At 41.2% G+C, this 57,671-nt stretch carries 53 protein-coding genes and 1 pseudogene (1 of these 54 running past the window's edge); 18 read left to right on the plus strand and 36 right to left on the minus strand.

Features of this window, described 5'->3' with window-relative positions; genetic code table 11:
• Window positions 1-19: 19 nt before the first annotated feature.
• From MPH60_RS27920 to MPH60_RS17455, 10 genes and pseudogenes are all read right to left on the minus strand, one after another.
• A pseudogene (locus tag MPH60_RS27920) lies at window positions 20-270 on the minus strand (flavoprotein); the annotation flags it as partial.
• Window positions 271-319: 49 nt separating this feature from the next.
• Window positions 320-1,735 carry a SpoVR family protein gene (locus MPH60_RS17415; protein WP_241593590.1) on the minus strand — a complete coding sequence of 472 codons (1,416 nt, stop codon included), beginning with the start codon at window positions 1,733-1,735 and terminating at the stop codon, window positions 320-322.
• Window positions 1,736-1,895: 160 nt separating this feature from the next.
• Window positions 1,896-2,975 carry a YkvI family membrane protein gene (locus MPH60_RS17420; RefSeq protein ID WP_241593588.1) on the minus strand — a complete coding sequence of 360 codons (1,080 nt, stop codon included), beginning with the start codon at window positions 2,973-2,975 and terminating at the stop codon, window positions 1,896-1,898.
• A gap of 140 nt (window positions 2,976-3,115) precedes the next feature.
• Entirely contained in the window at window positions 3,116-4,240 is a 1,125-nt protein-coding gene (gene menC / locus MPH60_RS17425; protein WP_241593586.1) for an o-succinylbenzoate synthase, read from the minus strand.
• Between the two features lie 13 nt (window positions 4,241-4,253).
• The gene (locus MPH60_RS17430; protein ID WP_241593584.1) at window positions 4,254-5,048 is read right to left on the minus strand and encodes a GNAT family N-acetyltransferase; all 795 of its coding nucleotides are present in this window, start codon (window positions 5,046-5,048) and stop codon (window positions 4,254-4,256) included.
• A complete protein-coding gene (locus MPH60_RS17435) occupies window positions 5,041-6,189 on the minus strand; it encodes a M20 peptidase aminoacylase family protein (RefSeq protein ID WP_241593665.1) in 1,149 nt (382 codons plus the stop codon). The genes MPH60_RS17430 and MPH60_RS17435 overlap by 8 nt, the downstream gene beginning before the upstream one ends.
• Before the next feature lie 71 nt (window positions 6,190-6,260).
• Window positions 6,261-7,103: a MurR/RpiR family transcriptional regulator gene (locus MPH60_RS17440; RefSeq protein ID WP_241593582.1), complete on the minus strand. Its 843-nt coding sequence runs from the start codon at window positions 7,101-7,103 to the stop codon at window positions 6,261-6,263.
• Window positions 7,104-7,584: 481 nt separating this feature from the next.
• A complete protein-coding gene (locus MPH60_RS17445) occupies window positions 7,585-8,466 on the minus strand; it encodes a radical SAM/SPASM domain-containing protein (protein ID WP_241593573.1) in 882 nt (293 codons plus the stop codon).
• Window positions 8,467-8,704: 238 nt separating this feature from the next.
• Window positions 8,705-9,025 carry a DUF3889 domain-containing protein gene (locus MPH60_RS17450; protein ID WP_241593571.1) on the minus strand — a complete coding sequence of 107 codons (321 nt, stop codon included), beginning with the start codon at window positions 9,023-9,025 and terminating at the stop codon, window positions 8,705-8,707.
• A gap of 49 nt (window positions 9,026-9,074) precedes the next feature.
• Window positions 9,075-10,043, minus strand: a complete 969-nt coding sequence (locus tag MPH60_RS17455; RefSeq protein WP_241593569.1) for a M14 family zinc carboxypeptidase — start codon at window positions 10,041-10,043, stop codon at window positions 9,075-9,077.
• A gap of 132 nt (window positions 10,044-10,175) precedes the next feature.
• On the opposite strand from MPH60_RS17455, the gene MPH60_RS17460 reads away from it, so the two are divergent.
• A complete protein-coding gene (locus MPH60_RS17460) occupies window positions 10,176-10,418 on the plus strand; it encodes a YhdB family protein (protein WP_048689737.1) in 243 nt (80 codons plus the stop codon).
• A 128-nt stretch (window positions 10,419-10,546) separates the two neighbouring features.
• On the opposite strand, the gene MPH60_RS17465 is transcribed toward MPH60_RS17460, so the two are convergent.
• The 3 genes from MPH60_RS17465 to MPH60_RS17475 form a co-directional block, all read right to left on the minus strand.
• A complete protein-coding gene (locus tag MPH60_RS17465) occupies window positions 10,547-11,074 on the minus strand; it encodes an NADPH-dependent FMN reductase (RefSeq protein ID WP_241593566.1) in 528 nt (175 codons plus the stop codon).
• A gap of 164 nt (window positions 11,075-11,238) precedes the next feature.
• Window positions 11,239-12,969 (minus strand): phospho-sugar mutase, encoded by a 1,731-nt coding sequence (locus MPH60_RS17470; protein ID WP_241593565.1) that lies wholly within the window; start codon window positions 12,967-12,969, stop codon window positions 11,239-11,241.
• Between the two features lie 156 nt (window positions 12,970-13,125).
• Window positions 13,126-14,673 carry a carbon-nitrogen hydrolase family protein gene (locus tag MPH60_RS17475; RefSeq protein WP_241615853.1) on the minus strand — a complete coding sequence of 516 codons (1,548 nt, stop codon included), beginning with the start codon at window positions 14,671-14,673 and terminating at the stop codon, window positions 13,126-13,128.
• Window positions 14,674-14,863: 190 nt separating this feature from the next.
• Here MPH60_RS17475 and MPH60_RS17480 point away from each other — a divergent pair, with 190 nt between their 5' ends.
• Both MPH60_RS17480 and MPH60_RS17485 read left to right on the plus strand, forming a co-directional pair.
• Window positions 14,864-15,301: a disulfide oxidoreductase gene (locus MPH60_RS17480; RefSeq protein WP_241591547.1), complete on the plus strand. Its 438-nt coding sequence runs from the start codon at window positions 14,864-14,866 to the stop codon at window positions 15,299-15,301.
• Window positions 15,301-15,771 (plus strand): thioredoxin family protein, encoded by a 471-nt coding sequence (locus MPH60_RS17485; protein WP_241591545.1) that lies wholly within the window; start codon window positions 15,301-15,303, stop codon window positions 15,769-15,771. Before MPH60_RS17480 ends, MPH60_RS17485 begins: the two co-directional genes overlap by 1 nt.
• 68 nt (window positions 15,772-15,839) lie before the next feature.
• On the opposite strand, the gene MPH60_RS17490 is transcribed toward MPH60_RS17485, so the two are convergent.
• On the minus strand, window positions 15,840-16,253 hold the full coding sequence (locus tag MPH60_RS17490; RefSeq protein ID WP_241591542.1) for a DUF5365 family protein: 414 nt from the start codon (window positions 16,251-16,253) through the stop codon (window positions 15,840-15,842).
• 233 nt (window positions 16,254-16,486) lie between these two features.
• Here MPH60_RS17490 and MPH60_RS17495 point away from each other — a divergent pair, with 233 nt between their 5' ends.
• Window positions 16,487-17,398 carry an RluA family pseudouridine synthase gene (locus tag MPH60_RS17495; RefSeq protein ID WP_241591540.1) on the plus strand — a complete coding sequence of 304 codons (912 nt, stop codon included), beginning with the start codon at window positions 16,487-16,489 and terminating at the stop codon, window positions 17,396-17,398.
• Window positions 17,399-17,570: 172 nt separating this feature from the next.
• Here MPH60_RS17495 and MPH60_RS17500 read toward each other — a convergent pair whose 3' ends face one another.
• Window positions 17,571-17,825: a GlsB/YeaQ/YmgE family stress response membrane protein gene (locus tag MPH60_RS17500; RefSeq protein WP_170946860.1), complete on the minus strand. Its 255-nt coding sequence runs from the start codon at window positions 17,823-17,825 to the stop codon at window positions 17,571-17,573.
• Window positions 17,826-18,297: 472 nt separating this feature from the next.
• Window positions 18,298-19,128, minus strand: a complete 831-nt coding sequence (locus MPH60_RS17505) for an aldo/keto reductase (protein WP_241591538.1) — start codon at window positions 19,126-19,128, stop codon at window positions 18,298-18,300.
• 395 nt (window positions 19,129-19,523) lie between these two features.
• On the opposite strand from MPH60_RS17505, the gene MPH60_RS17510 reads away from it, so the two are divergent.
• The 6 genes from MPH60_RS17510 to ald all read left to right on the plus strand — a co-directional run bounded on the left by MPH60_RS17510 (window position 19,524) and on the right by ald (window position 25,955).
• Window positions 19,524-20,522, plus strand: coding sequence for an inorganic phosphate transporter (locus tag MPH60_RS17510; RefSeq protein WP_241591537.1), 999 nt, complete (start codon window positions 19,524-19,526; stop codon window positions 20,520-20,522).
• A gap of 237 nt (window positions 20,523-20,759) precedes the next feature.
• Window positions 20,760-21,380, plus strand: a complete 621-nt coding sequence (locus tag MPH60_RS17515; RefSeq protein ID WP_063235631.1) for a DUF47 domain-containing protein — start codon at window positions 20,760-20,762, stop codon at window positions 21,378-21,380.
• A gap of 15 nt (window positions 21,381-21,395) precedes the next feature.
• Window positions 21,396-22,394 carry an inorganic phosphate transporter gene (locus MPH60_RS17520; protein WP_241591535.1) on the plus strand — a complete coding sequence of 333 codons (999 nt, stop codon included), beginning with the start codon at window positions 21,396-21,398 and terminating at the stop codon, window positions 22,392-22,394.
• A gap of 128 nt (window positions 22,395-22,522) precedes the next feature.
• On the plus strand, window positions 22,523-23,779 hold the full coding sequence (locus MPH60_RS17525) for a PucR family transcriptional regulator (protein ID WP_241591533.1): 1,257 nt from the start codon (window positions 22,523-22,525) through the stop codon (window positions 23,777-23,779).
• Between the two features lie 49 nt (window positions 23,780-23,828).
• A complete protein-coding gene (locus tag MPH60_RS17530; RefSeq protein WP_241591530.1) occupies window positions 23,829-24,650 on the plus strand; it encodes an EcsC family protein in 822 nt (273 codons plus the stop codon).
• A gap of 171 nt (window positions 24,651-24,821) precedes the next feature.
• Entirely contained in the window at window positions 24,822-25,955 is a 1,134-nt protein-coding gene (gene ald, locus MPH60_RS17535; RefSeq protein WP_053533925.1) for an alanine dehydrogenase, read from the plus strand.
• A gap of 273 nt (window positions 25,956-26,228) precedes the next feature.
• On the opposite strand, the gene MPH60_RS17540 is transcribed toward ald, so the two are convergent.
• Entirely contained in the window at window positions 26,229-27,596 is a 1,368-nt protein-coding gene (locus tag MPH60_RS17540; protein WP_241591528.1) for an FAD-binding oxidoreductase, read from the minus strand.
• Window positions 27,597-27,679: 83 nt separating this feature from the next.
• Window positions 27,680-28,486 carry a pyrroline-5-carboxylate reductase gene (gene proC, locus MPH60_RS17545; RefSeq protein WP_241591525.1) on the minus strand — a complete coding sequence of 269 codons (807 nt, stop codon included), beginning with the start codon at window positions 28,484-28,486 and terminating at the stop codon, window positions 27,680-27,682.
• A gap of 283 nt (window positions 28,487-28,769) precedes the next feature.
• On the opposite strand from proC, the gene MPH60_RS17550 reads away from it, so the two are divergent.
• The 5 genes from MPH60_RS17550 (at window position 28,770) to MPH60_RS17570 (ending at window position 34,581) form a co-directional block, all read left to right on the plus strand.
• Window positions 28,770-30,335: an MDR family MFS transporter gene (locus tag MPH60_RS17550; RefSeq protein ID WP_241591524.1), complete on the plus strand. Its 1,566-nt coding sequence runs from the start codon at window positions 28,770-28,772 to the stop codon at window positions 30,333-30,335.
• 119 nt (window positions 30,336-30,454) lie between these two features.
• A complete protein-coding gene (locus MPH60_RS17555) occupies window positions 30,455-31,072 on the plus strand; it encodes a DNA-3-methyladenine glycosylase (protein ID WP_405390629.1) in 618 nt (205 codons plus the stop codon).
• 335 nt (window positions 31,073-31,407) lie between these two features.
• On the plus strand, window positions 31,408-32,286 hold the full coding sequence (locus MPH60_RS17560; RefSeq protein ID WP_241591564.1) for a permease: 879 nt from the start codon (window positions 31,408-31,410) through the stop codon (window positions 32,284-32,286).
• Window positions 32,287-32,299: 13 nt separating this feature from the next.
• Window positions 32,300-33,136, plus strand: coding sequence for a TIGR03943 family putative permease subunit (locus MPH60_RS17565; protein WP_241591520.1), 837 nt, complete (start codon window positions 32,300-32,302; stop codon window positions 33,134-33,136).
• Between the two features lie 275 nt (window positions 33,137-33,411).
• Window positions 33,412-34,581, plus strand: a complete 1,170-nt coding sequence (locus tag MPH60_RS17570; RefSeq protein WP_241591518.1) for a C40 family peptidase — start codon at window positions 33,412-33,414, stop codon at window positions 34,579-34,581.
• A gap of 444 nt (window positions 34,582-35,025) precedes the next feature.
• Here MPH60_RS17570 and MPH60_RS17575 read toward each other — a convergent pair whose 3' ends face one another.
• Together MPH60_RS17575 and MPH60_RS17580 are read right to left on the minus strand one after the other, a co-directional pair.
• Window positions 35,026-35,193, minus strand: a complete 168-nt coding sequence (locus tag MPH60_RS17575) for a hypothetical protein (RefSeq protein WP_241591516.1) — start codon at window positions 35,191-35,193, stop codon at window positions 35,026-35,028.
• Window positions 35,194-35,804: 611 nt separating this feature from the next.
• Window positions 35,805-37,478, minus strand: coding sequence for an alpha-keto acid decarboxylase family protein (locus MPH60_RS17580; RefSeq protein WP_241591515.1), 1,674 nt, complete (start codon window positions 37,476-37,478; stop codon window positions 35,805-35,807).
• Window positions 37,479-37,727: 249 nt separating this feature from the next.
• Between MPH60_RS17580 and MPH60_RS17585 the strand changes: the two genes are divergently transcribed.
• Window positions 37,728-39,131: a sigma-54 interaction domain-containing protein gene (locus MPH60_RS17585; RefSeq protein WP_405390186.1), complete on the plus strand. Its 1,404-nt coding sequence runs from the start codon at window positions 37,728-37,730 to the stop codon at window positions 39,129-39,131.
• 91 nt (window positions 39,132-39,222) lie between these two features.
• On the opposite strand, the gene cobT is transcribed toward MPH60_RS17585, so the two are convergent.
• The 4 genes from cobT to MPH60_RS17605 form a co-directional block, all read right to left on the minus strand.
• Window positions 39,223-40,269 (minus strand): nicotinate-nucleotide--dimethylbenzimidazole phosphoribosyltransferase, encoded by a 1,047-nt coding sequence (gene cobT / locus MPH60_RS17590; protein WP_241591512.1) that lies wholly within the window; start codon window positions 40,267-40,269, stop codon window positions 39,223-39,225.
• Between the two features lie 130 nt (window positions 40,270-40,399).
• The gene (gene lepB / locus MPH60_RS17595; RefSeq protein ID WP_241591509.1) at window positions 40,400-40,945 is read right to left on the minus strand and encodes a signal peptidase I; all 546 of its coding nucleotides are present in this window, start codon (window positions 40,943-40,945) and stop codon (window positions 40,400-40,402) included.
• Between the two features lie 252 nt (window positions 40,946-41,197).
• Window positions 41,198-41,905 carry a nitroreductase family protein gene (locus MPH60_RS17600; protein ID WP_241591507.1) on the minus strand — a complete coding sequence of 236 codons (708 nt, stop codon included), beginning with the start codon at window positions 41,903-41,905 and terminating at the stop codon, window positions 41,198-41,200.
• Window positions 41,906-42,019: 114 nt separating this feature from the next.
• Window positions 42,020-42,436, minus strand: a complete 417-nt coding sequence (locus tag MPH60_RS17605; RefSeq protein WP_241591505.1) for an RrF2 family transcriptional regulator — start codon at window positions 42,434-42,436, stop codon at window positions 42,020-42,022.
• Window positions 42,437-42,707: 271 nt separating this feature from the next.
• On the opposite strand from MPH60_RS17605, the gene MPH60_RS17610 reads away from it, so the two are divergent.
• Window positions 42,708-43,661, plus strand: coding sequence for a bile acid:sodium symporter family protein (locus tag MPH60_RS17610; RefSeq protein ID WP_241591503.1), 954 nt, complete (start codon window positions 42,708-42,710; stop codon window positions 43,659-43,661).
• Window positions 43,662-44,085: 424 nt separating this feature from the next.
• On the opposite strand, the gene MPH60_RS17615 is transcribed toward MPH60_RS17610, so the two are convergent.
• Window positions 44,086-45,396 (minus strand): amidohydrolase family protein, encoded by a 1,311-nt coding sequence (locus MPH60_RS17615; protein ID WP_241591501.1) that lies wholly within the window; start codon window positions 45,394-45,396, stop codon window positions 44,086-44,088.
• Window positions 45,397-45,583: 187 nt separating this feature from the next.
• A complete protein-coding gene (locus tag MPH60_RS17620) occupies window positions 45,584-46,561 on the minus strand; it encodes a zinc-dependent alcohol dehydrogenase family protein (RefSeq protein WP_241591499.1) in 978 nt (325 codons plus the stop codon).
• 209 nt (window positions 46,562-46,770) lie between these two features.
• Here MPH60_RS17620 and MPH60_RS17625 point away from each other — a divergent pair, with 209 nt between their 5' ends.
• Complete coding sequence (locus tag MPH60_RS17625; protein ID WP_241591497.1) at window positions 46,771-47,109, plus strand: YmaF family protein; 339 nt, start codon at window positions 46,771-46,773, stop codon at window positions 47,107-47,109.
• Window positions 47,110-47,195: 86 nt separating this feature from the next.
• Here the strand turns inward: MPH60_RS17625 and MPH60_RS17630 are convergent, their stop codons facing one another.
• The 10 genes from MPH60_RS17630 to MPH60_RS17675 form a co-directional block, all read right to left on the minus strand.
• Window positions 47,196-47,987 carry an ABC transporter ATP-binding protein gene (locus MPH60_RS17630; protein WP_241591495.1) on the minus strand — a complete coding sequence of 264 codons (792 nt, stop codon included), beginning with the start codon at window positions 47,985-47,987 and terminating at the stop codon, window positions 47,196-47,198.
• A 15-nt stretch (window positions 47,988-48,002) separates the two neighbouring features.
• Window positions 48,003-49,016: a FecCD family ABC transporter permease gene (locus MPH60_RS17635; RefSeq protein ID WP_241591493.1), complete on the minus strand. Its 1,014-nt coding sequence runs from the start codon at window positions 49,014-49,016 to the stop codon at window positions 48,003-48,005.
• Entirely contained in the window at window positions 49,013-50,017 is a 1,005-nt protein-coding gene (locus tag MPH60_RS17640) for a FecCD family ABC transporter permease (protein WP_241591562.1), read from the minus strand. Before MPH60_RS17640 ends, MPH60_RS17635 begins: the two co-directional genes overlap by 4 nt.
• Before the next feature lie 84 nt (window positions 50,018-50,101).
• Window positions 50,102-51,070: an ABC transporter substrate-binding protein gene (locus MPH60_RS17645; protein WP_272492820.1), complete on the minus strand. Its 969-nt coding sequence runs from the start codon at window positions 51,068-51,070 to the stop codon at window positions 50,102-50,104.
• A gap of 785 nt (window positions 51,071-51,855) precedes the next feature.
• On the minus strand, window positions 51,856-53,085 hold the full coding sequence (locus MPH60_RS17650) for an MFS transporter (RefSeq protein WP_241591492.1): 1,230 nt from the start codon (window positions 53,083-53,085) through the stop codon (window positions 51,856-51,858).
• A gap of 240 nt (window positions 53,086-53,325) precedes the next feature.
• Entirely contained in the window at window positions 53,326-54,579 is a 1,254-nt protein-coding gene (gene hisD, locus MPH60_RS17655; RefSeq protein WP_241591490.1) for a histidinol dehydrogenase, read from the minus strand.
• 65 nt (window positions 54,580-54,644) lie between these two features.
• Window positions 54,645-55,883, minus strand: a complete 1,239-nt coding sequence (locus tag MPH60_RS17660; RefSeq protein WP_241591488.1) for a nuclear transport factor 2 family protein — start codon at window positions 55,881-55,883, stop codon at window positions 54,645-54,647.
• Window positions 55,884-55,939: 56 nt separating this feature from the next.
• On the minus strand, window positions 55,940-56,716 hold the full coding sequence (locus tag MPH60_RS17665) for an HpcH/HpaI aldolase family protein (RefSeq protein ID WP_241591486.1): 777 nt from the start codon (window positions 56,714-56,716) through the stop codon (window positions 55,940-55,942).
• 69 nt (window positions 56,717-56,785) lie between these two features.
• Window positions 56,786-57,484 carry an alpha/beta fold hydrolase gene (locus MPH60_RS17670; protein WP_241591484.1) on the minus strand — a complete coding sequence of 233 codons (699 nt, stop codon included), beginning with the start codon at window positions 57,482-57,484 and terminating at the stop codon, window positions 56,786-56,788.
• A gap of 2 nt (window positions 57,485-57,486) precedes the next feature.
• Window positions 57,487-57,671 carry the final stretch of a hypothetical protein gene (locus tag MPH60_RS17675; RefSeq protein ID WP_098863906.1) on the minus strand. 439 nt of this gene lie beyond the right edge of the window, so 185 of the gene's 624 nt are visible here — the last part of the coding sequence; its start codon lies off the right edge, out of view; its stop codon occupies window positions 57,487-57,489.

Here is a 57,671-nt window from a genome sequence, read left to right on the forward strand (position 1 = left end):
GACTGGTCTTCTATTTTATTTAGGAATTATTTTTCATTTCCAATCTCACTGGAACAGGACTGCGACAGCAAGAACTATCGATTGTTTCAGTTGGAGGAATATCAGAATCGCAGCAACTGGATGCCAGATTCACACTGCAAACTCCTGTTTCAGAAGTTGCAAGCGCACTTCTTTCGCCCCCTCGACATCCCCTGTCAGATAAGCCACCACGGAACGGACTTGTTAGTAGCCTGTTGCCAGTAAGAATGTAGGCGCTCTTTCGTAAATCTTTATGAGCAGAAACAAGAAAACTGCCGAGTGTCCGGCAGTTTTTTCTGCTTTATAAATATTTTCGGTGAATACCTTTTCCATCATAGGAAAACAGGACTTCTTTTCCTTCCATGACTGATTCCATATGCACGGGGCGGCCCCAGAGCTGATAGATATATGGCATGACTTTTTCGAGATATTTCAGATCCAGTTCAATATCTTCATACCAATGTTTTAGATAAAGTTCCCCATTGCGCATGAAGTCCCCATCATTTACTGTGATATAGGGGAATCCGCCGTTAACCCTCATACTGACGAGTTGATCACGAACATGTTCCCATGACTTATCGACGATTTTATAATCCTTGCCCTGCTTTTGGAATAAGTACATATCTTCCCGCATGACCAGATCTTTCGTTAAATAATTGCGGAGAAAGGAAATATCCGATTCGATTTCCCTGACTTCGAACATCTTTTCCCGGCCAGATCCAGGCTTGACGCCCTGCCTGATCATTTCTTCGGTTGGATTATCATAGCGTTCTTCAATATCTTCAAGCACTTTCAAGCCGAGATAATAAGGATTGATGCTGGTCCGTGATGGCTGAACGACGCCTGCGTTCAGTTTCGCAAATTCAATGGCTTCCCCTGAGGATAGATCCAATTCACGGATTATGCGCTGATGCCAGTAGGATGCCCAGCCTTCGTTCATGATTTTCGTTTCCAGCTGCGGCCAGAAATACAGCATCTCTTCCCTGATCATCGTCATGATATCCCGTTGCCAATCGGTTAAATCCCTGCTGTACTGTTCTATGAAAAGCATAATATCCTTTTCAGGCCTTGGCGGGAATTTTTTTCTTTTTTTAATGTTGGATTTCTTCGGTTTATCCTTATTATCAAGGTTCCATAAATCATCGTATTTTGTGGCTGTCGGTTTTATTTCCTCTTCTTCTTCTTCATCCTCCATCGTCCAGGCAAGCTTTGGTCTCATCAGCGACGGATCGATATGTTCTTCAATGGCTAAAAGTGCATCAAGGAAGGTTTCCACTTCCTTTTTGCCATGCAGGATTTCATATTCACGGATTCTTTCTGCCGTTGCCGACATACTTTCTACCATATCTCTCTTAGTATTATTGAATCGTATATTATTCTTAAAGAAATCACAATGCGCCAAAACGTGGGCAACAATCAATTTATTTTGTACAAGTGAATTGGAGTCCAGCAGAAAAGCGTAACAAGGATCAGAGTTAATGACCAGTTCATAGATCTTGCTTAATCCAAAGTCGTACTGCAGCTTCATTTTATGAAATTGCTTCCCAAAGCTCCAATGAGAAAAACGGGTAGGCATCCCATAGGCACCAAATGTATAAATGATTTCTGAAGGGCAAATTTCATAACGCATCGGGTAAAAATCCAACCCGAACCCTGTTGCTATTTCGGTAATTTCACTAATGGCATATTCCAGAGCCTTTTGCTCCGCTTCATTCATCCGATATCCCCCTTGTCTTTCGCCTTTAAACTAATGTATGAAAAAAAGGAGGAAAAATGCCGTGATCATGAGAAAGGTCCTCGATAACTGAAAAAAAACACCTCCATGAAGAAGATGTCAGGCCAAAAGTTTCTTGCAGTTGCACTCAGTTCCTTTGAAATTAAAATTTCGCGAATTCCGTATTCACAGCCTCTTTTTTCGTTTTAGAACGGATCCAGGAAATGATGAGCGCTGCAATGATGACAAAACCTAAGTATCCTGTGACTGGATATACCGTCCCAACCAATTTTATAAAGCCAACGAAACTTGCAAGGAAGGCGAGTATCCCGACCATAATCACGGATATTTTAAAGCGTTTCGTTTCGGCAGGCACGAGCCTTGCGGTGAATGCATACAGCATCCCGACAGCGGTATTATAAATCATTCCTAAAAGGATGATTGATAGGATATATCCCAACCATGGAGAAATCTGATTCGCTAAATGAAGGGTGGGCATTCCTGAGCCTTCTATGCCCTTCAAATCGGACATCATCCCCAAATTGATCAAGAATAGCAGGATCCCCAAACCGATACCTCCTAGAATTCCTCCCATACCAGCCTCTTTCTTATTCTTGAAGGTCCCTCCCATTACGGCTAGCATGGCAATTCCGGCAGTCATATTATATGAAACATAAAGTAATGAACCCATCACCCAATTCCCGGCTGCAGCAGTTCCTTTACTTGAAGATGAAATGATTTGATTGAAACTTAGATCGGATGTGAAAAATGAATAACCTGAAATAATGATCATGATAACGAATAAAAATGGTGTGATGGCACTAATGATGGACATTATTTTATTAACATTAAGTAAAAGCGTACCAATCGTGAGCACCGTCATGACGATTGCACCGACTATACTTGGAATCCCGAATTGTTCCTCAAAAATCGTTCCGGAACCGGCGATCATGATGACTGTAACGCCAAATAAGAAAAATGTGATGATAATATCGACCACCCTGCCTATATAGCGGCCACAAATATGATCGATGATGCTTTTATGGGAACGAGTTTGGAGAGTGCTCCCCAACTGGGTAACTTGCATGCCTAAAAACGCGAATAATGCTGTAGCCACCACAATTCCCAATACACTGTAGATACCAAAACTCGTGAAGAACTGTAATACTTCTTGTCCTGAAGCGAAACCTGCTCCAATGATGATCCCGATATATGCTCCTGCAAGATTTATACTGTTTTTCATATCAAATACCACCCTAATTATATGATTATTCTGATAATTTAAGTTAAAAGAAATATCTTCCCTTTCACCATGATCCTGTTCTTTAATTGCCTCCCAGCTTCAAGTTAACGTACTGATATCCATGAAACTGGGAGGTTGTTTTATACCAACTCTAATTTATTTGTATATCTTTTACTATAGGAAGTGAATTCATCGACCGCAGCATAATCGACTTCATAGCCAATGCCTGCCGCCTTTGGAACGGTTATGACCCCATCTTCCACTGTAACCTCCGGTTGGATGATGTCTTTATGCCAATAATTCGCCGATGCTGCCGTATCACCAGGCATCGTGAAGTTTTCAAGTGTTGTCAAAGCGATATTATGGGCACGCCCCACACCAGACTCCAACATGCCTCCGCACCAAACCGGTACATTCCTTTCTTTACATAATTCATGTATCTTCATTGCTTCCGTTAAACCGCCAACCCTGCCGATCTTAATATTAATGATTTTACAGCTTCCCAATTCAAGGGCTTTTCTTGCATCTTCGACGGAATGTATACTTTCATCCAAGCAAATCGGTGTTTTGATTTCCGCTTGTAATGTGGCATGATCGACAATATCATCCGATGACAAGGGCTGCTCGATCATCATTAAATCAAATTGATCAAGTTGTTTCAGTAATTCGATGTCTTTCAGACGGTAGGCCGAGTTTGCATCCGCCATGATCGGAACATCGGGATATCGATTGCGTACTTCCCTGATTACATCTACATCCCAACCTGGTTGTATTTTCATTTTGATTCTTTTATACCCATCCTTCAATCCAGCTTCTATCTTCGCGAGTAATTCAGGTACCGTTTTTTGGATGCCGATACTGATTCCAACATCGATTTTTTCCAGTTTTCCGCCTAAAGCCATACTTAATGGAATATTCATTTCTTTCGCATATAAATCCCAGATGGCTCCCTCGATTGCCGATTTTGCCATATTATTTTTACGAATATGCGAGAACATATCCGATACATCACGGGGATGCTCTATTTCTTTATCCAATACAAGCGGAATCAGGAAATCCTCCAGCATGGTCCAATTGGTTTTTATGGTTTCTTCGTTATACCAAGGGGCTGAAAACGCCACGGATTCAGCCCAGCCCGAAAGCCCTTCTCCATTTTTCACTTCCACAAGAATGAACTCCTTATCCACAAACGTTCCAAAGCTTGTTGTAAAGGGAGCTACCAAATCCATATTTACATGACGTAAACGCACTTCTGTTATTTTCATCCCGATTCCCCTCTTATTCTTGTATTTTTAATATATAGTTTTGAATGTTTTCACCTTGTTCCCGTTCGATCCCGGCTGCAACATATCCTTTGGCAAAAAACGCTTTGAATAATTCACCGGTTTTTAACCGCCAATCAATCGCAAGGCGAAGATCAGCCTTTTTGATTTGTTGAATATCCGTCGGAATGGGTATGGCAATTACCTTGGCATTGGTTTCGAAATGATAATCCTTGATGTAAGGAAAGCCTTGGTCATTCATTGCTGTCGTTACGATGTGCATGGCTTTATCAGGAAGCGGAATCCCTTCCTTAGCTTCCTGCCGTATATTCCATTCCACCATGAATCGATCAGTGGACAGTCCTTCATTGAGGGTATCCTTCATATTTCCATAACAATCTTCCATATATGTAGAGCAAATAGCTTTTAGCTTACCGATATTCAAGTTTGCATTCACACTTTCCAATGGATCATACGTCCATGTGATCAAGTCGTAGCCTTTTTTGAGTGCTTCTTCTTTTTGTGCTAGTTTAAGTAATCTGCCGTAGCCCTTCTTTTGATGGTCCGGATGGATGGCTAACATATGTGAACAAAGATATGCCCTTCCGTCCTTGAATCCCGGGAAACTGTATTGAAACCCGACTAAATGGCCATTGATATAGCCGCCTAAAACAAGCCCGCCGTTTTTGACTGCCGTAATCGTCTGATGGATAGGAACGCAATCCATGCCCCATACGAGGGCTTCCAGTCGCTGCACTTCTTGTAAATCCTCAAGTGTGGATAGGGATTTAATGATTAATTTATCAGTCATGTAAGTGGCCCCCGTCTCCATATTTCTTGAAAGTCAGTATGATGGCTTTGGCCAGGATTTCAATCCCCGATAACAAAGCATCTTTGTTGAACGTCATATTCGGATGATGGAGCCCTGGAGCCAAATCACAGCCCAATCCAAGCATCGTCGCTTTGAGTTCAGGTCTTTTCAACGTATAAAAATGAAAATCCTCTCCTCCGGTTGTTATGACAGGCGCTGCCAGATTTTCTTCCCCGAGTGTATCAGCTATCGCTTCAGACATTATTTCCTGGGCTTGATCGTTCACGGTTGCTGCAGCAACACAGGTTCCCGGTTCGAGTTTCACTTCGACTCCATGGACAATGGCCAAAGATTCTGCAACCTTTTCCACCTTTTTGGTGAGCTCCTCCATCACTGCATTATCCTGTGCCCGTAAATCCAGTGAAAAAGTGGCTCTCCCCGGGATGATATTGGAACTTTCGCCGCCAGCAAAAAACTGCGTCATTTTTACGGAATAAGGGATGGACGGATTGAGATGGATACCATTTAACAAGGTGATGAATGCCGCTCCTATCTCGATGGCATTCTGTCCTTGATGCGGTCTGGCTCCATGCGCATCTGTTCCCGCTATCTCACCTTTAATGAACTGAGCAGCTCCATGCATAATGGCTGGCGATGCTTGCCCATCCTTCACCTCCTCAACCGGTCTTAAGTGCACTCCATAAAGGAAATCGACATCATCCAATACTTTTTTTTCAATCATCTTCAAGGCGCCCGTACCTTTTTCTTCAGCAGGTTGAAAAATGAACTTCAGTTTCCCTCTAGGACGAAAGTCCATTTCCCTCAATACCAGGAATACTCCAAGTGCCAAGGTCATATGACCATCATGCCCACAGGAATGATTGGCTTGAAACGTCCCATGCACCTCCTGCCAAAGTGCATCGATATCCGATCGTAACCCGACCGTGAAATTCCCATCCCCGATTTCCCCAATCACTCCTGTACAGTCCTCGAATGTTTTCACCGTACACTGATTCTCCTCTAAAATTTTTGAAATGAAAGCTGTTGTATTCACTTCATTCCAACTCGTTTCAGGATTTGCGTGTAAATGGTCAAAGATATCGAGTATCCGCGGCCTTAATTTTTCGATAGATTGTGTGATATCCATTTCTGTCTCCCCCTTGTTTCCCGGTTTAATCGGCTTGTTCACCATAAACTGGCTGAAGTTTTTCCTCAAAAGAAATAATCGTCTTGATTGAACGCATCATATATAGCCTTTCTTTCTTTGAAACCCTGTTCGTCCTTAATCGATACACCAGCTACTAAACTATTCAATAATGAAAATAGCACCGGTGCCGTATCGATCGTGGAAGTCCTTGGTGTTGAAATGGGCAGTAAAATGTCAGTGTATTCAGCAATCGGAGCAAGTTCGGAATCCGTAACCCCAATTACAAATGCACCCGCCTTTTTGGCCATTTCCGTTATTTTCACAGTCTCTTTAACATAGCGGTGAAATGAAATGGCTACAAAAACGGAATTTTCAGTCATTTTATTCAACAGTAAAAATATATCATCAGTATCAGGCCGATATAAATGAACCTCTTCCCTAACAAGCCTAAGTGTAAAGGTTAACCAGTGTGCTGCCGAAAATGATAAACGGTGTCCTGATATCAAAACATTGTCAGCTGCCGCCAATTTATCGACTGTTTTGGAGAAATCCTCATTTGATAAATTTTTCATTGTCTTTTCGATGCTGATGATATCCTGCCCCATCACTTGAGCCATGAAGTTTGGCTGACTCGCCGCTTCAAGTTTTGAGGAATGATATTCATTCAAACTGCTGCTCTCGTATATCAACTGATTGCGAATAAGCTTTTGAAGCTCAGCATATCCACTTAACCCTAATGAATAGCAAAAGCGGATGATGGTCGTTTCACTCACCCCTATATCTTTTCCGAGCTCTTGAGCTGAAGTGACGGCAAATGTATGTGAATGCACTAACAAGTATTTTGCTACCTTTTTTTGACCAGTGGATAAATCAGGGAATACTTCTTTAACTTTTTGCTGTAAATCCATAAAACATCCCCTCTGAAGCAAGATATGAATCCAATACTTTTTATATGACAATATGAAGTTTTAGCTTCATCAATAATAGAGAGTATTTTATCACGTGACTTTCAATAAAACAATAATATTCTGAATTTTTAATAAAAAAGGGATGCTTCAAGCACAAAAAAATTACCAAAGATGGACTCCGTGGTTTCAGTTTGGCGCCAAAATGGGGTTCAGAGTCCCAATAGTGAAGTGAAGGTCGAAAAAAGTCGTGAACGGCCCGTATACTGTGCGGGGTAGGTCGAATACTATTACTCAACGGTCGAATACGGAGTGGTTTAAGTCGATAAATGGCGTTAACAGCCCAAGACAGCCGGCCGGAAAGGGAGCGGATTTCTTAAATCAACTGAACATTTTAAAATAAAAAACTGCAGGCAAACTGAGTTTTCATCGAGTTTGTCTACAGTCTGAAACCACGAAGATGTACTCCGTGGTTTTCCTTCATTTATTTTTTATGACGCTTTGCATAGCCACATCGTTTGCATAATTCTTCAACTGCACATCTTCTTGAAAAACCGTCATACATATTTTTCGCCCGTTCACCATTTAAAATGTCTTCAAGTGATGTTTCAAATATATTTCCCAGCGGTATTTTGCCTTCACTATCCAAGCAACAAGGTACGACTGTTCCATCCACCAAGATGCCTAATTGATCTCTTAGAGCATAGCAGAAAATATTTTCATCGATAATGTCACGGTCCAATTCCGGCCACTCGAATTTTTCGGCCATGTTTATATAAACCCGGTCCCTCAACTTTATATTATTCTTTTGCTGAAGAGCCTCACTTAAGCGAATATCCAATGAAAGCTTTTCCTCAAGCATGCTCAGAATATCGTCGTTCAGGCCATTGCTCGCTTTTAATTCAGCCGTATCCATGTTCCATAAACGAATGGCACAAATCACTTCACTTTTTTCATTTGCTTCATTTATGAAATCGGCAATATTACTGACATAAGAGTCCAGACTATTGCTCGTATCGTTTGCCTCAAAGCTATGAAGTGAAATATTCACCTGCCGAAGGGCTTTTTTGGAGAGCAGCTTGTCTTTGACCTTTTGAATCAAAGTACCGTTCGTTGTAATATTAACCTTCAGGTCATTTTCAGCACTGATATCCAGGAATGTACCCAAATTTTTATTTAAAAACGGTTCACCCATCAGATGAAAATAAATATGATCGGTGTGTGGTTTGATTTTCTTGATAACATCCGTAAACCCTTCAGGATCCATGAATTTCAGGGTCCTTTGCAAGCTGGAGCTAGGACAAAAATTACACTTCAAATTACATATATTCGTAATTTCCACATAAACTTTCTTAAACTTTCTCATTTTCTAATACCCCTACAATCAAGCTTATTGTTTCAATCTGATACTACTATACTTGTTAGCTGCTCATAAATGCAATGAAAACTTCATGGAAGCTGAACGGCTGGCATCATTTCCCACTGGCAGCTCATACGATATCCACCATTTTCCGGACAACCTTTAAACAAAATCAGAAAAAAACATCTTCTCGAGGTGAAGATGTTCTGTAATGAATCCTTTAAGTTTACCGTTTGTTCCGTTCTCACTTTCCTTTTTGTTCTGTGACCTTCAAACTAAGTAATTTTTCATTTTTCAAATCATGTTGTACAGTCACGATGACACTGAACTCCTGACCTTTATTCTCGACCAAAAATCTGAAATCGTCTTCGACTAGATTTTTCGCTACTGTTTTTCTGCCCTTATATTCGTAATCGGTAATTTCAACTTCAGGATAATCTGCCTGCACTACTGTAATCGCAATCTTTCCGTATTTTTCGTAATCGGGTTTTTGGGCTTGTGCTGAAATGGCCCCTGCTTGCATTATCAAAAAAATCCCCATTAGCATCACGATGACTTTTTTCAAAATCTTTTCCTCCTCATACTTTCCGGTTAGTATTATTATGTAAAATTGTTCAGTTGTTATGCAGCTGCTTCGCTTCTTTTACAAGCATGATTCCAACTAATCGATTCCTCTCCCACTCCTCAGGAAACACAGTTAATGGCGGATTGGTTTCATCCACTAAATAACTAAGTTCAATCGTCATTCCCGGGCGGCGGAATTCAGTTATGAACCAATCCGTATATCCGCTTCCTACCGCTTCTTTTTCCGGAAAGGTCAGTTCATATCCAGTTAATTCGGCAGTTTTTTTGGCAATGCCATAATCCCTCGCCATATTTTCCCGTTTATTATTGTAATGCCAAAAGATTTCCCTTCCTGATGTATGATAGGAAACGGCAATAAGGGGATCGATCTTTTTCGTGAAATCCGTAAGCGCTATTACTTCAGCTGCTTCAAGTGGTTGTCGTCCCTTATAAAATTGATACGTCGGTTTTGTTTCCTGACTCATGACTTCTTTCCATCCAGCCGGATACTGCCTATTTAAATCAATGCCCTTAGCGTTGGCTTTCCACCGGGACCAATTCCTGCTATATCGATTCATTTTCCATACCGCAGCCTTTTCAAAAACATTTAAGTTGGATAAATCTCCTTGCTGGATGCTGACGCCATCTGGATTCAGCATCGGGATGAACCAGATGCTTACCTCATCCAATGATTCCGTCTGATATTCTCCAACAAATTTGCCCTCTCGATAGGCGGCTGCATACTCTTCAAGCATGCGCATTAAAAGTTTGGAGCTGAGCCATTCCCGTCCATGATGTGATCCCACCAGCAAAATCGATCTTTTTCCTTTTCCTAACCTGACTGCCTTTATATTTTTCCCCTTTTCAGTTTGCCCGATTATTTGAACGTCCAATTCATACTCCTTTTGGATTCCTTGCAGATCCATTTCCATCTGTTCAGGGGAATACACTTCTGCCGCCAGCGATGGTTCAGGGAAAAAAAGAAGCACCAATATTCCAATTACCATTATTTTTCTCATGTACTCACCTTTTATTTTTATTCAGGTAAAAAGCAACAACCGCGGTCCAAATACATCACCACTTATTGTAAGGAAAGGTTCTGTCATATCTGAACAAAATACAAATAGCTCCTTAATAAGGGGGAGAAGAACATGAGGATTGCTGATTATGATCAGGCATTGTTTCACACGCACCGTTCTGATTGGGACAGCTTGTTAGTATTGATGGTTCGAACGAAAGATCACTTTCTTTCAAAAAAGATAGAACATTTTTTGCACGCTTACAGGTTTGAGCATGATTATCAAATCGTTCAATCCCAGCTGTATGCACTGCTTCGCTATCTGGATCATGCAGCTGAAAAAACAAGTGATTATTTAAGTGAACTTCCAAGCTAAATCAACTATAGTTTTTGCAAAACGGGAAAAATTATACAAGAGGATTGATTTTCGGGGATATAACTTTGGCTGGTGAAACCCAAAAAACAAGGAAGGGTCAGGTATGTAAATACCTGACCCTCATTTCATCATTTTTTCATTGTAACATATGCCGTTGCATACATTTTAAGCTCATCAATCATACCTTCTACAAGTACCGCAGATTCTTCAAATAAACCATCATTTTCGTAATCGAAGCAATGCGGATCCAGAACCAATTGTTTGGCGATCACATTTGCATAAAGGCTTCTACCCACTGTCCTCATGGAATTCAAGGCATTGATCCCACCTTTTCCTCCGCCGGAGACAGCCAATAGAGCTACTGGTTTATGCGTGAATTGTTCGCTGCTTAGAAAATCCAAGGCATTTTTCAAGGCTCCGCTCATGGAACCATGATATTCCGGAGTTGTCAGGATTACGCCATCGGCATCCTCGATGCTTTTCCGAAGACCTTGAATTACTTCCAGTTGATATTGCTCACCTTCACCTGAATATAAAGGGATTTCGCTATTGCTTAAATCAATAAGTTCCGCTCCGTATTTCTTGGATATGTAGCGTGAGGCAATCCCCGTACGCCCTTGTTTACGTGGTGAACCATTAATGATTACTAATTTCATGAATTAAACCTCCATTATTCCCGATGTTTTCCGAGATCAGTCGCCCATACAGTATACCAAAACCGAAACGGAATTTCCTAGAATTTTGATTTTTCATTCAACTAATACCATAAAAAAAAAAACGAAAGACCGAAGAAGTCTTTCGTTTAGCTTTCATAATACATTTAAACCAATGCTTCAATCTTGCTCATGAAATCTTCCATGACTCCTGATAACTTGGACTCAGCTTCTTGCATTGATTTACCTTGGACACCGAAATAGAATTTAATTTTCGGTTCAGTGCCTGAAGGACGCAGGCAAACCCATGTACCATCCTCAAGGAAATACTTCAATACATTTGATTTCGGAAGCTCGATCAATTCCTCGTCATTTGAAAGTAATGTGCGCTTCTTGCTGCTTTGGTAATCTTCTTCAACGACTACCGGAATGCCAGCTATTCGGGAAGGAGGATTTTGACGGAATTGATTCAATATACCAGAAATCTGTTTAGCTCCCTCAATGCCCTTTAAAGTCAATGAACGCAAACCTTCCAAGTAAAAGCCGTACTTTTCAAACACATTCAGCAACCCTTCATATAAGGTCAATCCTTGCTTTTTATAATGGGCACAGACCTCGACAGCAAGCACTGCAGCTTGAATGGCATCCTTATCACGCGCGAAGTCTTTTATCAGATAACCGTAGCTTTCTTCATATCCGAACAAAAAGCTGCTTTCCCCGCTTTCATGATACTGATTTATTTTCTCGGCGATGAACTTAAACCCGGTAAGTACATCAACCGTTTTCAAGCCATATGACTCGGCAATCGCACGCCCGATTTCTGAAGTGACGATCGTTTTTAAGACGGCTCCATTTTGAGGAATCTTCCCTTTTTCTTTTTTCTGGGACAGTAAATAATCCAGGAAAAGGGCACCTGTTTGGTTTCCAGTCAGGACAACATATTTGCCCATCTCGTCTCTCACGGCAATTCCAAGCCGGTCGGCATCTGGGTCCGTTGCTATCAATAGGTCCGCTTCCACCTTGTTACCCAGCTCGATGGCCATTTCAAATGCAGCTGGTTCCTCCGGATTTGGAGACTGAACTGTTGAAAAATTCGGATCTGGCAATTCCTGCTCCTTAACGATATGCAAATTTTGATACCCTAAGCTTTGCAGTGCCCGCCTGACGGATTTATTTGCCGTTCCATGAAGCGGCGTAAAGACGATTGACACATCTATTTCCTCGGCAAGCTGCGGGTTCTCGGGAACTGTAAGCAACGCGCGATTATATGCGGCATCCACTTCCTCCCCAACCATTTTGATGAGGCCCTGCCCTTTAAGGACTTCAGCCTCTTCAACCTGAATTTCAAGCTCGTTTTCAATGGCATTCACGTAGCTGATCACTTGATCCGCCGCTTCCGGAGGCAATTGTGCCCCATCTGACCCATAAACCTTGTAACCATTATATTCAGGCGGATTGTGGCTTGCCGTGATGACGATCCCAGCAAAAGCATTCAGCTCACGGACCGCAAATGACAATTCTGGAGTTGGACGCAATTCATCGAATAAATAAGCCTTCACCCCAAACGTTGCCAAGGTCTTAGCTGCTTCGAGTGCAAATTCCGGGGACTTGTGCCTTGAATCATAAGCGATCACAGCCCCTCTTCCTTTCGCTTCTTCCCCAAACGAAGAGATATATTGAGCCAACCCAACCGTTGCCTTCCTTACAGTATAAAGATTCATCCGGTTCGTTCCCGCTCCGATTTCCCCACGCATTCCGCCTGTTCCAAACTCTAAATTTTTATAAAAGGCATCTTCGAGTTGTGCTTCATCCTGCTGCATTTCATCTAGGAGGACACGTAATTCCCCATTTAAATTCTGGTACCCTGCCCAAGTGGTGTATAAAGATATCCAGTCCATCTCCAACATCTCCTCCCAAACGCCTCATATTTGTAATTATTATGTATCTGCCTTACATATACAAAATTATCACATTTATTCCAATAAATGAAGTAAAGGCTCGTAATGAAAAGAACCGAATCCAGCATTCTTCACATCACGAGCTCGTATACCTCTTTATTTTTGGCCATCTTTATAATGCAGATGGTAAATATCATGGCGTCGATCTTTCAATTGCTTTACAGTACCAGACTGACGCTCCCGCCTTAAGATTTCCAAATCGACATCGCCAATCAGGACCATCTCAAGGTTCGGGCTGGTTTCCCCGACTATGCCGTCACGCGCAAATTCGAAATCCGATGGAGAAAAGATTCCCGATTGGGCATATTGAATATCCATATTTTCCGTTTGCGGAAGATTTCCGACCGTTCCGGAAATGACGGTGTAAATTTGGTTTTCCACGGCCCGGGCCTGGGCACAATAACGAACTCGCAGATAGCCTTGCCTGTCTTCTGTACAAAATGGAGTGAATATGATTTTGGCTCCCATGTCGGTAGCAATCCGGGCGAGTTCCGGAAACTCAATATCATAACAAATTTGTATGGCGATTTTTCCACAATCCGTATCAAAGACACGAACGCGGTCACCTGCGTTAATACCCCACCATTTTCTTTCATTCGGCGTGATATGGATTTTATATTGCTTTTCAATCGTCCCATCGCGACGGAATAAATAGGCAATATTATAGATATTGTCATCATCTTCTTTAACGAAATGGGAACCCCCGATGATATTGACGTTATACCTTACAGCTAACGTGGTAAACAATTCAATGTATTGCTCCGTGAAATCCGACAGTTTCCGGACAGCCAAGCTTGGTGATCTTTCATTCAAGAAAGACATCAGCTGGGTGGTGAACAATTCCGGGAACACGGCGAAATCAGCATTAGCATCCGAAGCAACATCGGTGAAATACTCGACTTGGTTAGCGAAGTCTTCGAATGAATCGATTTTACGCAGCATGTATTGCACGACGCAGATACGTACCGGTTCTGATGTTTTATAATAACGTTTTGTTTTCGGCTGATAATCGACGTTATTCCACTCCATGAGCGTAGCATACTTATTCGATTGCAGATCATCCGGCAAATAATTCGGATTGATCCTCATAAGCGTGAACCCATTTAAAAGCTGGAACGAAAGAACCGGATCATATATTTTATGCAATTGCACTTCTTTCACATATTCCCTTGGTAACAGCTCATCCGCATGTTTATGGTAATTGGGGATCCTTCCCCCGATAATGATGCTTTTTAAATTCAAATGCGCAACAAGTTCTTTCCTTGAATCATATAGTCTTTGGCCAATTTTCATCCTGCGGAATTCAGGATGGACCATGACCTCGATTCCATATAAATTATAACCGTCCGGATTATGGTTCGTGATGTACCCACCATCTGTTACGTCGTCCCATGTATGGCGATCATCATATTCGTCAAAATTGATAATGAGACTGGAACATGAGCCAATCACTTTTCCATCATATTCAGCCACGAACTGTCCTTCCGGAAAAATCGCCAGATGGCTCTCAAGCTGATCTCGCTTCCAGGGAACCATTCCAGGAAAGCAACTCGACTGCAAAGCAATTATTTCATCTATGTCTCCTAGCCTCATATTACGTATTTCCATTATTTTTTCATATTTATGCAGGTCCAAATTAGGCATTTTCCTCAGACTCCTTTAATCTCTTCCATAAGAATTATACCCCTTATTCAAAAATTAAAACAACTGAACCTACCCATGGATTTCAAATAAAAACATTCTGATAGTCCGTTAAAAGAACATATATTTTACATACGCAGTCCTTACATACTATACTTTTCATGAGAGTAAAAAGAGATGGGGAAGACGAACCATGAACAATACAAAACGCAGTGTGGAAAACTTATTATTTGTAGCCTGGGCTGCTTCCATCATTGCTATGTTTGGAAGCTTATATTTTTCTGAAATCAAGCAATATGAACCTTGTGCCCTCTGTTGGTATCAGCGGATCATCATGTATCCCTTTACGGTCATTTTAGGAATTGCCATCATTCGAAAAGATTATTGGATCAGCTTTTATACGATGATATTATCCGCTATCGGTGCATTCATTTCCACGTACCATTACTTGATACAAAAGGTTTCATTCTTTTCTGACCACACCCTTGCATGCGGAAGGGTTCCATGTACAGGTCAATATATAAACGTATTTGGTTTCATCACCATCCCGTTCCTAGCCTTGACTGCATTCATCATTATTTTCATATGCAGTTACATCATATGGACAAGATCCAAGGAGGTTGCAGCTTAATGAAGAAAATGGCTATATTTTTAGTGATAATCGTCGCGATATTTGTCCTGCTGGGCGTTTTTACAAACTTGAAAAAAGAAGAAAAATCAAAAGGAAATCCATACGGCAAGGATAAGCTTAAACCGGCTACTGTCGATCAGCTGGATGACCCCAATTATCAAAACTTGATCCTTCCGGAAGAATTGGAGCAGGACCTCCAGGATAATGAAGATGTGACCGTTTACTTCTATAGTCCTGAGTGCCCGCATTGTCAAAAAACCACTCCAATCGTGGCTCCTTTGGCAGAAAAGCTGGGAATCGATCTAGTTCAATACAATCTTTTGGAGTTTGAACAAGGATGGAGCGATTATGGCATCAAAAAGACCCCGACCATCGTTCACTATAATAATGGCAAAGAACAAGAACGGATCGTTGGCTATAATGATGAGGAAACGTTCGAGAAATGGTTCAAGGACCACGATATTAATTAAAGATGGAAAAAATGAGCCGGCCCTAACGGAAATGCTTCTCCCGTTATAGCCGGCTCATTTTTTTTGCCTTATACTAAATATTGATTCGCCACCTGGATGTCCATCATCTGCATCTCATTATTCGCTTCATGGTTTATACTTGAAAAATGGTCATAATAAAAGGGGAAGAATATTCCGCATTCATTCAATAGAGTGATGTTATGTTGGAACAATTCTTCAGATTCAGGTTCCATAAAATCTTCTCTCTTTTGTTTGTCTAATATCGACATAAGGACTTGAAGACATGCCATTACTTGAAATGCGTCTCTTAATGTTGCCAAGTAAGTAACTGAACTTTGATTGGGCTCTAAAACGCCAATCTCGCGAAAATGAAGAATTTCACTTTCCGTAAAGTATTTTGGAAATACAGATTCGTAGAAACGAGTAACGAGACTCGCTATTTCTTGCTCTTGTTCTTCCGTTGAAGAAAAGACCGTCTTCACTAAAAAAACCACCTTTTTTCAGATCCGTTAGACCTATCTATTATATGTATATTCTAGGACAAGCGATTTCTTTCCCACTAGAATAACATAAATATTGTAAAAAATATGTGGTAATTTCCACCACGGAAATTTCAGCAATAGGTCCAAGGTTACTTTTTCATGACTAATTCTTAATTATTATATATTTTTTTCATTTAATCAAAAACCAAAGCAGTCGAAAGTAGGAGTTTTTATTGGAAAATTTCAGAATAACTAACCAACATTTAATAATTGATGTTCTCCAAGGTTGGAATGGATTAACAATTGAAAAGCTTTTTAGGGAGCTTTGGAAGGCCCCAAAGAAATTAGTGCATGAATGGAGGATGAGTAAAGAAGTGACAGTGAACGGGAATTCCCTCCCATGGTCAACTATCCTTAATGAAGGAGATACGATCAGCATCCCCTTATTGGATCACGCTGAAAATGAAACGGTACAAGCGGCAGACTTAGGAATCTCCATCTTATATGAAGATGATGTGTTGTTGATAGCCAATAAACCGGCTGGAATGGATACCCATCCTTCTCAGCCGGATGAAGCACACTCCCTCCTCAATGGTGTCGCGCACCATCTTCAAAAAACCGGCCAGACCTGTATGATCAAGCATATTCATAGGCTTGATAAAGATACCACCGGTGCCGTCCTTTTTGCCAAAAACCGTCTTATTGGGACCATGCTGGATAGAATGTTGGAAGAAAGGGAAATCAAGCGGACTTACCTAGCCTTAGTCGAAGGAAACATTAAAAGAGATGAAGGCGAAATCAAAGAAAAAATTGGCCGCGACCGCCACCATGCCACGAGAAGAAGGGTTTCCCCTACAGGCCAGACGGCAGTCACCCACTATCGGGTGCTCAACCGCGATCTCAAGAAAAACTTGACGCTCGTCAGCTGCACCCTGGAAAGCGGCCGAACCCATCAGATCAGGGTGCATTTCAGTCATTTGAACCACCCATTGGCCGGAGATGCCTTATATGGCGGAAAAAGGACATTTCCACGTCAAGCCCTTCATGCAAGGAAAATTGAATTCACCCACCCCATTTCAGAAGAAAAAATGATCGTTGAAGCTCCTTTCATTGACGAACCTGAAATATTCAATGTCACCATTTAAACACTAAGAACACCGTTCCATACCGGACGGTGTTCTTATTTCTTCATTAATATTATCCGAATTGTCGCTCATATTTTTTTCAGCGGGACGGATTATCTACAGGTAGGAAGCAATCCGTTCATTTTGGCATAAAAAAATAGCTGGCCACGTGGGCCAGCTTTATTTTTTGTATTTATGAAGCTTTTCTCATGCCTTTTAAGATAAGGCTTAAGATGAAGACAAATACGATTGCACCAATCAATGCTGGAATTATAGCGAAATCTGCTACTGAAGGTCCCCAGTTCCCAAGAATTAATGAACCTAACCATGCACCAACAAATCCAGCGATAATGTTACCGATAATTCCAAATGGTACGTCACGTCCAACGATCATACCTGCTAACCAACCAATGATACCTCCGATAATTAATGACCATAAAAATCCCATAATATATTTCCTCCTTCAAATTAGTTATTTTTTCATTTCTGCAGCAGACTCCAAGAAATCAAATCACTTCCATATTGTCATGCCATTTTTCAGTTATTTTAACTTTTACATTCAAATGGTATGATGCCGATTAGCACGATATCTAATGAATGTGAATGCTTTAGTTATTGGGTAAAGTTAGCTAGCTATAGCCCTTGAGTAACTGATAGGACAATTCTCATGTTAGTGATTTTTTTCTTTTTGTTTGCCGCTGTACTCATTATTTTCCCCGTTTAAATAATCTAAAACCTAATTTTTTTTAAAAATATTTGGCAACGAAAACAGGATTATAAGACATATTAAACGGGTATACCATAGGCTTAACTTTGTCACATTGTTAGTATAAGCAGTAACTGTCTCAATTATGTTCATAAAGGAAAAAGAAAAAGGATGCCCCCATTATCGGGACACCCTTCTATTATTTGCAGCATTCTCAGAACAAAAGTTCATCGGGATTGCTGCCAAACCGCTCATTTTTGTTCAAGGCATCTATTTGATTCATTTCATTCAGGCTTAATGAAAAGTCAAATACCTGTGCATTTTCTTCGATACGGGACGGCGTAATCGACTTAGGTATTACAACTAGATCATGTTGCAGATGCCATCTAATCAACACTTGCGCTGAACTTTTCCCATGCTTCTTCGCTATATGGTTAATTGTCGGTTCTTCCAATAGGTTCCCTCTTCCTAGCGGGCTCCAAGATTCTACCTTTATTTCATGTTTTGCACAGTATTCACGTATTTCGACTTGGGTCAAAAGTGGATGCAATTCAATTTGATTGACGACCGGCTTCACTTCACTGTTTGCAAGTAAATTTTCCAAATGATGAACATGGAAATTACTTACACCGATTGATTTCACCTTACCATCCTTATAAAGCTTTTCCAAAGCCCTCCAGGTTTCCAGATATTTATCTTTTCCAGGCCAGTGGATCAAGTATAAATCCAAGTATTCCAAGCCAAGGCGATTTAAACTATCATCAAATGCCTGGAGCGTCGTTTCGTATCCTTGCTCTGTATTCCACACTTTAGATGTAATGAACAATTCCTCACGAGGCACGCCGCATTCACGAATCGCCTGACCAACACCTTCTTCATTTTCATAAATGGCCGCCGTATCGATCGCACGATATCCAACTTCGATCGCTTTCTTGACCGACTCAACCGTTTCATTGCCGTTTTTCACTTTAAATACACCAAAACCCAACTGTGGCATTTTAACTCCATTATGTAAGGTGATCGTTTCCCCAATATTTGAAATCATTCCATCATTCCCCCTTACTTTTATTTACCAATTATACATCCCTCCACCTTCTATTTCTAACCATAAGCCTCGGGATTTATAGAGCCTCTTAAGCGAAAAGACCCCCTTAAATACCATTTGCATATATCAAAGGGAGCATTTTATCTTTTTAATCATTCACAAAGTTAAATATTTTGTAAAAAAATGACGAAACATCTATCCTTATAGATATGAAATTCGTTACAATTGAATAGTTCGACTTAAAACCAATTAAAAAAGTAGGTGTCAGCTTTTATAGAATAATCAAACGTAAAACTCCCATCCTAAATATTGAGGAGTTGCAAACTGTTTTGCGCCCATTCATTGGCCGAAATCCATATACACTTTACACTTGAAATCAAGGGAGTCCTCCATGTATGAATAGCATACTCATTTTAACAGTCCTAATTATTATTTTTGCTTTGGTCTTTGACTTTATCAATGGTTTCCATGATACGGCTAACGCCATCGCTACAGCAGTATCAACCAAGGCGCTTAAACCACGTCATGCAATCATCATGGCTGCGGTCATGAATTTATTAGGGGCACTGACCTTTACCGGTGTTGCGCATACCATTACGAAGGATATCGTTGATCCTTTCACATTGAACAATGGTACTTATGTGATCCTTGCCGCACTAATTTCGGCCATAATATGGAATTTAATCACTTGGTACTTTGGCATTCCAAGCAGTTCCTCCCATGCGATCATTGGTTCAATAGCGGGAGCTGCCATCGTGGCTAGTGGATTCGATGCGATTAAATGGAGTGGATTCACTAAAATTGTACAAGCCTTGATTCTATCTCCCATCCTGGCCTTTACGCTTGGATTCATTGTATACAGTATTTTCAAGGTAGTATTCAAAAATAATAATTTAGGAAAAACGAATAAGCGATTCCGGAGAATACAAATTCTCACGGCGGCCATCCAGTCTTATACACATGGAACGAATGATGCTCAAAAATCCATGGGTATCATCACGATGGCTTTGATCGCTAACGGATATGCCTCCACCTCTGAGGTTCCTTTCTGGGTACAATTATCCTGTGCAATTGCCATGGCGCTTGGTACATCTATCGGAGGTTGGAAGATCATCAAAACAGTTGGCGGGAAAATCATGAAAATCCGGCCAGTGAATGGCGTTGCTGCCGATATGACTGGTGCAGGGATCATTTTCGGTGCAACCTTCCTGCATATGCCTGTCAGCACGACTCATGTCATTTCTTCTTCAATACTTGGAGTCGGTTCTGCACACCGCATCAAAGGGGTAAAATGGGGAACCGCAAAAAACATGTTGGTCACTTGGTTCATTACATTGCCAATTTCCGCTTCTCTAGCTGGAATCATTTACTATATACTTGCATTATTTTTATAGAACCTTTTGCCTTTCCATATCGGAAAGGCTTTTTTTTTACAAATACCCCTTATAAATGCAGGGTTTTTCCCTTTTTTTAATTTTCCTTGTTTTTTTATGTAAAGTTTTATTAAGATTTTGTAAATTTTCGTCGAAAAACCTTCCCGGATACTACATGAATTCGTTACAATCAATTTGTTAATACTAAGCGTACGACTAAAGTGCGTAAATCTGCATGACTAATTGGGAGGCTTTAACATGGCTTTTAAATCAAAAAAAGACAAATTCGCGGTAATGCTTTTTAACATCGCTCAAAACCTTAAAGAAGGTGCTGACTATTTCGCGGATTATAAACTCAAGAACATCTCCGATCTCAAAGTATTTTCAGATACGATGAAAGACTATGAGCATAAAGGCGATTCAATGGTTCATAATGTGATCAAAGAGCTGAACAATGCTTTCATCACTCCTATTGAACGGGAGGATATCCTTGAATTAACCATGAGAATGGATGATGTCATAGACGGTTTGGAACACTGTGCAGCATTATTCGAAATGTACTCAATTGTCAATGCAGATGAGTATATGCTTAAGTTTGTGGATGCAATCAAACAGTGTACGTATGAGATTGAAAATGCTGTCGATACACTATCCACTAAAAAATTGCCAATGATTCGTGAAAATGCAATCAAAATTAAAGATCTTGAATCCGTTTGTGACGGGATTCAACGTCAATCAATCAAAAACTTGTTTACAGTTGAAAAAGATCCAATCAGGATCATTCAATATAAAGAAATTTACGAAAGCCTTGAAGAGATTGCCGATCACTGTCAAGCGGTGGCCAATACACTTGAAACAATCATAATGAAAAACGCCTAAGGAGTACCCCAATAAATGGATACTTTATTAATTATAACAATATTAATCGTTTTCTTTGCTTTAGCATTTGACTTCATCAATGGTTTTCATGATACAGCCAATGCAATAGCGACTGCTGTTTCAACAAAGGCCTTGAAGCCTAGGCATGCCATCATCATGGCAGCCGTCATGAATTTCGTCGGAGCCATGACATTTACTGGAGTGGCAAAGACCATAACGAAGGATATCGTGGATCCGTTTACGCTTCCGAATGGTTCATATGTAATTATGGCTGCTCTGCTTGCCGCCATCATATGGAACCTTCTAACATGGTATTACGGAATACCAAGCAGTTCCTCCCATGCATTGATTGGTTCGATTGCTGGTGCAGCGATTGCTGCAGCAGGATTCGCTGGAATTAACTGGGGAGGATTCTTGAAAATTCTTCAAGCTTTGATCTTCTCCCCGCTAATTGCTTTTGCAATCGGGTTTATCGTATACAGCATCTTTAAAGTTGTCTTTAAAAACAATAACCTGACAAAAACAAACCAAAAATTCCGGACTATACAGATTGCTACGGCAGCACTTCAATCGTATACCCACGGAACGAACGACGCTCAAAAAGCAATGGGTATCATCACGATGGCCCTTATTGCAAATGGTTATGCATCAAGTACCGATATCGCCTTCTGGGTTCAGTTCTCCTGTGCGCTCGCAATGGGACTTGGAACTTCGGTCGGCGGATGGAAGATCATTAAGACCGTTGGCGGCAAAATCATGAAAATCCGGCCGGTTAATGGTGTTGCAGCAGATTTAACCGGAGCCTTTATCATTTTCGGTGCGACTGTAATACACATGCCAGTCAGTACAACCCATGTTATTTCGTCTTCAATCCTTGGGGTTGGATCAGCTCATCGTGTCAAGGGCGTAAAATGGGGAACGGCAAAAAGAATGATCATCACTTGGTTCATTACCATTCCCATCTCGGCAACATTAGCAGGTTTGCTTTATCTTTTAATTAACTTCCTATTCTAAAATAAAATCCCTTCCGGTTTCCATCGGTAGGGATTTTCTGTTTTGACAAAGGATTTATCTATGCTTATTAACAGGAAATCGTTTAAAATTTAAGGAGAAGGAATTTTTTTAGCGAGGGGCAAAATATAATGAAGGATTTCGAAAAAAATAGAGATATTTTTAAAGACCTTTATGGAGATATGATGGAGTTTGCCGATAGAATCAGTTCTGTTTTAGGTTGCCCCATTACAATCGAGGACGGTAACCATCGCTTACTTGCATATAGCACACACGATGATACTACGGATCAGGCTCGTATCATGACCATAATCGGAAGACGTGTCCCTGAGAAGGTCATCAACAGTTTATGGAAAGATGGCTTCATCCCTGCGTTATTGAAAGAAGATGCCCCCATTAAAATCGGGGCCATCAATGATGTCGGGCTCGGTAACAGGGTTGCGGTTTCCATCCGGAAAAATAATGAAGTACTTGGTTTCATTTGGGCTTTGGAAGTAAATGAACCTTTCTCCGAAGAAGATATGAAATTTCTGCAATTCGCTGCCAAAGAAGCGAAGAACCAGTTACAGCAATTACAATTAAAAAAGAAAAGGAAAGAAGCCGGTCATCAAGAGTTCCTTTGGCGCATGTTGACCGGGCATTACCAAGAAGAATCGGAAATAATTGAAAATTATAAGAAGTTCTCCATCCATGTTCCAGTTGTTTTTTCCATATTGGTATTTGAATTTCCTAAAGAAATCAATCGTGAAGTGGAGCGCTACATTTCATATATGTTAACGACCACTCAAAAGATAAACAGTTCCTTATTTGCCATTGACCATAACAAACTCATTCTTTTCGCGGGAGCCGACCAGGAAAACAGCCCTTCTTTCACTTCATCGATATATGAGTTCATTCCTTTTTTCATTTTGGAAATGAAACGGCGTTTCGGAGTTGAACATATCCTTGGAACGGCTGGCAATATGTATAAAAACTTAATGGATGTTAAATTAAGTTACGAAGAAGCTCAATACACCCTAAAAATGAAAAATATATTCCCTGATGACATGAAGCTCATTTTACATTACGAAGAACTTGGAATGTTTCAAATGATTGAATCACTCGCACGCAACAAACAGCGTCGTGTTCATCCTTCCATCCTTAAGCTAAAAGCATACGACATGAAAAATCAGACGGAATTGCTGCAAACACTAACTGTCTATCTAGAGAAAGATTGCAACCCAAATGAAGCTTCAAGAAACCTTCATATCCATGTGAATACATTGAATTACCGATTAAAAAGAATCTCGGAAGTGGGAAATATCCGGTTAAAAGACCCGATTCAAAAAATGTCCCTCTTTCTTAACATTAAACTTAATCAATATGATGAATTCTTCAAGAAAAGTTAATGATATATTCCCTGATATGGAATACTAGAAGTGTGGAAAGGTTGATCTTATGAAATTTGAAACAAAAGAAGAACTTGAAAAAGAATTAGCAATCATAGAAAAATGGGAGAAGGATCAGAAAGGACTATGGTTTTGGGAACGGATTGGGCGGATCCCTTTCAAGCTATTGGATAAGTTGACACCGGATTTCATTCAGAAAAAATTGGGTGTCATGCTTGATGAAATCGGCAGCTACATTCAGAATGGCGGAAAGTATTTAACGAAAGAAGCTCATATTCTAAATCAGCTGCATGCCAAGAATCCCGAGCTGAATATTACTGCCCTGGAAGATGTTCCAAGCATACCCCTCCATATCATGGATAGCGTGAGTCAGGATATTAAAAATTCAGGCAGCAAATTGGCAACCGTTCAAGGAGCCACTACCGGGATTGGCGGAATCTTCACCTTGGCTATCGACATCCCCCTTCTTCTTGGCATGTCGATCAAAACCCTTCAGGATATCGCCATCACATACGGCTTCAATCCTAGCGACCGCCAAGAACGTATATTCATCGTCAAATGCCTGCAATTCACAACATCGGATGTTGTCGGCAAAAAGGCTCTATTAAATGAATTGTCGAAAATGACCCAGACTGATTCCCAATCAAAAAGGGAAATTGCATCAGAACTGCAAGGATGGCGAGAAGTCGTTTATACATACCGTGATCAGTTTGGCTGGAAAAAGCTTTTGCAAATGGTTCCTGTTGCCGGAATTATTTTTGGCGCCCTTACGAATCGTTCCATGATTGCCGATATAGCCGATACGGGAATCATGCTTTATAAGAAAAGAAGGATTCTAGAGCGCATTCAAGAACCAATTGCGAAGAATTGAATTCAGCTTTAATTGGGTTTTGATCCAGGCAAGTCCACCTTTTTTGAAACTGCGTTTGTGGAATTCCACAAATACACCTTTTTCATTTTTCTGATTTCCACATACTAACTGTTTCTTTTTCCAACTATACTTGTGATACAAATAGTAAAACATATTATTGGAGGGATTAAGATGAGAATAGGAATTCCAAAAGAGATTAAAAACAATGAAAATCGTGTAGCTATCACTCCAGCTGGGGTCGTAGCATTAGTCAATGCAGGACATGAAGTATTAATCGAAATGAACGCAGGTCTAGGAAGCAGTTTTACAAATGAAGCATATCAAGAAGCTGGCGCTGTAATAGTCGAAGACGCTGCAAGCGTTTGGGCAAGCACAGAAATGATCATGAAAGTAAAGGAACCTATCTCATCTGAATATAAATATTTCCGAAAAGATTTAATCCTTTTCACCTATTTGCATCTTGCGGCAGAACCGGCACTAGCTCAAGCACTAAAAGAAAGCGGTGTCTTGGCCATTGCTTATGAAACAGTTGCAGTAAACCGCACACTTCCTTTATTGACACCAATGAGTGAAGTTGCAGGACGCATGGCTGCACAAATCGGTGCTCAGTTCCTTGAAAAAAATAACGGCGGTAAAGGAATACTCTTAAGCGGAGTTCCTGGAGTTAAACGCGGTAAAGTCGCTGTTATCGGCGGAGGCATGGTTGGAACGAATGCTGCTAAAATCGCTATTGGATTAGGCGCAGATGTTACCATTCTTGACTTAAGCCCAGACCGCCTTCGTCAACTTGATGATATTTTCGGAAATGAACTGACTACACTTATTTCCAACCCTTATAATATTGCAGAAGCAGTCAAAGATGCTGATTTGGTTATCGGTGCTGTATTGATTCCAGGTGCTAAAGCTCCTAAGCTCGTTACTGAAGAAATGGTTAAGTCGATGTCTCCAGGTTCAGTCATTGTCGATGTTGCAATCGACCAAGGCGGTATCTTTGAAACGGTCGACCACATAACAACACATGATAACCCTACTTATGTTAAACATGGAGTAGTGCATTATGCAGTGGCGAATATGCCAGGAGCAGTGCCTCAAACTTCTACAGTTGCTTTAACTAACGTAACCGTACCATTTGCACTTCAAATTGCAAACAAAGGTGCCATCAAAGCAATTCTTGAAAATGATGCCCTTGCAAAAGGCGTAAATGTGGCAAACGGTGAAATCACGTTCGAAGCAGTTGCCACAGATCTTGGCTACAACTACGTAAGTGTTGAAAACGCCTTAAACCCAAATAACATTAACGCTTAATAAAAAATAAGACTCCAGAATCTTGTCTGGAGTCTTATTTTTTTTGGATGAGAACCTCGATGATGTCTTCATACGGTATCTGGATCAGGCCTGATTACCTCACACAACGGTCGAATAATTTGGGTATAGGTCGGATTTTCTGCTCGATCGGTCGAATTATGCAGAGTTAGGTTGAATTATCTGCTCGGACGGACGATTTTTCCGGATAGGCCACTACTCTGCCCTTTCCCCGGTTGATGTTATTTACTAATCTATCAAAATAGAATATCCCTCTTAATCTATGAAGATCTTCCCGGGATTCATTATTCCTTTTGGATCCAATGCCTGTTTGATCGTTTTCATCACTTCGTAAGCCCCTCCATGCTCCCTTCGCTGATACTTCGATTTTCCAAGGCCCACCCCATGTTCACCCGTACATGTACCGCCTCTGGTCAATGCATATTCGACGATTTCTTCATTTAACCTTTTCGCTTCTTTAACTTCTTCAGGATTTTTCAAATCGATCATGAACAATACGTGATAATTCCCGTCACCTACATGTCCTACAATCGCCCCCTCCACTTTGGATTGTTCGACTTTCTTCCTTGTATCCAGTATGGCATTCGATAATTCATGAAGGGGCACACTTACGTCGGTCACCATCAGTTTCTTCCCCGGGGCGCTGTGAATGAATGCGTACGCGAGATTATGACGCGCTTCCCATAAGGCATTCCGTGCTTTTGAATCGCTTTCAAACTGGATATCCCCACAGCCAAAATCACTTACGATTTCCTTGGCAAATTTGACGTCCTGTTCCAGTCCGGCAAAATTCCCATGAAACTCGAGGAATAAAGTTGGTTTGACTTCATAGGATTTGTCCATGAATTGATTAACTTTTTTTATGGATTCGGCATCAACCAATTCAATTCGTGCAATCGGAATACCAGCAAGCATGATCCCATTAACCGCAGATACAGCCTGTTCGACGGTAGGAAATGAGGCTCTCCCGGCCATTGTGACTTCAGGAATGCCATACACCTTTAATGTCAGTTCAGTAAATACACCCAGCGTACCTTCAGAACCTACAAACAAGCCATTCAAATGAATGCCTGAAGATGATTTTGACGCTAAGCTTCCGGAATGAATCACTTCACCGTTTGCTAAAACTATTTCCATATCCCTGACTTGATCACGCATAATCCCATATTTGACCGAGGTCGTCCCACTTGCATTCGTAGCTGCCATCCCTCCCAATGTAGCATCGGCACCAGGGTCGACCGAAAAGAACAAACCGTATTTTTTTAATTCTTTATTGAGCTGCGTCCTAGTCACACCTGGTTGGACCTTCACAAGGAAATCATTTTCCCTGATTTCCAATATTCGGTTCATTAAGGACAAATCCAAGGAAATCCCTCCTTTGACTGGAACGACATGCCCCTCCAGACTTGAACCTAATCCAAAAGGAATGACCGGTATTTCATGCTCATTCGCATAACGCATGACATCGCTTACTTCCGCAGCATCCCTTGGATAAATGACCATATCCGGTAGGTGCGGAGTGTGATATGATTCATCATGGCTGTGCTGCTCCAATAATGTTTCATTCACCGTTACTTGTTCTTCCGTCAGAATCTTCCTTAATTCTTCTATATAACCATTCATTATGCAGCCCCCTCTTTTTTCACCAAACATTCTGAAAATGACAAACGGACGGGATTGCCCGCTAATAGGCAATCCATCTTTCTTCATTTACTGAAACCTTTTGTTTTATCCGTGCAGGCCTTCATTGCTTGCAGAATGCTGGATCTAAGCTGATTTTCTTCTAAAGACGCTACGGCAGCTATCGTTGAACCGCCCGGCGTGCAGACATCATCCTTTAAAGCAGCAGGATGTCTTTCCGTTTCCAGTACCATTTTAGCGGCTCCCATTACAGCTTGTGCTGCCATTCGATATGCTTGTTTTCGTGGAATGCCGTCACGGACTCCTCCATCAGCCAGCGCCTCGATGAACATATATACATAAGCAGGCGACGAACCGCTGATGGCCGGTACTGCGTCCATCAAATCTTCATGCAGGATTTCCGTTTTACCGAAACTATTCAGCAGTGCAGTCACATCCTCAATATCAGCATCGGTAATTTGATCATTAATGCTCATGGCTGTCATGCCTTCACCTACAAGCGAAGGAGTGTTTGGCATCGTCCGGACAACCTTCACTTTTTTTCCGAAGCTGCTCTCAACTAAAGATATAGTGATCCCAGCTGCCATGGTAATGATCACAGCGTCTTCTTTCACATGATTCTTCACTTCTTCAAGCACTTGCTTATGCATGGCAGGCTGGATCCCTAGAAAGAGAAAGTCGGCAAAACCGGCAACCTCTTTATTATCCAAAGTACCTTTAACCTTATATTTCGCGGTGATTTTAGTTTTGGTCTCCACACTCGCAGTACTGACCATGATCCCTTCAGGTGAAAGGACCTCTGCAAGCAGCATGCCCTCAAGCATTGCCTCACCCATTTTGCCGCATCCAATAAATCCTATTTTTTTATTCATATCTTACACTTCCAATCATAAGTTCATCTATATTCCTTCTTATTATATCGGATATGATAAATGGAAACACGTTGGAGATATTAATAAGGAAGGATTTGGTGGTTTCTGGTCGAATTACTTAAGTGATATGGATGTATCTTTAAATCCACCTTTACGCAATAAAGTCATGCAATTGATTTCCGCAAAAAAAAAAATGTTGACTAAATGGTCATTAGAGTTTTATAATTTTGACCTATTAGTCACAAACGAATAAGGAATACAGTTATAGGAATGGAGAAATGCTATGCAAATGGAAAAAAAAGCGGTCAATACCAAGCTTGTCTTAACAGGATTGATTATTGGAATGTTTTTCAGTTCATTGGAACAGACGATCGTCGGTACGGCCATGCCGACAATTATCGGGGAATTGAATGGTTTCACCATCTTTGCATGGGTAACGACTGCCTATTTAATAGCCTCAACGACTGTTGTACCCATTGTTGGAAAGCTATCAGATCTATATGGCAGGCGTTCCCTTTATCTGCTTGGCACGATCATATTTACGATTGGATCTTTTTTATGTGCCACAGCCACTTCGATGGAGCAATTGATCATCTACAGGGGTCTGCAGGGAATCGGCGGCGGGATGATCATGCCTTTATCCCAAACGATAATCGGCGATATATTCTCTGCGGAACAAAGAGCCAAATGGCAGGGTGTGTTCGGAGCCCTTTTTGGTTTAAGTTCTGTCATCGGCCCTTTTCTGGGCGGCCTGATCGTTGACCATATCAGCTGGCATTGGATCTTTTTGATCAATGTACCGACGGGCTTATTATCTGCCATTTTGATTTATGTAGGATTGAAACATGAAGCCATAAGGAAAACAGAGAAAGTGAATATCGATTATCTAGGGATTTTTACCTTGATCCCCGGTATTGTCCTGTTACTGCTTGGCTTGACCTTCGGTGGTGATAAATTCGAATGGTTATCACTAGAATCTCTCTTGATTTTCGGCAGCACCATTGTCTTCATTGCCCTATTCATCTTTTTTGAAAGAAGAGCGGTCGAACCGATCCTTGATTTATCCCTTTTTAAAAATAGAGTTTTTTCCACCACGAATATTTTGGGATTCTTGCTTGGCCTTGGCATGTTCGGGGCAATCATGTTCGTCCCGCTGTTCATGCAAGGCGTATTGGGAGTTTCACCAACAAAAGCGGGGTCGACCATGACTCCGATGATGATCGGTATGATTCTTTCCAGCATCATTGGCGGGCGGTTACTGTTGAAATTCCGGTTTCGTACCGTGCTTACCTTTGGGATGGTCTTTGCGACGCTTGGCTTTTTCCTAATGAGCATGATGGACGGCAGTACGACTATATTCACTGCGTACTCATTCATGGCCATCCTTGGGATAGGTATGGGTCTTGTCATGCCGACATTGATGATTGCCGTTCAAAATGAATTTCCAAAATCTCAGCTAGGGTCGGTTACAGCGGCTTCGACATTCTTCCGATCAATAGGAGGAACGATGGGCATCACGATTTTGAATGCTGTCATGAATCACAATCTCCAGCAAAATATGGATGATGCGGTCGTAAGTCAAAAGGACCCTATATTGCATGAGGCACTGAAAGCATTAGCTGACAAAACGGATGCGTTATTCAACATCATGCTTTATCCTGAAAACCTTAAAATGCCCGCAGAAATCAGCAATGTCCTTGTAAAAACGATAGAAAATGCTTGGATCGATGCATTCTCCAGTGTTTTCATCACCGGTATCTTTTTTGTTTCCGCGGGAATATTAGTGGCACTTTCCGTGGGTTCGGGCCGAATCAAAAAAGATCAAGAAACGGAAAAGGAATTAGGCTAAAAATATACTCGAGACCGGCTGATATAATCAGCCGGTCTTTTTAATGCCTTCAGGTTTTTTTTTCATTGATAAGGGAATTTTACCTGTATGAGACTAAATGGAGTGATACCATGAACAAGATGAAAGATTCAATTTTACCTGCGGATTTTTATCAGCAGCCCACCCTTGAACTGGCAAAGTCCCTTCTTGGCTGCCTGATTGTAAAAGAAACAGCGGAAGGAACCGCTTCTGGATTCATTGTTGAAACAGAGGCCTATATTGGACCTGGTGACAGGGCCGCACATAGTTTTGGAAATAGAAGGACAAAACGGACGGAAGTGATGTTTGGAAATTCCGGTTTGATCTATACATACGTCATGCACACACATACACTGGTCAATGTCGTAAGCGGCGGGCCTGAAAATCCGGAAGCCATTTTAATCCGTGCGGTTGAACCCTATTCAGGGCTCGAGTTAATGCATGAAAGACGAGGAATTGCCGATATTCGTAAATGGACCGATGGACCAGGGAAGCTCACAAAGGCACTGGGCATCACCATGGATGATTATGGTCGATCTTTTACGGATTCCCCGCTATATCTAGCTGCCGGAAAACAACCTGAACACATATCCAGCGGCCCCCGCGTCGGAATCGACAACTCCGGGGTAGCAAAAGATTACCCTTGGCGCTTCTGGGTTACCGACAATCCGTTTATATCGCGTAAAAACCTAATTAATAAAGCTGTACCGAAAAAATAAACCATGATTTTATCCCCTCTATGTTGAACACTGTAAATCCTATGGATGTTACACAACTTTGAGGGGATTTTACAATGTCCGTAAGCATCCCCAATTTTAAAAAGTCGTGAATGAAGCATCAGACACTCATAGCTTTTAATAATTGGTTTGGCAGAAATCAAGTATGACCTCAACGTAACCTTCGTTCCTTATGGGCCCCTCAATATTCCACAGTCTAATTTCCTTAATTCCCCTCTCTACTAAACTTCCAGCCTATTACCCCAGTAATATTAAATTGACTTCTTTCCATGACAAACCTACTATAGTTAAGTCAGCAATATGGAAGGTGGTTTATGATGAACGTTCAGGCACTTTTACAAATGAATACGATTTTTATTAGTATCCTAATTGAATCCCTTCCCTTCATTTTACTGGGAGTCCTTATATCTGGAATCATCCAAATGTTTGTATCAGAAGAGATGATTGCAAAGATTATACCAAAAAATCCGATCTTATCTGTTCTATCGGCAATAGGTGCAGGGGTCTTTTTTCTTGCTTGCGAGTGCGGGATCGTCCCGATTACCCGCCGTTTGATTGCTAAAGGGGTTCCTCTTTCAGCGGCCATCGCCTTTATGCTTTCTGCACCCATTCTCAATCCAATCGTCCTGTTTTCCACTTATATCGCGTTTGGCAATAGCTGGAGCATGGTTTTCTATCGTGGCGGAATTGCATTCGCGGTCGTTCTGATCATTGCATGCATCCTGTCTTTTCAATTCAAGACAAATCAGCTTAAACACGAACATATCGAACATATCCATCACCATAAGCTTACATTTAAAGGCAAAATAACGGGTATGTTTAAACACTCGATTGAGGAGTTCTTTTCTGTTGGAAAATACTTAATCATTGGTGCACTGCTGGCAGCTGCCATTCAAACCTTTTTGAAAACATCCCTATTGCTTGAAATAGGGCAAGGAAAACTATCAGGGAATGCAGTCATGATGGCTTTGTCCTACGTCATGTCCTTGTGTTCTCAAGCGGACGCCTTTGTTGCAAGCTCTTTTAGAAGTACCTTCTCGCCCTCTTCACTAGTTGCTTTTCTTGTATTTGGGGCCATGTTTGATATTAAAAATACAATCATGCTTTTAGGTACCTTCAAAACAAAATTCGTTTTATGCTTGATGGCCTATATATTCATTTCCGTCTTAGGCCTGACTTTATTGTTTATTTCTTAAAGAGGGTGTTTTTATGGGAAGATTATTCATATTACTTGGACTTACTTTTTTATTCATGCATTTACACGCCTCAGGGAATATATCGAAATACATCAATATGGAATATTCTTATGTTTCACAGATTGCCATCTATATATTGGCTATTTTCACGTTAATGGGATCCTACTTATATTTTAAAGAAGATAATCAAGAAGAATGTGTTGATTGTCAGTGTGGACATGATCACTCCCAGGAAAACAAGAAATGGAAAAAGAACCTTACTTACTTCCTATACGTCATTCCCATTTTAACCGGTCTCTTTTTGCCTGTTGCCACTATGGACTCGAATATCGTAGAAAAAAAAGGATTTCATTTCCCGGTGTATGATGACTCAGATGATTATAGCCAGCATCAATTTCTGCAGCCGGATACTAGTCTTTATTATGGCAAGGATGACTATTTAACTTTAATGGATGACTCGCTCAAAGACTTAGTTGAACGTGATAGTCTTCATTTAACCGATGAAAACTATCTAAACGACTTAGAAGCCATCTATTACTCTCCTGGAAAATTCACTGGCAAACAAATTACGTTAACCGGTTTTTCGTACAATTCAGATGAGCTAGCCAAAAACCAGGTTTTCCTGTTTCGCTTTGGAGTCATTCACTGTGTCGCAGACTCAGGGGTATTCGGTATGCTAATCGAATTTCCTGAAGGTATGCATCCAAAAAATGATGAGTGGTATTCCGTGACAGGAGAATTGGAATCCATTTATTATCAGCCATTCAAGAAAACCATTCCCCTGCTCAAAGTATCATCACATAGTAAAATCGCAGAACCTGACGATCCCTATGTTTATAGACAATATTAAAAAATTAATCTTGGAAAGGTAAGGATATTATTCTTACCTTTTTTTTTAATTACCTCAAAACTTCCATTTATAAAAATCTCTTCTAGCCTAGTTATCTCTTTATGCATATTAAGGATACTGCCCTTCCACCTGAATCCATACAATGTTACAGATAAATAACTGAGAAATGACGAAAAAGTTGAATTTTATTCAAATGGGTCATGTTTTTTATATGCCTTACCTTTATAATATAAATGCTACATATTTTTTTACCACATCAGGAGGAACTTTCCTAAATGAACAATTCGAAAAACTCTTTCATTCTTGCAGGAACCATTATAGGTACCCTTATCGCCGGCACTTCTGCTTATGCTGGTTCTTATCAAGTTAAATCAGGGGACACCCTTGACAAAATCTCTAAAGCTAATCATACAACTGTCCAACAATTAAAATCTCAAAACCATTTGACTAGTAACCTTATTTTTCCCGGCCAAATCTTGAAATTTAATACTCTTAACACTAAAAATATAGATAAAACCGAAAAATATGTGGTTAAGCTGGGGGATACTTTATCTAAAATTGCTAAAAGATACAACCTTTCACTTAGTGCCCTGCTTAAATTAAACACTAACATTTCTAATTCGGATCGCATTTATATTGGCCAATCCATCCGTGTTTCCGGACAAGCTCCTGCATCCAGCTCTACGGCTAAAACAAACGCTACATATAAAGTCAAATCCGGGGACACCCTGGACAAAATTGCAAGAGTCAACAATATGACTGTCCAACAATTAAAGACTAAAAACCATTTGACTGGTAGCCTTATTTTTCCCGGTCAGGTCTTGAAGGTTAATACCCTTACCAGCACTCCCGATAATAATAATAATAATAATAAAATTACAACAGACGTTTATGTGGTTAAATTAGGGGATTCCTTATCAACCATCGCTAAAAGATATAACCTTTCCCTTAGTGCCTTACTTAAAATAAACCCTAGTATTTCTAATTCAGATCGTATTCGTATAGGCCAAACCATCCGTGTTTCAGGGAAAGCCTCGGCATCTTCCATTAATAAACCGTCCAAATCGACCAAAGCGGATCAAGTTCTGGCAGCTGGCGCCAAATACATGGGAGCCAAGTATGTTTACGGTGCAAGCACTTCGCGCACTGACGTATTTGATTGCTCTTCGTTCACATTAAGGGCATTCAAAAGTGCAGGTGTTTCCTTGCCTCGAAATTCAGTAGCACAATCACACGTTGGTACAGCTGTATCTTCAAAAGCCCTTCAAAAAGGCGATTTAGTATTTTTTGATACCAATAATGATGGAGTAATCAACCATGTAGGAATTTATGCCGGTAACGGTCAAATGCTGAATGCTTCTACATCTAAAGGTGTATCCTACGCTAACATTAACAATTCTTACTGGGGACCTAGCTTTGTGAAGGCAGTCCGAGTTCTTAATTAATTGTGATGGCAGTACACAATATAGAGCAAAAAGCGTGTTTTGATAAAAAGATCAAACGCGCTTTTTTGTGTATCATAATGTCAAATAGCCGCCAACTGGGGTGATATGTCTTCTTTTTGAATCCATCCTAACTCTCGCGTTAACCTATGCAAATCTAATCGCTTAATTAAGGTGTTTACTGATACGGGCTCTTCCCACGCTGGATAATCCAAATGTGGTTTGCTATTTATAAAAAATGTATTTACTCTTCATTCGTTAAAGTATTAAGTCTTTTTTATATAATTGTTTTTACGATTAAAAATACTTAACACACTTAAAAGTATTGCAAGACATACAAAATAAACTAAACCTTCACTTGTAAACCCAAATCTATAAAAGATAATCGTAGCAATGATAAACACACCAGTTAAAAGTATTTTATAAGACCAATACTTACCTCTTTCCTCATACCTGGCGCATTAACCTTTGCATCTCCATAATCGCATAATTAAGATGTTTATTGATACGGACTTCTTCCAAGCTGGATATTTCCTTTCTTTGGGCTATTTCATCCTTCTTTTTTCTATGATAGACCACCGTTTGTTGTAATAACCAGGCTCTTCTTAATAACATTCTCTCCACCTGCCCGTTTTGTTAAATGTCTCTCCTGCATTTCCATTTGCTTTCTATGGACTTTTTCTTCTATTCGATCTATGAACATCTGGTTATTATTGATATTTTCTTTATTCGACTCTATTAACCGCGCTAATGATACATTTTTACGCATTTTTGTGCCCCCGTATCTACAGAAATTGCCAACCGTAAAAAAATGGTTTTCTCTACTTAGGAAGATTTTTTCCCTATTACTTAGTGACATTTTCATCATACTATTAGTTTAAAAATTCTTGGTTTCAATTTTGAAATGACAGGTACCAATACTGGTATTGTCATTCTGGAACTTGCCATTTTTGTCTTTGATCGGGCCGGGCAGTATCTAGATTACCAACAGAAAAAGGCCTTCATCACAGAAGACCTTTCAGGCTGTATACTAATAAGAAGAGCAAGTTCACCACAGTTTTCACTAAAAAACGTTCCAGCTTGAGTTCAGAAATCCGTTCCCTTTGCTGTCTTGAGTTTATCGACCTAAGCCTCACTATATTCGACCGTTGAGGCACTGTATTCGACCGTTCACGAATTTAATTCGTCTTTCACCTCATTATTCGGACTCCGGACCCCTTTTGGCATTACTTTAGTTTTTCTTGCTTTTCAAGATACTGCCTCATTTTTTTCAAATAATCCGGTGCATCCATTTGATCCTTCACGACCAATTCTATAAGGCAAAGTTTATCGGCGTTCATATCCTGAGCATTTGCAATGGCATCATCCAGTTCACCATTCGTCTCGACTCGTGCTGTAAATGCCTCTTGACCAAACGCTTCAGCCAGTTTGGTATAATTCCACTCTGGTATCTCGTTGTATTTCTGTTTTTCTATATCGACTTTTACGTTTAAGAATTTTTCTATCGTATAGCCGTTATTGTTGAGGATGAACACGATGGGCTTGCAGCCGTTCTCCAGCATTGAGCTTATTTCCTGTACTGTCAGCTGTATCGAGCCGTCTCCGGTAAACAAAAGAACACGCCGGTTTCTATCCGCAATACATGCACCGAAAGCTGCGGGCGTCGCGTACCCTATGCTTTGCCAGCCTCCCTGGGCTATGTAAGTTGCCCCTTTCGGCAATCTGACCTGTGACATGCCATAAGAGAATGTTCCTGTTTCCGTGACCACAATGTCATTTCCCTTCAACATTTGCTGAATTCGCGGATAATAGGAAGTCGCTTCCAGAGGTGCTGAAGGGTCTTCCACCATTGTGTCATACGGAAACGAGATGGTTCCGACAGATTCGTTCTGCCGGTAGCCAATGTCCTGGAGCGCATTTAGAATATCCTCCGCCCTCACATTCATATAACTGGCTGCTCCCACTTTTAATGTGTCAGGCTGAATTTCCACCATTTTCAACGGGTCAAGCTTTGCTGTACCTTTGGAAGTATTGACGTCAGACCAAACTGCACCAACAGCTATGATGAAATCCGCTTCTTCAACAGTCTGAGTTACACCCTTACTTCCGAAAGCCCCGCCGTATACACCAATATACTGAGGATGGCTCTCATCAAACCCGCTTTTTCCCTGCATTAACGAAGCAACCGGAACATTTAAACTCTCAGCGAGCTGCAAAACGGGTTTCTGCAAGTTATAGCGAAGTGTTTTAACATCGACAAGCAGAACCGCTTTATTTACATCTTCTAGCATACCTTTTATATGCTTCACTGCTGACTGCAACGCATCGACATTCGATTGGGCCACATTTTCAGAAGCCTCACTGTGGGAAATCAACGGTTTTTCAACGAGATCGATAGCCACTACCAAATAAACGGGCTTCTTCTTTTCTTTGGCGATTCGGATTGCAGCCGGTATCTCCCTAGCTGCGTTTTCTGGTGTAAGAATCGCCGTATAACTGGTGATATGCTCATGAACCTTACGGAAAACATCAAAATCTCCGTCCATTAACGTATGATGGGCAAGCTCCTTATCCTGTTGCATCATGGACTTTGGCGAGCCGACAATATGGATGAGGGGCACATTTTCACTGTATGCGCCTGCGATTGCATTACATGCGCTCATTTCACCGACACCAAAAGTGGTGATCAGTGCCGAAATTCCCTTCACCCGGGCATAAGCGTCCGCAGCGTATCCAGCATTGAGTTCATTTCGCCCATTAATAAACTCAATCCCATCGTAATCTTCCAAAGTATCTAGCAATGAGAAATTATAATCACCGGGCACACCAAAAATCTCTGTAATGCCTTCTGCTTTTAAGCAGTCGTATAAATATTGTCCCAATGTTGTGTTTTCAGCCAATTCAATCACTCCTTCAATCGATTTCTTCTTATTTTATTTATACCCAAACATGAGTAGGTTAACCGTAAGTAAGGTAGTTCGCTACTCTATTACTCTAGTTTTAGCCTTGATGTATGGAGTGAGTGAGATTATCGCAGGCGTGCTTTCATAAACGATTCAATTCCAAATCGAAATATCTGAAAATTCTTGATTCACTGCTATATTTGATTTATATTTGAATCACCGGAACAGAGGATAAGGGGGAAAATGATGAGTGATAACAATGTCAAAAGAGTTTTGGAATGCATCATCAACACATCCAATAACAATATTACCGTGACCGATGAAAAAGGATTCATTTTATTCACAAATCCTAACCATTGGTGGATATATGGAATCGAACCAGAACATTATCTTGGGAAATCCGTTTACCAGCTCGAAACGGAAGGAATTCTCTCACCGTCGATTTCCGCCATGGTATTGAAAGAGAAAACACCTGTCCAGATCATGCAGCAAACGAAGACGGGAAAAATCGTCATGTCGACTGCCTATCCCATCTTTGATGATAATGGTGAATTGATTCGTGTCGTCAGCTATGCCCAAGATCAAACTGAAATCAGGAACCTCCAGGATCAATACGGTCAATTAGAGAAAAAGATTCAAGAATACCAATCGGAGGTCGAGGAGCTTAGGGAACAGGAGGAGCTGATCTATCGCAGCAAGGAAATGCGGCAAATCGCGAAAACGATACACCGTGTTTCCAAAACGGATGCCACGGTCATGCTTCTTGGGGAATCCGGTGTGGGAAAGAGCGTCTTCGCCCGCCGGCTGCATAATCAGAGTTACCGAAGCAAAGAGCCATTCATCGAAGTCAACTGCAGTACCATCCCAGAAAGTCTCTTTGAATCCGAAATGTTTGGTTACGAAGCCGGATCCTTTACCGGTGCTCAGAAGCAGGGGAAGCAAGGGCTGGTGGAACAAGCGGATAACGGAACCTTATTTCTGGATGAAATCGGGGAGCTTCCTCTGGATATGCAAGTGAAATTATTAAATGTCCTGCAAGAGAAGACCTTTAAAAGAGTGGGCGGAAAAAAAGAACATAAGATAGATTTTCGGCTTGTGACAGCAACTAATCAAAACCTTGAGGAAATGGTGGAAAAGGGAACATTCAGGCTAGATTTGTATTACCGTTTAAATGTGATTCCGATCCAAATTCCGCCATTACGCGAAAGAAAAGAAGACATTGCCATTTTAATCAATCATAATCTCGAAATCATTAACAAGAAATACAAGTCAGATAAGAAATTGCACCCTTCCACTTACGAAATACTGATTCAGCATAAATGGTCAGGAAACGTGCGTGAATTGGAGAACCTGATAGAACGGCTCATTTTGACCTCGGAAGACTCCATCATTTTCCCAGGCTTTCTACCCTCCCATTTCCATGGACAAGAATCTTTGGAGAAAATAGATGATACCCTAATGATCGACAATATGATGGTTGATGATAGTGATCTCAATACCGCCCTCGAACAAGTCGAAAAATGGATGATGATGAAAGCGAGTAAACAATGCAAGTCCACATATGAAATGGCTAAATTCTTAGGTATCAGCCAGCCTTCCGTCGTCAGGAAAATGAAGAAATATAAAGGTCACCTGCCCATTAAGCAATAGTGGGATGAAGGAATGTTTCAATGCGGTATCCAACTTTTTTAACCTGTATAAATAGGAGACCAGCGTATCGAAGGTCTCCTTTTTTTATTTCTTACTTATTTGACACACCTGCAGTTTCAAATGTTGCCATTTCTTTAATGAACAATGTTGCTGCCTTAAGAATGGGGTAAGACAGGGCTGCCCCTGTTCCTTCCCCGATTCTCATTCCCAGGTCGAGGATCGGCTCCTTGCCAAGCAGTTCTATGGCCGTTCTATGACCTGGTTCTGCAGATCGATGTCCAACAAACATATAATCTGCTGCACGTCCGGAAATCAGGCTTGCCAATACAGCAGCCGTGGTTGTAATGAAACCATCAACAAGAATGGGTATACGGTTATTTGCTGCAGCAAGCATGGCCCCTGCCATTCCTGCAATTTCGAATCCACCGATATTCATCAAAATATTAATGGGGTCATCAGGATTAGGATTTCTTAATGAAATCGCTTCTTCAATTATTCTTCGCTTATGTAAAATGCCTTCTGAATTCAATCCAGTTCCCTGCCCCACTAGTGATTCGACGCTTTTCCCGCTTACGATGGAGATGATGGCGGTACTGGAAGTCGTATTTCCGATTCCCATTTCACCAAGAATCAGGCAGTTCGCTCCACGGGCAATCATTTTCTCTGCACGGTCAAATCCAATTTCAAGCGCTTGAATTACTTCTTCCTTTGTCATCGCCTCTTCCTTATAAAAGTTTCTAGTTCCATTGCGGACTTTTCTCGAGGTTAGCCCCGGTGCCTCGATATCTGCATCGATCCCTATATCGACAATGTCCAAGTAAGCGTCTATCGCCCGGCTTAATACATTGATGGCCGCACCGTCATTCAGGAAGTTGAGAGCCATTTGTTCCGTCACTTCTTTTGGATAAGCCGAAACTCCTTCTTCCGTAATTCCATGGTCGGCCGCAAACACAATCACCCCCGGTTTCGAAATGTCCGGAAGTGCCTCTCCTGTCATCTTGGACAGTTCGATTATCCATTCTTCAAGCCGTCCTAAGCTTCCCTGAGGAACCGTCAGCGAATCGACATGTCCTTTAACCTGCCGTCCCATTTCTTCATCCAGCATCGGGATGGAGATGGCAGCTAACCCATTAGTCATATTAATCCCCCCACAAACCAAAGTGAAAAACCTTAACCACAGGAAAAGGTTCTTATCCATCATCTGCTATAAATACAACTTAGTCCACATAATTATCCTCTAAGCTTTCACTTATACTCACTGTGTTCCATTACTTCGGCACTCCCATTTCATTTAGTGGGTAGATACGGAATTTCACTTTGCCCAAAAGTGATTTTTCAGAAATAAAACCAAATCTTCTTCCATCCCAACTGTTCCTCCGATTATCCCCCATGACAAATAAATGACCCGCAGGTACCTTCGATTTCCCAAGTAAATCACTCAGGGTGAAATTCTCCGTCAGATTTTCTTCAGGCGGAATTTCCCCTTTTTTTGTTTTCAAATACGGTTCTGTATACTTTTTCCCATTGATATATAAGACATCATCTTTCATTTCGACACTGTCACCTGGTAGACCGATCACCCTTTTTATATAATTCTCTTCCGCGTCCGGAGCATAAAATACGACCATATCGAAGCGCTCCGGCTTTCCAATTTTAGCTACCACGATCCGGTCATCATTTTCATAAGTCGGCTCCATTGATTCACCTTTTACTGTGACCGGCGTAAATAGAAACTGTTGGCAAATGATAACGATCATTAAAGCGAATAAGATGGCTTTCAACCACGAAAACACTTCACTTTTCATATTCTTCATAAGGACTCCCTCCCATCCATTGTGAACGGCTAAAACCAATTATTGGATTACAGCACAATTCTTTAGCTCTCTTTATCCCCTTAAATATCCTTTTGCGGTCGGGGACTTTTGAGGAGACACCCCAAAGAAATATCTGGAAAAATTGTAACATATCCATTTATCGCTTGCGAGATTAAATCATTTTCAATGCCAATCTCAAACCATGAAAAAAAGGATAGCGAATTTCAGCTATCCTTTAACTACGTTTTTTCCTCAGTATTTATTCCAAGTCAATATCGTATCGAGTGGCAAACGGACTTTTTCAAACCCTGCTTTAGTTCCTTTTCCAATGGAAATTAACATGACAGGCTTGAAGTTTTCCGGTACATTGAATGCATCGACAAATTTGGCTTCATCAAACCCTCCCATTGGGACTGTATCGTATCCTTTTGCTTTTGCAGCTAACATGATCTGCATGGAAACCAAGCCGCCGTCAATCATGGCTACACTTAAAGCCTTTTCAGCAGAAAAGTTACCGTAATTATGCAGAATAGAGGCTACATATGGCTCTTTGATTTCATTCTTCATGATTCCTTTATCGACTAATTCACCATAAATCCTTTCTGCATTTTTGTACCCTTCTATATCAGCTAAAACGGCAATGACAGCAGATGCATCGACGATTTGTTGTTGATTATTTGCGATGGGAAGCAATTCTTGCTGGGTTTGCTTATCTTGAATCACAAGGAATCTCCAAGGCTGTAAGTTGGAAGAAGACGGTGCTTGAATCGCAATCTCCAGGATCTCACGAATTTCCTCTTCAGTCATCACGTATTCAGCATCGTACTGGCGAACGGATCTCCGTTCATTTGCTACCGTAATGAAATCCGTATCATTAAGGACTTTCGGCTTTTCAAGCGGTATATTCAATTCTTTTGATTTATTCAAGTACTCTTCTTTACTCATTATATTTTTTGTCATTTATAATGACCTCCATTTAACTGTAATTAATACAGGAACAGTATATAACGCATACTGTTCTTTTGTCAAATACAGTTTAAGAAAAACGAAACCCTGTCAGTTTCGTTTTTCACATTAAGATTTTGATAGTAAGTCAGCAATCGTCTTTTGTTCCAAGCCTTGTATAATCCAGCTCTCCATCTCGTTTTTCAAACCGCATAACGCTTCTCTAGAAGATGGATGAAAGCATTTTTTATCATTCACATCAAGAAAGCCTTTTGAGAAAGGTTCTGATTTAATTGCAGAGTATATATCTGCAAGAATGATTTGTTCGGGATTTTTGGCAAGTGAATATCCCCCATCCCTGCCCTCCTTCGCTTGAATCAGCCCCGCCTTCACTAAATTACTTAATATTTTTCTAAGAAAACCTGACTCCGAATCAAGCTTATCGGCCAATTTATTACTATTACATAATCCATCATGATCAGCAAGAACAAGCAGGGCTTGTACGGCAAGACTAAACCACATAATACTGGACACCTTTTCTGACATTTCTTTCACCTCTCTCTCTACTTTAAACTATTTTTCAATGAATATACAACGATGCATCGAACAATCCTGGCTAAAACCTTAAACCCTCGGTCATCAGGGAAAGCTGTAAGCCCTTTTTGGAACGATGCGAGTTCCAGGGCAGTGGTAGTAATCTCCATTTATAATTACCCGAAAAAATATATAGACAAATTTCTTGTCTTACAAATTATATTTATAGGAATATGGTAAACTTACTTTATAGAATTTACTTTGCTCAGGAAGTGGATGGATCATGCTGAAAACAATAAATGAACAAATGGATAAAATCATGCCCCTTATCACGCCGATAAGCGTGGTTATTGGGGTTTTATTGGCCGAACATCTAATGGATTACACCTTTCTTGTCCCATGGATATTTGCCTTCATTACATTTTCCGGAAGTTTAGGCTCTAACTTTAAATCTCTGCAACAGGCAGTCACCCACCCTTTACCTGTTTTCATCGTATTGATCATCCTTCATATGCTTATGCCTGTTTGGGCTTTTGGACTCGGCCATTTAGTGTTCCATGGTGATGCTTTCACGATTACCGGCCTAGTCCTGGCTGTAGTGATCCCAACCGGTGTCACCAGTATGATCTGGGTATCCATTTATCATGGGAATGCCGTACTTGCCCTAACCATCATCTTAATCGACACCCTACTCTCGCCATTCATAGTTCCTTACAGTGTATCCCTTTTTGGAGGCGGTTCGATCGAAATGGATTTGGGTTCGATGGTGAAAGGATTAATCGGTATGGTCGTTCTTCCCTCCATGCTTGCCATGTTCTTGAATCAAGCTACAAAAGGGAAGATACAATATACACTATCCCCCCGCTTAGCTCCATTTTCCAAGATAAGCGTTGGAATCGTAGTCATACTGAACAGTTCAAAAATCGCGCCTTACTTAACCCATTTCGATAAGAAATTACTGATCATGGCCTTCTTGGTTTTGTTCATAGCTGCTTCTGGGTACGCCATTTCTTGGATGGTCGGTGCATATTTAAGATGGGATAAGGCGGATATCATCACCTTGACATTTACAGGCGGCATGCGAAACATCAGTGCTGGAGCCGTTCTTGCAACCACCTATTTCCCTGCTGCAGTCGCGGTACCCGTTGTACTTGGCATGCTGTTTCAACAAATGCTTGCCTCCTTTTTTGGCTATGTCATGGAAAGGCATTTCCATCGTGATGTGAATGAAGGGTGAGCCGTCGAAACAACACCATTGGAAAATAGTGTATAATCAATACATAGATTTTCATACGGTGGTGAAATTCCATGATCCATGCTGTCAAAGATTTTTTATCCAGCTGCTTGCTGATTACCAGTTGGTTAATATTTGCGGTCAGCAGCATTTTTTTCGTCTTTTCGTTTTTTACCGTTTTTGCCATACCTATTTTCTTATTAATATTTTTTATCGGCTTCCTTTGTTTCCGCATTTCCAGGAAACTGGACTCACGACGGGTTTCTTAATTGTTAAGATCTATTTATTCTACAACTAGCGGTAATTTTATTTGAATGCCATTTGAGACGAATTATTAAAACGGAATAATATGGTTCTCAACCCTTCACTTAATCCATAAAAAAAGGAGCTGCAAATGGCAGCTCCTTCTTTTGTTCTCACATCTGCATTATCGTGTTAAGGTACCTTGCAGACGATTTGTTTCGGCGATTACTTTTTCTTCATCGATCGTTAAGCACTGGCCATCTTTCACGACGTTTTTGCCATCAATGTATACATCACATACATCATTTCCGCGTGCTGCATAAAGCAGGTGCGAATAGGCTTCACTCAATGGCTGCAGATGTTCTTTGTCATATGGGTAAATGGTGATGAAATCTGCTTTTTTACCAGCTTCCAGTGATCCTGTATGACCCATGCCTACTGCTTCGGCACCCATTCTTGTGGCCATGGCGAGTGCCGTTTGGGCAGGGAATTTAGTGGCATCCTTATACATTCCTTTTTGCAGTAATGCAGCCGTCCTCATTTCTTCGAACATATCGAAGTTGTTATTGGAGGCGACGCCATCTGTTGCCACTCCCACTTTAATGCCTGCATCAAGAAGGCTGACGACATCTGCTATTCCAGATCCGAGCTTCAGGTTACTGATTGGATTATGGGCAACGCGAACATCATGCTGTTTTAGTATCGCCCGCTCTTCATCATTGAGAACCACTCCATGTGCCATCACGGTACGCTGATCGAACAGCCCTAGGCGGCGAAGGTGTTCGACAGGACGGGATCCGTAACGTTTTTCGATGTCGAGGATTTCAAAATCCGTTTCAGATACGTGGATGTGCACCATCAAATCATTCTCTTTTGCAATCCGTGCGCTTTCCATAATTGCTTCAGGTGTGCAGGCATATGGGCTATGTGGTGCGACCATTGTAGTCAGGCGGCCATCGGCAAACGTTTTATAGTCTTTTGAAAACTGCTCAGCCCCCATGAGGTTCGCTTTTTGATCTTTTTCCGTACCCAAGCTGAAGATCGTGTAGGAAAAGGCTCCCCTCATTCCTGTTTCGCCTATCGTCTCCATGACAGCACCCGCATCTATTCCATTAGGATTAAACATATCCGAAAATGTCGTGGTTCCTGATTTCATCATTTCCATAATGCCAAGCTGTGAACTTACAGAGGCTATTTCCGTTGTAAACTGGCTTTCGATCGGCCAAATTTTCGTTTCAAGCCATGGCTTCAGCAGCATATCGTCCCCGATACCGCGTAAAAGGGTCATTACAATATGCGAATGGGCATTCACAAGGCCTGGCATAATCCATTTCCCGCCAAGGTTGACCACTTGATCTGCATCTGCCAAATGTTCTTCAACATGCTGGCCGATGTAGGATATGGTATCATCTTGTACAATCATCATGCCGTTTTCAAAGATTTGATTTTCCTTGTCCATAGTAAAAAATGTAGCATTCACATATATTGTTTTCATAAGTATTTCCTCCAAAGTCGTATCTTGTATCAACATGTTCTATTCCGCATTCTAGACTAGCACCTTACATGTAATCAAGTAATTCCATATTATCAGGGGACATTTCCATTTACCTTAGGAACCTATTGGAAGTGCTCCAAGATGAATGCGCCCTTCAATAACCACATAGTGGATGCCCATTGCAAAATCAATTGCTTAAAAAAATCTTCCCTCTATTGCCTGTGACAATCATGGCTTCTTGCACATCTTGAAGACCATAGTAGGAATCCGGCATCATGAATTTCAACCTTTTATCAGAGATGAACCCCATCAAAAGATTAAACGTTTCATGCCAGGTTTGAACGGAAGCCTGCTGATTCCAATGCCGAAGATGAAACATTTTGACATTCACTTTTGTCCTTTGACAAATTTCCGCCCAATTCACAGACTGTCCTGATAAAAGGCCAATCGTTAATAAGGTGCCATTAGGCCGAACGCAAAAAGCGAGTTCTGAGCCATCGATGCCGCCTACTGAATCTATAGCAGCTTTTGCTCCGCGTCCATTCGTCATTTCCATCACTGTATCATGCAGTGATGATCGTGACGTATCGATCACATAGGAAGCACCAAGTTTAAGCAGTTCTTCCGTATACTTATTGTTTCTCGTTATAGCAATCAGCTTAAATCCAAGAATCCTGGATAACTGGGCAAAGATGCGGCCAATGGAAGATCCACAGGCATTTACGAGTAAAACATCATCCGGTTTCAATGTTAATACTTCTGTACAGATTAGCCATGCGGTTATCGGGTTTATATATAATTGTGCTGCTATATGGTCCTCAAGCGAATCCGGAATGACGATGGCCAGCTCCGCAGAGGTTTTAACATAATCTTGCCAAGTCCCTTCACCGCGCAAAGGCAGAACACGCTTTCCTATCAGTTCTTTAGAAACCGATGGACCGACCTCTTCGACAATGCCGACCCCTTCATAGCCAGGTATGGAAGGCAAGGGAATTCGGTGGGAATATGCACCCCGAATGGGCAGCAAGTCAGACGGGTTTATGGGACGTGCGGTCATCCGAACGAGGACCTCCCCGTCTAGAGGTTTTTGAATTAGTTTATTTTCAACTTTTAGAACCTTTTGCGGATTCCCAAACTCATAGAATTTAACACATTTGGCTTCCAAGATGATAAGCCTCCTTTTATTAGTCTTTCTATTTTATCATTTAAACTGACCCCACCTGGCACTTAAAGAGCTTTTAACTCTGGATTTATGTTCATGTATTGTGGTTTTTCACGTGTTAATCCTCTTTACATAAATTTGACGTTAAGAATCTTCTTATTTTTCCAAGCATATGGTTTATAAAACGTTTGTTTATACAAGGGGTGAAGAGATTGAATAAAGTAGGAAAAGATGATATTGTATCAGGGTTCGTACCACATCATAACCATGGATCTGTTGATTATACTTCCGTAGCGGACGGCCATGTCCATCAATGTTTAGATGTAACTTCCCCGCCAATTCCATCACAAGAGGGAGAACATATTCATTATACAGAAGGATACGTGTTATTTGAGGATGGGCATACCCATTATTATAAGGCTTATTCGGGACCACCCATTCCGGTTGGAAATGGAATGCACGTTCACTATTACGATTTTTACACAACGGAAGATGATGGGCATAAACATAGAATTAAAGGGGTCGACCAACCTGCTCCAGGGAATAAATAAGATACATGATGAACAAAAAACATCAGGGGGATGTGAAATCTCCCTGATGTTTTTTTTACCTCCGATAGTCTGACTCTAAATGCATCTCACTGATCTTGAGATAATCCAATTGGAATGCATAGGGGCGTTTGATCAACAGGATTTTCAATAATGCAGCATTCCAGACCGAAGACGTCCTTGATCATCTCTTTTGTAAAGACCGTTTCAGGTAGTCCTTCTTTATAGATTTTCCCCTTCTTGATGCTGATCAGATGATCGGCATACTGTGCCGCTTGATTCAAATCATGCAGAACCATGACGATCGTGCGCCCATGAGTGAGGTTTAAATCGCGCAGTAATTCCAATATTTCAATTTGGTGCGCTAAGTCCAGATAGGTTGTCGGTTCATCTAACAGTAATAGGTCGGTTTCTTGTACCAAGGCCATCGAAATCCATGCTCTTTGCCTTTGTCCTCCAGATAATGCATCCAATGTCCGATCAGCGAATTCCGTCATTTTTGTTGCTGATAATGCACGGTCGACAATCCTATGATCTTCCGGGGTTTGCCCGGAAAATAAGCCTTTGTGAGGATGCCTGCCATAATAGCATAGTTCTTTAACCGTTATATCTTCAGGAGCTTCCGGAGCTTGGGGTAAGATGGCCAATTTCTTTGCCACATCCTTGGAAGATTGCTGATGAATGGCTTTTCCATCTAAATAGATCGTGCCTTGCTGTGGCATTAATAATCTGGCTAGAGACCGTAGAATGGTAGATTTGCCACAACCATTGGAACCTATGATTATACTGATCTTACCTTCAGGAATTTCCAAATCGATATTATCGATGATTTGAGTTGATCCATAAGAGAGGGAAAGACGCTCTGCTGATAATGTTGTCATGATATTCAGCCTTCCTTATGTTATTTTTCGTTCTCGGCGTAATAGATATAAAAAATATGGCACTCCAATCACCGCCGTGATGATTCCCGCGGGTATTTCTATTGGAGGGAATAACCCTCTTCCCAAGCTATCGGCAACGAGTAGAAAGATGGAACCGAAAAGTGCTGAAGCAGGAAGCAAAACCTTGAATTTTGACCCTACCACTCTCCGTGCAATATGGGGGGCAATTAAACCAATGAACCCGATGGAGCCAACCGCTGCTACACAGACTCCGATTAATATGACAGAAACACTTAACAATATATAACGCAGTAATTTTGATTTTTCACCGAGACCTGTAGCTATATCGTCTCCAAGACTCAGTACATCCATTTTAGACGTCAATGCAAACAATACTGGGACAAGAATAAGACATGGAAGCAAAATGAATACTTGATCCCATCCTCTTCCCCATAGGCTGCCTGTCAACCACAGCAATGTCGTGTTTACATCATCCGGGAACTTGACCATGAAATACTCTATGCCAGCTTGACATATGGCCCCTAAAGCAATTCCCACCAAAGCTATTGTATTTGGCTGAGCTCCTTTTTTATAAACAAATATCATCAAAATGACCGCCATGACCGCCGCTCCGATAAAAGCTGAAAGAGGCAGTATGATAATGGGCGATTGCGGAAATAAAACAATGACAATAACAGCTGCCAATCCGGCCCCTTTTGTTACCCCAATCACATCTGGGGAAGCCAACGGATTTCGAAGGACTCCTTGCAGAATGGCCCCAGCCGCCGCCAATCCAGCCCCCACTATCACGGCAATTAAAATACGTGGTATGCGATAGTTGTGCAGAATGAACGCTTGGCTTTGCATGCCATTTCCAAGGAAGTTTTGGATAATATCTAAAGGTGAGATATAAATGGCCCCTAAGCCCAGGCTCACCAATGCTAAAATCAGCATAATAACCGTCAGCATCAGGAGAATTGAATAAGGAGGTAAATTTGATTTCAACCCAAATGTCCGTTTTCGTTTCATTGCTTAATGTTCCTCCCCCTCTTCGCTAAATAAAGGAAGAATGGTGCACCGATTATAGCTGTTACGATGCCTACCGGCGACTCAAAAGGATAAGCGATAAACCGGGCGAGAATATCTGCGTAAACCAAGAGTAAAGCGCCGAATAATGCAGAAAAAGGGATGATTCTCCGATAGTCCCCGCCCACCAGTCTCCTGACGATATGAGGAATGATCAATCCCACAAATCCCACTGGGCCTGCGACGGCAACTGAAGATCCTGCCAAAATGATTACCAATATTCCTGCTAAAATACGGATTCGGTGCACCCGCTGCCCAAGTCCCTGCGCCATATTTTCTCCTAAGACAAGGATGGAAACAGATCGAGAGAACAAGACAGCAACTAATAGCCCGAAAACAGACCAAGGAAGGATCATGTTTACGTGCGCCCATGTCTTTCCATTAATAGACCCGACTAACCAATAGAGCACATCTTTCGCTTGTTCATTAAAGATGATCATGCCTTGCGTTAAGGAAGATAGAAAAAAGTGAACAGCCATTCCAGCCAATGCCAGCTTTACTTGGGTCATTCCTCCTCCCGAAGCAAAAGAATAGACTGCCATCCCTCCCACTGCTGCACCAATGAATGCAACGCAAACTAGAGAGACCGAAGAAAGGTTAGGAAAGAAAACAAAAGCTGACACAATAAAAAATGAGGCACCGGCATTAACACCAAACACTTGTGGAGAAGCTAATGAATTCCGGGTAATAGCCTGCATGAGAGCACCCGCTACCGCTAAATTAGCACCGACCAACGCTCCAACTAAAGCTCGGGGCAAACGAAGAGTCCTTATGATAGTCTGTTCCTTGGACGAATCGGCATCAAAAAACGACTTCAAAACCATTGATGCATCAATATCGGCCGCTCCCACAGAAATACTCGTCAGGACGCCTAAAATCAACAAAACGATTCCAGCGATAGCGGTACAATACACTTTCAGTTTACTTCTAACTACAGTTTCCATCACTATACAACACACTTCCTACCAAAATTTAAACCTAATGGAAAGCGAAGTAAGAATGGGATCTCTTACTTCGCTTTTGTTCTTTTATTCTTCACCAAGCATGTTTAAAGTGTCTTTAGCAATGGCCTCCGCTGATACAACACCGCGGTATCTCGTCCATAAATCCCGATCAACACTATACACTTGTCCGCTTTTGACAGCCTTCAGGTCTTTCCAAAGAGGATTGTCTTTCCACTCATCAGTAAGTAACTTACCCTCATTATTCGCTAGAAGCAGCACATCCGGATTAATCTCGACGAGCTGCTCCAGGTTCATCTCGGCATGTGGCTGTTCCTGCTGAATGGCATTTTTTAATCCCATGCGCTCAAGCAATTCTCCATCATAAGAAGAAGAAGTATGAGCTTGGAATGAAGTATCTCGTACAACTGCAGGTAAAACCGTCATATTTGAATCAACAGTAAGTTTCGCTTTAAGTTCCTCAATCGTTTTTTCATGCTCGCTCAATCTTTTTTCTGCAGCATCTTCTTGATTTACTGCCTTTGCAATCGTTTTAAATGAATCCAGGTTTTCTTGATATGTAGATTCCCTGCTTTTTAGGACAACTGTAGGAGCAATCTGCTGTAAATCTTTATAAATCCCTTTATGCCGCTCAGCATCTGCAATGATTAAATCCGGCTGTAAAGAACTGATCACCTCTAAATTAGGCTGTTCACGTGTTCCTACAGACGTATAATCCATTTCCTGGCCTACAAGTTTTGTAATCATATCTTTTTTGTTGTCATCTGAAATCCCGATAGGTTTTATCCCTAGGGCATTTAAAGAATCAACGAAAGATAACTCTAGCGTAACGATTCTTTTAGGAGTATTTTTAATTTCCGTTTCTCCCATTTCATGCTTAATCGTCCTTGTTTCTTGATTACTTGTTTCGGCAGATGTCTTCTCTGCTTCTGTTGTTTTTTGAGAATTATTACATCCCGATAACACCATCATAATCGTAAATAACAGGATGAATGCTCCTCCACCAAACAATCTTGCTTTTCTAGATTCTCTCATTTTTTGCACCCTTTCCGTTATCTATACCTATTTAACTTCTTACACACCAATACTTCATAATTGAAAATGATTATCATTATCCTGCTGTTATGATAAAGTCATAGATTGATACCGTCAATATTAATAAAATTTTGTGAATAAAAATCATTTTGGCCATTAAGGCAACCTGCATGGATTTTATTGTTACATGAAGTAAGTTGCGGGACCTATGTTAGTCTTGGATTATCTAATATTTACCAGTTAACCAAAAATGAAAAATTTTATTTGGGTTTATAAAACCCCAAACGTCGATCTCCCCTACAGGCACTCGCTTTCCGCGGGCGGTCCGGGAGCCTCCTTGGCGCTTGCGCCTGCGGGGTCTCCCCTTGACGCGCTTTTCCCTCAGGAGTCTCGCACCTTCCGTTCCAATCAACTTTGTTTTTAAATTTTAGGTAAACCCTTTTTGTCTACAAACTAATTTATAGAAACATTGAAATGCTAAAATCAACAGAGTGGTTTCATAACATTTATCAAGAAAATGAAGAGACCGTTTAAAAGATGATACAGTTCGTTATATTATCGGGTGGACCAATGTTGAGAAGTTATTAAGAAGTGAGAAAAGAACTGATAGGCTGCGTGTAAAAAGTAGATGCCCCTTAAATGACAGATAGTAGTTTTTTATTAGCAATGGAACTTTCAGTTGTAGAATTTATATCACTCTATAACAGAGCATTTATTTAATATGGGATCAGCTCAAAATAAATAAGAGCAAACCCGTTAAGGTCTGCTCTGCCTGATTCTAAGAATCATTTTCTATTAATCAGCATCTCTTCAAGAGGATATCCTTCATTTGGTGAAGCTTCTTGTTTTGAGCGTTTTATGGAGGTTTTAATAAGAATGGTAGAAGCAATTGATAGTGCTCCCATGATCAGGTAACCTGTTGATTTTGAAAACATTTCAATCAAGATGCCAATAAGGACGGGTCCTAAAAACATTCCAGCGGAATATAAACTTTGGAACAAGCCCATTCTCGTAGATTGTTTTATCTCCGGAATATTTTCAACAGCCCAGGATGTGACGACCGTAAAGATCAGCCCGTAACCAAAGCCTTGAAATGCCTGCAATATAAAAAGCATCGTTAAATTTTCAGCATAGGGAATCAATATGATGATGACCCCTTGTAAAACCGCTCCCAAAATCGCCGTATTCATTAAACCGATTTTTTTATAAAAAAGGGCTCCGCATAATCCTGCAGCTAAACCATATATGACCAGGTGAGTGTTTGCCAGCATGCCAATCAATAGTGGGTTTGCTCCAAGGTCGGTTGCAACTAAAGGTGTGAACGTATCCCTTGTTCCAATGGTGACCATCAAAGCAATCGTTGCCAGAACGGAAATGACCCAGATTTTTTTATCGGTGATCTGCTCGACAAGTATTTTCTTATCGTATTTTACTTTTACCCCTTTAATGCTTAGGTCTTTTGTGAAAAATGTTAAAACAAACGCAAGTATAGCGGCGGCCACCGCTACTAAAAAGCTATACCGGTACCCATAACTATTCGCCACTAATGCACCGATGGTTGTCCCTAGTATGGAGCCAACCGGCGATGCAACACCCAATATCGCTACTGCTTTTGCAGCTTCCTTCACACCAAAATAAGAAGCGAACATAACATTGTAAATAACCCAGGTGGAACCAGTTAAACCATCCGAAATTTTCCCAAGGTACAATGTTGTTGCATTTGGTATGAAAAAGGCTAGCGACCACATTACGATGGTTATCAGCAACCCCATTTGGATAAACAATCTTCGTTTATGCAGCATATCCGAAAATACACCTATCGGAAGTCGAGTCAATAGGGCCACAATCCCTGAAATTCCGATAATACTGCCTATTACTACTGAATCGAACCCAAGATCTTTAGCATAAGAGGAGATAAATGGATCAAATGCCGTAATGGTGACAAAGAACAACAAGCTAATGATAAAGAATAAGATGGTTTCTTTCCGATTATTAATTTTATTAGTTTTGTCCATATATTCCACCCTTTCATTCCCCTCCCTTTCGTCCCACTAGACAGAAAGGCGATGCTATTAATATTTACACATATTCTCATATATTTTCCAGGGCTAAATTGTAATCTGCAGATACAGCCCATCCACCTGAAACTTATTTCAGGCAGAATGGGAGTATCCATGTCTTCAAGGGGCTGCACCGTAAGCATGCTGCTCCTTAATTGAATGCGTTTTCATCATTTCCTATCATTTAGAGCACATTCATGTCAACCTGACTGTGGCCGATAATTTATGGCCTTCCAAGCCTTCGATTTCGGATTGATCTTCCGCATGGGATGCCAGGAAGTGAATGCCTTGGCCTGTGATTTCCTGATGTGTCATGACTTTCACATAGCTTCCTGCCCAAAGTCCTCCGGTATATCTTGCTGCCTTTTGAGTCGGCAATGTATGGTTCGTTCCAGAGACTTTGTCAGAGAAGACGACGGAACTGCCTTCATCAAGGAACAATGATCCATAATTTATTAGTTTATCCATCAATTCGCGGCTATTTTTGATATGCAAATGTAAATGTTCAATGGCATAATCATTGCAAATATCCAGTCCTTCTTGTAATGAATCTGCAAAGATGATTTCCCCTCTTTTTTCCCATGATTCGTGTGCAGGGGAAGATGGTGAGAAGGTTTTCAAAAAGCCTTCGATTGCTTTTTCAGTTTCTTCGGCAACCGTTCGGGACGTTGTGACAAGAATGGCCCGTGCGTACGGATCGTGTTCAGCCTGGGCAAGTAAATCGGCCGCTATTTTCTCAGGTGAAGCCGAATCATCAGCAAAAACCATCACTTCACTCGGCCCGGCAATAAGGTCTATGCCCACTTTACCGAACACTTGACGTTTTGCTTCTGCTACAAACCGGTTTCCTGGTCCAGCGATGATATCCACTTCCGGGATGGATTCGGTTCCATATGCCATGGCGGCAATGGCCTGCGCCCCGCCTATTGCAAAAATGTCTGTCGCACCGGAGCGGATTAAGCCGTATAAAACGGCCGGATGGATGCCGCCTTCATAATTCGCCGGGCTTGCTGCAACGATTCTTTTTGCTCCTGCTACCTTTGCCGGGGCAACGACCATGGGTCCTGATGATAATAACGGGAATCTCCCTCCTGGAACATAAGCCCCCACCTTTTCGATCGGTACGATTCTATGACCCATTTTAATCCCCTCGCCAAAATCCTTTTCGAATGGAGTTAGGCAGCTCAACTGTGCTTTAGCAAAATCGGATACTCTTTCCACGACTCTATCAATCAGCACTTTTACCTCTTCAGGAAGAGTCCTGATGCAACGCTCGATCTCTTCTTCACTTACCCGGACCGGACGATCGGAATCACCGAATTTTTTTTCATATTCCCTTACGGCATCATCCCCGCCTGCTTTTACATTTTCAATAATGGACTTCACTGTTTGTTCCACTTCATGTGAAGAGGTCTGTTCAAATACGTCCGCTTTTTTCATATACTCCATCCTATTTTCCCCCTAATCGTTGTTTAGTAAAATAGACGGCCGCAGAACAGCCGTCAACTGGCCAATCATGATACGCCGGTAAAATTCCCATCATCCATTGTGGATTCACCATCTTGTTGTGATTCGTTTTCATCGGGCAAATAGATCTGACGCAACACTTCCATTCCATCAAACAATAGCCATTCTTCCGAAATTTTTTCATTACGGATTTTATAGTGGCTGATGCCGGCAATATCAATGGCTTTTCCGCTAGGAGCTCCGAAGTATCCTGTTCCTTCGTGCACTCCTTGTATTCTCCAGCGAACCGCTACATCCCAATCACTGTCAGTGCCGCGTCTATTACAAGTGACCCTCTCAAGAATCACCTTTCCATTCGGTATGGAGGCAAATAGGCTCATGAACATTCCTTGAATTTCACTTACTCCGATTACATCCTTGTTGCAGACATAATGAACGACTGCATTTTCCTCATAATATTCCCGAACAAAATTAAATGAGCGCCGAGCCCAAATTCGATTGAATACTAGCTGCATGAACTCCCCTATCTCAAACTCATCAGAAGATGGCGTGAATAGTTTTGGAGGAAGCCCCGTTTCTGCTGTCTCTTTAAATCCAAACTGTATCGAAGGAGCAAGCTTCTGCGTACTTTTAGCCATTTTTTTAGCAAACTCGACCGGATCCAAACCAAGTTGCAGGACAAGATGATATGTATCCATCACAAGCCATTCTTCGTAAATCTTATTATTTAAGATCATACAATCAGCGCTTGTTCTGAACATCACTTTCTTTCCGGTGGCAGGACCGTATAAACTATTTCCAAGATTCGTTGCAACTGAACGGCCCCGGTGTGAAGTGAAAAATCCTGCTTCATCATCCCCTGACCAGATAACACTCCATCCCAGTCCCTTCCGATCCGGAAAAGCATGCAGTGTTTGCAGCGTACCTGAGATGACTTCGTTAACCCCATGGCTATTGATCAACCCTTTATGAACAGATATGCTTGTGCTATACGTATCGTAAATAAGTCCGATGTCTTTCTCTTTCCAGATTTGACGCGTGATTTTCACAATATAATCAACGATGTTGTTGTATTCCGGGTCAAAGCCGTTCATCCTCTGTTTCTTTTGATTCGTATCTTCTATATTAATGTAGTCATAATCGTCTTTTGTATCGAGCATATTAACGTCTTCAGCATCAGCATAGAAGATGAAGTTCGGTGTTTTCTTGACCGGTTGGCTTGCATTCGTTGCTGTTTTTTCTTCTTTTGGAGCTACTTGCACTGAACCTGTCTTTTTTTCTGCCATTATAACCATCCTTTTCGTTTAAATAGTTTCGTTGAAATGCTGTACTTCTTGTAAAGTCATTTAACAGATTGAGTGGCCTTGCTTGCAGAGACAACATCATTTAACGCAGACGTAATCACATTATTCAATATGACCCCGACATATTGGGCGCCTTTGTCAAAAGCCGCATTAGCGGCAACGCTGTTACTGGCTACGGTACCAATTGGCATATCGAGCTCTTTCCCTTTTATGAACAGTTCATTGATGACCTTTTGCACTTCAGGATGACTTGCGCCTTCTAGTTGGTATCCCATGTTCACCGAGAGGTCTGTAGAACCGATAAATGCCAAATCAATACCAGGAACTGTTGCAATGTCTTCAAAATTGCTGGCTGCAGCTTGCGTTTCAATATGCACAATTATCATAACATTTTCATTACTCTCATCTAAATAGGGTTTTCCACCATCTTTGCCGTAACGCGCCGGTCTGGTGGAATATGATACTCCTCTATTTCCATATGGAGGGAATTTAGCCCGCTTAACTACCTCAAGTGCCTCTCCTTTTGTATTGACCATTGGTACTTGTACACCTTTTGCTCCGCGATCTAAAGCCTTTTGAATACTGGAAGGGTCATATGAAACCCGGACGATCGGGACAAGCCCAACAGAATCTGCCGTACGGATAATGTTTTCAAGCTCTGATGCACTGAATGCGCCATGCTCGTCATCTATTACGACAAAATCAAAGCCGGCATAACCGATCATTTCGACTAATGGCGGGGAATTTATCCCTAAAAATGCACCAACAACTTGTTCCCCGCGTTTGATTTTTTCCTTTATGGCATTATTCTTCATCGTCTTCCCTCTCTTTCTACAGACTGTATCTCGTTCCATGCTGCAAAATCACGTCCAGTTCCCGGCACTTCAATTATCTGACAACCATTTTCTCATTGCAGCGCTTACTTTTTCAGGCTGTTCTAACGTACTTAAATGACCCGAATGACTTATGATTTCAAGACTCGCCGCCGGGATGTTCTCTTTTAGAAATTCAGACATATGAACAGGACATACCCTGTCTTCCTTTCCTGCCAAAATCATGGTCGGGCATTCAATAGTAGCAAGGATGGGACGTTGGTCAGAGCGCGTTTTCACAGCTTTTAACTGATTGATATACCCTTCTTTGCCGACTTTTTCAGCCATATCGATGATTATTGAAACTAATGCTTCATCATTTCTCCGGTCTGGATGAATTAATATCGGGAGCAGATGATGGAGTGTAATATCGAGAAATTGACCATTACCCGCCATTTCGATGAACCTCTCCCAGCCTTCAATTTGTTCCAGGCTAGGAGGATTTGGATTTGTATCAAGCAAGGCCAATTTCATGACCCGTTCCGGTGCTATTCGCATGATTTCCAGAGAAATGATGCCACCCAGGGATAAGCCTGCAAGTGCAAACGTATCAGGTGCCTCTTCCAATACCGACTTTGCGATTCCTTCGATACTATCAGCCTTCGACACATCACAGACTTTCACATCTGCAAGATCTGCTAGGTTCACAGTTTCCCATAGACGTTCATCACAAAGTGTACCCGGAAGCAAAATGAGCGGTACTTTATCCATCCTTATTTTTCACCCATTTTCAATTTATCGGCAATTTCCTTTTCAAGTTCTTCAAAGTTATCCGGTTTAATCATTTTGCCTAAATCATTGGCAAAGAATCCATATTCCGCTGCATCCTTGATCACTTTTGGCGACCAGTAAGGGTCTTTTCCATCAAATACTTTATGTTGTTCAAGAACGGCGAAGA

The organism is Peribacillus sp. Aquil_B1, assembly GCF_022603275.1.
In the GTDB taxonomy this organism is placed as follows: domain Bacteria; phylum Bacillota; class Bacilli; order Bacillales; family DSM-1321; genus Peribacillus.

Excerpts from the sequence above, each read along its gene's own strand:
- MPH60_RS17415 (WP_241593590.1), bottom strand. The coding sequence starts at position 1,735 with ATGAATGAAGCGGAGCAAAAGGCTCTGGAATATGCCATTAGTGAAATT.
- MPH60_RS17420 (WP_241593588.1), bottom strand. The coding sequence starts at position 2,975 with ATGAAAAACAGTATAAATCTTGCAGGAGCATATATCGGGATCATCATT.
- menC (WP_241593586.1), bottom strand. The coding sequence starts at position 4,240 with ATGAAAATAACAGAAGTGCGTTTACGTCATGTAAATATGGATTTGGTA.
- MPH60_RS17430 (WP_241593584.1), bottom strand. The coding sequence starts at position 5,048 with ATGACTGATAAATTAATCATTAAATCCCTATCCACACTTGAGGATTTA.
- MPH60_RS17440 (WP_241593582.1), bottom strand. The coding sequence starts at position 7,103 with ATGGATTTACAGCAAAAAGTTAAAGAAGTATTCCCTGATTTATCCACT.
- MPH60_RS17445 (WP_241593573.1), bottom strand. The coding sequence starts at position 8,466 with ATGAGAAAGTTTAAGAAAGTTTATGTGGAAATTACGAATATATGTAAT.
- MPH60_RS17455 (WP_241593569.1), bottom strand. The coding sequence starts at position 10,043 with ATGAGAAAAATAATGGTAATTGGAATATTGGTGCTTCTTTTTTTCCCT.
- MPH60_RS17460 (WP_048689737.1), top strand. The coding sequence starts at position 10,176 with ATGAGGATTGCTGATTATGATCAGGCATTGTTTCACACGCACCGTTCT.
- MPH60_RS17465 (WP_241593566.1), bottom strand. The coding sequence starts at position 11,074 with ATGAAATTAGTAATCATTAATGGTTCACCACGTAAACAAGGGCGTACG.
- MPH60_RS17470 (WP_241593565.1), bottom strand. The coding sequence starts at position 12,969 with ATGGACTGGATATCTTTATACACCACTTGGGCAGGGTACCAGAATTTA.
- MPH60_RS17475 (WP_241615853.1), bottom strand. The coding sequence starts at position 14,673 with ATGCCTAATTTGGACCTGCATAAATATGAAAAAATAATGGAAATACGT.
- MPH60_RS17480 (WP_241591547.1), top strand. The coding sequence starts at position 14,864 with ATGAACAATACAAAACGCAGTGTGGAAAACTTATTATTTGTAGCCTGG.
- MPH60_RS17485 (WP_241591545.1), top strand. The coding sequence starts at position 15,301 with ATGAAGAAAATGGCTATATTTTTAGTGATAATCGTCGCGATATTTGTC.
- MPH60_RS17500 (WP_170946860.1), bottom strand. The coding sequence starts at position 17,825 with ATGGGATTTTTATGGTCATTAATTATCGGAGGTATCATTGGTTGGTTA.
- MPH60_RS17505 (WP_241591538.1), bottom strand. The coding sequence starts at position 19,128 with ATGATTTCAAATATTGGGGAAACGATCACCTTACATAATGGAGTTAAA.
- MPH60_RS17510 (WP_241591537.1), top strand. The coding sequence starts at position 19,524 with ATGAATAGCATACTCATTTTAACAGTCCTAATTATTATTTTTGCTTTG.
- MPH60_RS17515 (WP_063235631.1), top strand. The coding sequence starts at position 20,760 with ATGGCTTTTAAATCAAAAAAAGACAAATTCGCGGTAATGCTTTTTAAC.
- MPH60_RS17520 (WP_241591535.1), top strand. The coding sequence starts at position 21,396 with ATGGATACTTTATTAATTATAACAATATTAATCGTTTTCTTTGCTTTA.
- MPH60_RS17525 (WP_241591533.1), top strand. The coding sequence starts at position 22,523 with ATGAAGGATTTCGAAAAAAATAGAGATATTTTTAAAGACCTTTATGGA.
- MPH60_RS17530 (WP_241591530.1), top strand. The coding sequence starts at position 23,829 with ATGAAATTTGAAACAAAAGAAGAACTTGAAAAAGAATTAGCAATCATA.
- ald (WP_053533925.1), top strand. The coding sequence starts at position 24,822 with ATGAGAATAGGAATTCCAAAAGAGATTAAAAACAATGAAAATCGTGTA.
- MPH60_RS17540 (WP_241591528.1), bottom strand. The coding sequence starts at position 27,596 with ATGAATGGTTATATAGAAGAATTAAGGAAGATTCTGACGGAAGAACAA.
- proC (WP_241591525.1), bottom strand. The coding sequence starts at position 28,486 with ATGAATAAAAAAATAGGATTTATTGGATGCGGCAAAATGGGTGAGGCA.
- MPH60_RS17550 (WP_241591524.1), top strand. The coding sequence starts at position 28,770 with ATGCAAATGGAAAAAAAAGCGGTCAATACCAAGCTTGTCTTAACAGGA.
- MPH60_RS17555 (WP_405390629.1), top strand. The coding sequence starts at position 30,455 with ATGAAAGATTCAATTTTACCTGCGGATTTTTATCAGCAGCCCACCCTT.
- MPH60_RS17560 (WP_241591564.1), top strand. The coding sequence starts at position 31,408 with ATGAACGTTCAGGCACTTTTACAAATGAATACGATTTTTATTAGTATC.
- MPH60_RS17565 (WP_241591520.1), top strand. The coding sequence starts at position 32,300 with ATGGGAAGATTATTCATATTACTTGGACTTACTTTTTTATTCATGCAT.
- MPH60_RS17570 (WP_241591518.1), top strand. The coding sequence starts at position 33,412 with ATGAACAATTCGAAAAACTCTTTCATTCTTGCAGGAACCATTATAGGT.
- MPH60_RS17575 (WP_241591516.1), bottom strand. The coding sequence starts at position 35,193 with ATGTTATTAAGAAGAGCCTGGTTATTACAACAAACGGTGGTCTATCAT.
- MPH60_RS17585 (WP_405390186.1), top strand. The coding sequence starts at position 37,728 with ATGAGTGATAACAATGTCAAAAGAGTTTTGGAATGCATCATCAACACA.
- cobT (WP_241591512.1), bottom strand. The coding sequence starts at position 40,269 with ATGACTAATGGGTTAGCTGCCATCTCCATCCCGATGCTGGATGAAGAA.
- lepB (WP_241591509.1), bottom strand. The coding sequence starts at position 40,945 with ATGAAGAATATGAAAAGTGAAGTGTTTTCGTGGTTGAAAGCCATCTTA.
- MPH60_RS17600 (WP_241591507.1), bottom strand. The coding sequence starts at position 41,905 with ATGACAAAAAATATAATGAGTAAAGAAGAGTACTTGAATAAATCAAAA.
- MPH60_RS17605 (WP_241591505.1), bottom strand. The coding sequence starts at position 42,436 with ATGTCAGAAAAGGTGTCCAGTATTATGTGGTTTAGTCTTGCCGTACAA.
- MPH60_RS17610 (WP_241591503.1), top strand. The coding sequence starts at position 42,708 with ATGCTGAAAACAATAAATGAACAAATGGATAAAATCATGCCCCTTATC.
- MPH60_RS17615 (WP_241591501.1), bottom strand. The coding sequence starts at position 45,396 with ATGAAAACAATATATGTGAATGCTACATTTTTTACTATGGACAAGGAA.
- MPH60_RS17630 (WP_241591495.1), bottom strand. The coding sequence starts at position 47,987 with ATGACAACATTATCAGCAGAGCGTCTTTCCCTCTCTTATGGATCAACT.
- MPH60_RS17635 (WP_241591493.1), bottom strand. The coding sequence starts at position 49,016 with ATGAAACGAAAACGGACATTTGGGTTGAAATCAAATTTACCTCCTTAT.
- MPH60_RS17640 (WP_241591562.1), bottom strand. The coding sequence starts at position 50,017 with ATGGAAACTGTAGTTAGAAGTAAACTGAAAGTGTATTGTACCGCTATC.
- MPH60_RS17645 (WP_272492820.1), bottom strand. The coding sequence starts at position 51,070 with ATGAGAGAATCTAGAAAAGCAAGATTGTTTGGTGGAGGAGCATTCATC.
- MPH60_RS17650 (WP_241591492.1), bottom strand. The coding sequence starts at position 53,085 with ATGGACAAAACTAATAAAATTAATAATCGGAAAGAAACCATCTTATTC.
- hisD (WP_241591490.1), bottom strand. The coding sequence starts at position 54,579 with ATGGAGTATATGAAAAAAGCGGACGTATTTGAACAGACCTCTTCACAT.
- MPH60_RS17660 (WP_241591488.1), bottom strand. The coding sequence starts at position 55,883 with ATGGCAGAAAAAAAGACAGGTTCAGTGCAAGTAGCTCCAAAAGAAGAA.
- MPH60_RS17665 (WP_241591486.1), bottom strand. The coding sequence starts at position 56,716 with ATGAAGAATAATGCCATAAAGGAAAAAATCAAACGCGGGGAACAAGTT.
- MPH60_RS17670 (WP_241591484.1), bottom strand. The coding sequence starts at position 57,484 with ATGGATAAAGTACCGCTCATTTTGCTTCCGGGTACACTTTGTGATGAA.